The sequence below is a fragment of the Rodentibacter myodis genome (assembly GCF_001999305.1).
GTDB classification, from domain to species: domain Bacteria; phylum Pseudomonadota; class Gammaproteobacteria; order Enterobacterales; family Pasteurellaceae; genus Rodentibacter; species Rodentibacter myodis.
Window position 1 is genome coordinate 172,383 of record NZ_MLHQ01000011.1, and the last position, 57,671, is coordinate 230,053.

Annotated in this window: 51 protein-coding genes (2 of these 51 cut by a window edge); 32 read left to right on the forward strand and 19 right to left on the reverse strand. The window is 41.1% G+C overall.

Features of this window, described 5'->3' with window-relative positions; all coding sequences use genetic code 11:
- The 3 genes from potB to BKL49_RS05820 all read left to right on the forward strand — a co-directional run.
- Nucleotides 1–466, forward strand: the 3' portion of a protein-coding gene (potB, locus tag BKL49_RS05810; protein WP_077423659.1) for a spermidine/putrescine ABC transporter permease PotB. The gene continues 395 nt to the left of window position 1, outside the view; 466 of the gene's 861 nt are visible here — the last part of the coding sequence; the start codon falls outside the window, past its left edge; it ends in the stop codon at nt 464–466.
- Nucleotides 466–1,236 (forward strand): spermidine/putrescine ABC transporter permease PotC, encoded by a 771-nt coding sequence (gene potC, locus BKL49_RS05815; protein WP_077423660.1) that lies wholly within the window; start codon nt 466–468, stop codon nt 1,234–1,236. Before potB ends, potC begins: the two co-directional genes overlap by 1 nt.
- Nucleotides 1,237–1,368: 132 nt before the next feature.
- Nucleotides 1,369–2,451, forward strand: a complete 1,083-nt coding sequence (locus BKL49_RS05820; RefSeq protein ID WP_167367121.1) for an extracellular solute-binding protein — start codon at nt 1,369–1,371, stop codon at nt 2,449–2,451.
- A 110-nt stretch (nt 2,452–2,561) separates the two neighbouring features.
- Here the strand turns inward: BKL49_RS05820 and tldD are convergent, their stop codons facing one another.
- Both tldD and rsmI read right to left on the reverse strand, forming a co-directional pair.
- Nucleotides 2,562–4,010: a metalloprotease TldD gene (gene tldD, locus BKL49_RS05825; RefSeq protein WP_077423662.1), complete on the reverse strand. Its 1,449-nt coding sequence runs from the start codon at nt 4,008–4,010 to the stop codon at nt 2,562–2,564.
- 53 nt (nt 4,011–4,063) lie between these two features.
- The gene (gene rsmI / locus BKL49_RS05830) at nt 4,064–4,912 is read right to left on the reverse strand and encodes a 16S rRNA (cytidine(1402)-2'-O)-methyltransferase (protein WP_077423663.1); all 849 of its coding nucleotides are present in this window, start codon (nt 4,910–4,912) and stop codon (nt 4,064–4,066) included.
- Nucleotides 4,913–4,989: 77 nt separating this feature from the next.
- Between rsmI and BKL49_RS05835 the strand changes: the two genes are divergently transcribed.
- The 8 genes from BKL49_RS05835 to BKL49_RS05870 all read left to right on the forward strand — a co-directional run bounded on the left by BKL49_RS05835 (nt 4,990) and on the right by BKL49_RS05870 (nt 14,510).
- Nucleotides 4,990–6,711: a penicillin-binding protein activator gene (locus BKL49_RS05835; RefSeq protein WP_077423664.1), complete on the forward strand. Its 1,722-nt coding sequence runs from the start codon at nt 4,990–4,992 to the stop codon at nt 6,709–6,711.
- Between the two features lies 1 nt (nt 6,712).
- Nucleotides 6,713–7,072 (forward strand): YraN family protein, encoded by a 360-nt coding sequence (locus tag BKL49_RS05840; protein WP_077423665.1) that lies wholly within the window; start codon nt 6,713–6,715, stop codon nt 7,070–7,072.
- Nucleotides 7,073–7,084: 12 nt separating this feature from the next.
- Entirely contained in the window at nt 7,085–7,669 is a 585-nt protein-coding gene (locus BKL49_RS05845) for a D-sedoheptulose-7-phosphate isomerase (protein WP_077423666.1), read from the forward strand.
- 78 nt (nt 7,670–7,747) lie between these two features.
- Nucleotides 7,748–8,332, forward strand: coding sequence for a division/outer membrane stress-associated lipid-binding lipoprotein (gene dolP, locus BKL49_RS05850; protein WP_077423667.1), 585 nt, complete (start codon nt 7,748–7,750; stop codon nt 8,330–8,332).
- Nucleotides 8,333–8,604: 272 nt separating this feature from the next.
- Nucleotides 8,605–10,875 (forward strand): class 1a ribonucleoside-diphosphate reductase subunit alpha, encoded by a 2,271-nt coding sequence (gene nrdA, locus BKL49_RS05855; protein ID WP_077423668.1) that lies wholly within the window; start codon nt 8,605–8,607, stop codon nt 10,873–10,875.
- Between the two features lie 64 nt (nt 10,876–10,939).
- Nucleotides 10,940–11,791 (forward strand): Abi-alpha family protein, encoded by an 852-nt coding sequence (locus tag BKL49_RS05860; protein ID WP_077423669.1) that lies wholly within the window; start codon nt 10,940–10,942, stop codon nt 11,789–11,791.
- Nucleotides 11,792–11,801: 10 nt separating this feature from the next.
- A complete protein-coding gene (gene nrdB, locus BKL49_RS05865) occupies nt 11,802–12,932 on the forward strand; it encodes a class Ia ribonucleoside-diphosphate reductase subunit beta (RefSeq protein WP_077423670.1) in 1,131 nt (376 codons plus the stop codon).
- Between the two features lie 195 nt (nt 12,933–13,127).
- Nucleotides 13,128–14,510, forward strand: a complete 1,383-nt coding sequence (locus BKL49_RS05870) for an SLC13 family permease (protein WP_077423671.1) — start codon at nt 13,128–13,130, stop codon at nt 14,508–14,510.
- Nucleotides 14,511–14,576: 66 nt separating this feature from the next.
- Here BKL49_RS05870 and folE read toward each other — a convergent pair whose 3' ends face one another.
- Nucleotides 14,577–15,233: a GTP cyclohydrolase I FolE gene (gene folE / locus BKL49_RS05875; RefSeq protein ID WP_077423672.1), complete on the reverse strand. Its 657-nt coding sequence runs from the start codon at nt 15,231–15,233 to the stop codon at nt 14,577–14,579.
- A 149-nt stretch (nt 15,234–15,382) separates the two neighbouring features.
- On the opposite strand from folE, the gene moeA reads away from it, so the two are divergent.
- The 4 genes from moeA to yedF all read left to right on the forward strand — a co-directional run bounded on the left by moeA (nt 15,383) and on the right by yedF (nt 18,989).
- A complete protein-coding gene (moeA, locus tag BKL49_RS05880) occupies nt 15,383–16,597 on the forward strand; it encodes a molybdopterin molybdotransferase MoeA (protein WP_077423673.1) in 1,215 nt (404 codons plus the stop codon).
- A gap of 2 nt (nt 16,598–16,599) precedes the next feature.
- The gene (gene moeB, locus BKL49_RS05885) at nt 16,600–17,331 is read left to right on the forward strand and encodes a molybdopterin-synthase adenylyltransferase MoeB (protein ID WP_077423674.1); all 732 of its coding nucleotides are present in this window, start codon (nt 16,600–16,602) and stop codon (nt 17,329–17,331) included.
- Between the two features lie 133 nt (nt 17,332–17,464).
- Complete coding sequence (yedE, locus tag BKL49_RS05890) at nt 17,465–18,688, forward strand: selenium metabolism membrane protein YedE/FdhT (protein ID WP_077423675.1); 1,224 nt, start codon at nt 17,465–17,467, stop codon at nt 18,686–18,688.
- A 31-nt stretch (nt 18,689–18,719) separates the two neighbouring features.
- Nucleotides 18,720–18,989 carry a sulfurtransferase-like selenium metabolism protein YedF gene (gene yedF / locus BKL49_RS05895; protein ID WP_005696304.1) on the forward strand — a complete coding sequence of 90 codons (270 nt, stop codon included), beginning with the start codon at nt 18,720–18,722 and terminating at the stop codon, nt 18,987–18,989.
- Nucleotides 18,990–19,307: 318 nt separating this feature from the next.
- On the opposite strand, the gene BKL49_RS05900 is transcribed toward yedF, so the two are convergent.
- The 7 genes from BKL49_RS05900 to BKL49_RS05930 form a co-directional block, all read right to left on the reverse strand.
- Nucleotides 19,308–20,021, reverse strand: a complete 714-nt coding sequence (locus BKL49_RS05900) for a TerC family protein (RefSeq protein ID WP_077423676.1) — start codon at nt 20,019–20,021, stop codon at nt 19,308–19,310.
- A 73-nt stretch (nt 20,022–20,094) separates the two neighbouring features.
- A complete protein-coding gene (gene uvrC, locus BKL49_RS05905; RefSeq protein ID WP_077423677.1) occupies nt 20,095–21,921 on the reverse strand; it encodes an excinuclease ABC subunit UvrC in 1,827 nt (608 codons plus the stop codon).
- Nucleotide 21,922: 1 nt separating this feature from the next.
- On the reverse strand, nt 21,923–22,687 hold the full coding sequence (gene kdsB / locus BKL49_RS05910; RefSeq protein ID WP_077423678.1) for a 3-deoxy-manno-octulosonate cytidylyltransferase: 765 nt from the start codon (nt 22,685–22,687) through the stop codon (nt 21,923–21,925).
- 127 nt (nt 22,688–22,814) lie between these two features.
- Complete coding sequence (locus BKL49_RS05915; RefSeq protein ID WP_077423679.1) at nt 22,815–22,997, reverse strand: Trm112 family protein; 183 nt, start codon at nt 22,995–22,997, stop codon at nt 22,815–22,817.
- Entirely contained in the window at nt 22,990–23,988 is a 999-nt protein-coding gene (gene lpxK, locus BKL49_RS05920) for a tetraacyldisaccharide 4'-kinase (RefSeq protein WP_077423680.1), read from the reverse strand. The genes BKL49_RS05915 and lpxK overlap by 8 nt, the downstream gene beginning before the upstream one ends.
- A gap of 69 nt (nt 23,989–24,057) precedes the next feature.
- On the reverse strand, nt 24,058–25,821 hold the full coding sequence (msbA, locus tag BKL49_RS05925) for a lipid A ABC transporter ATP-binding protein/permease MsbA (protein ID WP_077423681.1): 1,764 nt from the start codon (nt 25,819–25,821) through the stop codon (nt 24,058–24,060).
- A gap of 40 nt (nt 25,822–25,861) precedes the next feature.
- The gene (locus tag BKL49_RS05930) at nt 25,862–28,249 is read right to left on the reverse strand and encodes a DNA internalization-related competence protein ComEC/Rec2 (RefSeq protein WP_077423733.1); all 2,388 of its coding nucleotides are present in this window, start codon (nt 28,247–28,249) and stop codon (nt 25,862–25,864) included.
- A 248-nt stretch (nt 28,250–28,497) separates the two neighbouring features.
- Between BKL49_RS05930 and dksA the strand changes: the two genes are divergently transcribed.
- From dksA to folK, 3 genes are all read left to right on the forward strand, one after another.
- On the forward strand, nt 28,498–28,935 hold the full coding sequence (dksA, locus tag BKL49_RS05935) for an RNA polymerase-binding protein DksA (protein ID WP_077423682.1): 438 nt from the start codon (nt 28,498–28,500) through the stop codon (nt 28,933–28,935).
- 254 nt (nt 28,936–29,189) lie between these two features.
- The gene (gene pcnB / locus BKL49_RS05940; protein ID WP_167367122.1) at nt 29,190–30,647 is read left to right on the forward strand and encodes a polynucleotide adenylyltransferase PcnB; all 1,458 of its coding nucleotides are present in this window, start codon (nt 29,190–29,192) and stop codon (nt 30,645–30,647) included.
- 6 nt (nt 30,648–30,653) lie between these two features.
- Nucleotides 30,654–31,130, forward strand: a complete 477-nt coding sequence (gene folK / locus BKL49_RS05945) for a 2-amino-4-hydroxy-6-hydroxymethyldihydropteridine diphosphokinase (protein ID WP_077423683.1) — start codon at nt 30,654–30,656, stop codon at nt 31,128–31,130.
- 52 nt (nt 31,131–31,182) lie between these two features.
- On the opposite strand, the gene BKL49_RS05950 is transcribed toward folK, so the two are convergent.
- A complete protein-coding gene (locus BKL49_RS05950) occupies nt 31,183–31,536 on the reverse strand; it encodes a DUF496 family protein (protein WP_077423684.1) in 354 nt (117 codons plus the stop codon).
- Between the two features lie 190 nt (nt 31,537–31,726).
- On the opposite strand from BKL49_RS05950, the gene serC reads away from it, so the two are divergent.
- From serC to BKL49_RS05970, 4 genes are all read left to right on the forward strand, one after another.
- Nucleotides 31,727–32,812, forward strand: a complete 1,086-nt coding sequence (gene serC / locus BKL49_RS05955; protein ID WP_077423685.1) for a 3-phosphoserine/phosphohydroxythreonine transaminase — start codon at nt 31,727–31,729, stop codon at nt 32,810–32,812.
- 101 nt (nt 32,813–32,913) lie between these two features.
- A complete protein-coding gene (gene hisC, locus BKL49_RS05960) occupies nt 32,914–34,023 on the forward strand; it encodes a histidinol-phosphate transaminase (RefSeq protein WP_077423686.1) in 1,110 nt (369 codons plus the stop codon).
- 8 nt (nt 34,024–34,031) lie between these two features.
- Entirely contained in the window at nt 34,032–34,529 is a 498-nt protein-coding gene (tpx, locus tag BKL49_RS05965; protein WP_077423687.1) for a thiol peroxidase, read from the forward strand.
- Between the two features lie 455 nt (nt 34,530–34,984).
- On the forward strand, nt 34,985–37,897 hold the full coding sequence (locus tag BKL49_RS05970; RefSeq protein ID WP_077423688.1) for a YadA-like family protein: 2,913 nt from the start codon (nt 34,985–34,987) through the stop codon (nt 37,895–37,897).
- Between the two features lie 301 nt (nt 37,898–38,198).
- Here BKL49_RS05970 and serS read toward each other — a convergent pair whose 3' ends face one another.
- Complete coding sequence (gene serS / locus BKL49_RS05975; protein ID WP_077423689.1) at nt 38,199–39,488, reverse strand: serine--tRNA ligase; 1,290 nt, start codon at nt 39,486–39,488, stop codon at nt 38,199–38,201.
- Between the two features lie 251 nt (nt 39,489–39,739).
- On the opposite strand from serS, the gene BKL49_RS05980 reads away from it, so the two are divergent.
- Nucleotides 39,740–39,958, forward strand: a complete 219-nt coding sequence (locus BKL49_RS05980) for an HP1242/YdcH family protein (protein WP_077423690.1) — start codon at nt 39,740–39,742, stop codon at nt 39,956–39,958.
- 43 nt (nt 39,959–40,001) lie between these two features.
- Here BKL49_RS05980 and glnD read toward each other — a convergent pair whose 3' ends face one another.
- Together glnD and map are read right to left on the reverse strand one after the other, a co-directional pair.
- Nucleotides 40,002–42,593: a bifunctional uridylyltransferase/uridylyl-removing protein GlnD gene (glnD, locus tag BKL49_RS05985; protein ID WP_077423691.1), complete on the reverse strand. Its 2,592-nt coding sequence runs from the start codon at nt 42,591–42,593 to the stop codon at nt 40,002–40,004.
- A gap of 73 nt (nt 42,594–42,666) precedes the next feature.
- Nucleotides 42,667–43,473 (reverse strand): type I methionyl aminopeptidase, encoded by an 807-nt coding sequence (map, locus tag BKL49_RS05990; protein ID WP_077423692.1) that lies wholly within the window; start codon nt 43,471–43,473, stop codon nt 42,667–42,669.
- 127 nt (nt 43,474–43,600) lie between these two features.
- On the opposite strand from map, the gene erpA reads away from it, so the two are divergent.
- From erpA to mrcB, 3 genes are read left to right on the forward strand one after another with little or no spacing between them, the layout of a single operon-like run.
- Nucleotides 43,601–43,945, forward strand: a complete 345-nt coding sequence (gene erpA / locus BKL49_RS05995) for an iron-sulfur cluster insertion protein ErpA (protein WP_077423693.1) — start codon at nt 43,601–43,603, stop codon at nt 43,943–43,945.
- 1 nt (nt 43,946) lies between these two features.
- The gene (locus BKL49_RS06000; RefSeq protein WP_077423694.1) at nt 43,947–44,300 is read left to right on the forward strand and encodes a YacL family protein; all 354 of its coding nucleotides are present in this window, start codon (nt 43,947–43,949) and stop codon (nt 44,298–44,300) included.
- Between the two features lie 15 nt (nt 44,301–44,315).
- Nucleotides 44,316–46,655: a penicillin-binding protein 1B gene (gene mrcB, locus BKL49_RS06005; protein WP_077423695.1), complete on the forward strand. Its 2,340-nt coding sequence runs from the start codon at nt 44,316–44,318 to the stop codon at nt 46,653–46,655.
- A 121-nt stretch (nt 46,656–46,776) separates the two neighbouring features.
- Here the strand turns inward: mrcB and rpsO are convergent, their stop codons facing one another.
- From rpsO to BKL49_RS06030, 5 genes are all read right to left on the reverse strand, one after another.
- A complete protein-coding gene (rpsO, locus tag BKL49_RS06010; RefSeq protein WP_005628925.1) occupies nt 46,777–47,046 on the reverse strand; it encodes a 30S ribosomal protein S15 in 270 nt (89 codons plus the stop codon).
- A gap of 106 nt (nt 47,047–47,152) precedes the next feature.
- Nucleotides 47,153–47,875 (reverse strand): substrate-binding domain-containing protein, encoded by a 723-nt coding sequence (locus BKL49_RS06015; protein WP_077423696.1) that lies wholly within the window; start codon nt 47,873–47,875, stop codon nt 47,153–47,155.
- Nucleotides 47,875–48,648: an ABC transporter ATP-binding protein gene (locus BKL49_RS06020; protein WP_077423697.1), complete on the reverse strand. Its 774-nt coding sequence runs from the start codon at nt 48,646–48,648 to the stop codon at nt 47,875–47,877. Before BKL49_RS06020 ends, BKL49_RS06015 begins: the two co-directional genes overlap by 1 nt.
- Entirely contained in the window at nt 48,641–49,654 is a 1,014-nt protein-coding gene (locus BKL49_RS06025; protein WP_077423735.1) for a FecCD family ABC transporter permease, read from the reverse strand. Before BKL49_RS06025 ends, BKL49_RS06020 begins: the two co-directional genes overlap by 8 nt.
- 8 nt (nt 49,655–49,662) lie before the next feature.
- Nucleotides 49,663–50,703, reverse strand: a complete 1,041-nt coding sequence (locus BKL49_RS06030; RefSeq protein ID WP_077423698.1) for an ABC transporter substrate-binding protein — start codon at nt 50,701–50,703, stop codon at nt 49,663–49,665.
- Between the two features lie 141 nt (nt 50,704–50,844).
- On the opposite strand from BKL49_RS06030, the gene BKL49_RS06035 reads away from it, so the two are divergent.
- From BKL49_RS06035 to BKL49_RS06060, 6 genes are all read left to right on the forward strand, one after another.
- Nucleotides 50,845–51,369, forward strand: a complete 525-nt coding sequence (locus tag BKL49_RS06035) for a GNAT family N-acetyltransferase (RefSeq protein ID WP_077423699.1) — start codon at nt 50,845–50,847, stop codon at nt 51,367–51,369.
- A gap of 301 nt (nt 51,370–51,670) precedes the next feature.
- Nucleotides 51,671–52,684 (forward strand): arabinose ABC transporter substrate-binding protein, encoded by a 1,014-nt coding sequence (locus BKL49_RS06040; protein ID WP_077423700.1) that lies wholly within the window; start codon nt 51,671–51,673, stop codon nt 52,682–52,684.
- Nucleotides 52,685–52,765: 81 nt separating this feature from the next.
- Nucleotides 52,766–54,268: an L-arabinose ABC transporter ATP-binding protein AraG gene (gene araG / locus BKL49_RS06045; protein WP_077423701.1), complete on the forward strand. Its 1,503-nt coding sequence runs from the start codon at nt 52,766–52,768 to the stop codon at nt 54,266–54,268.
- Between the two features lie 31 nt (nt 54,269–54,299).
- A complete protein-coding gene (gene araH, locus BKL49_RS06050; RefSeq protein ID WP_077423702.1) occupies nt 54,300–55,277 on the forward strand; it encodes an L-arabinose ABC transporter permease AraH in 978 nt (325 codons plus the stop codon).
- A 25-nt stretch (nt 55,278–55,302) separates the two neighbouring features.
- The gene (gene araC, locus BKL49_RS06055) at nt 55,303–56,142 is read left to right on the forward strand and encodes an arabinose operon transcriptional regulator AraC (protein WP_244151962.1); all 840 of its coding nucleotides are present in this window, start codon (nt 55,303–55,305) and stop codon (nt 56,140–56,142) included.
- 234 nt (nt 56,143–56,376) lie between these two features.
- Nucleotides 56,377–57,671 carry the 5' portion of a xylulokinase gene (locus BKL49_RS06060; RefSeq protein WP_077423703.1) on the forward strand. The gene runs 304 nt beyond the window's last position, so the window shows 1,295 of its 1,599 coding nt (coding positions 1–1,295); the start codon lies at nt 56,377–56,379; its stop codon lies beyond the right edge, outside the window.

Here is a 57,671-nt window from a genome sequence, read left to right on the forward strand (position 1 = left end):
CACAATGCTTATGGATATGGGCATTTTGAGCGAACCTATCCGTATTTTAAATACGGAAGTGGCGGTGATTATCGGTTTGGTTTACTTATTGTTGCCGTTTATGATTTTGCCACTTTATTCCGCTATCGAAAAATTAGACGGTCGCCTTTTAGAAGCCGCAAAAGACTTGGGGGCAAACGCCGTTCAACGTTTCTTCCGTGTCATTCTTCCACTCACTATGCCGGGGATTGTTGCCGGTTGCTTGTTGGTATTATTACCGGCAATGGGGATGTTCTATGTTGCGGACTTGCTCGGCGGGGCGAAAGTGTTATTGGTTGGTAACGTGATTAAGAGTGAATTCTTAATTTCCCGTAACTGGCCGTTTGGCTCGGCAATCAGTATTGGCTTAACCATTTTAATGGCATTATTGATTTTCGTTTACTACCGTGCCAATAAATTATTGAATAAGAAAGTGGAGTTAGAATAATGAGCCGTTTACTGCGTAATGTATTTATGTTTGTGGTATACGCTTATTTGTATATCCCAATTATTATCTTAGTCACCAACTCCTTCAACGCGGATCGTTATGGTTTAAGCTGGAAGGGATTTAGCTGGAACTGGTATGAGCGTCTGTTTAATAATGACACCCTCATTCAAGCGGCAATTCATTCTGTAACAATCGCCTTTTTTGCGGCAACATTCGCCACGATTGTGGGCGGTTTAACGGCTATTGCACTTTATCGTTACCGTTTCCGTGGTAAACAAGCCGTCAGCGGAATGTTGTTTATCGTGATGATGTCGCCGGATATTGTTATGGCGGTTTCAATGCTTGCACTCTTTATGGTGGTAGGTATTTCATTAGGTTTTTGGTCTTTATTATTGGCACACGTGACCTTCTGTTTACCTTATGTCACCGTGACAATCTTCTCACGTTTGAATGGTTTTGATTCAAGAATGTTGGAAGCGGCAAAAGACTTAGGGGCGAGCGAACTCACCATTTTACGCAAGATTATTCTTCCACTGGCTTTACCTGCGGTGGTTTCCGGTTGGTTACTCAGTTTCACAATTTCATTGGATGATGTGGTCGTTTCTTCTTTCGTCAGTGGCGTAAGCTATGAAATCTTACCATTACGTATTTTCTCCTTAGTGAAAACCGGTGTAACACCTGAAGTGAATGCCCTTGCAACAATAATGATCGTGCTTTCATTGGCATTAGTCATTTTAAGTCAGCTAATTGCCCGCAAAAATAATCACTAAGAAACAACAAAAGGTTTCACAAACCTTTGAATATCAAATAGAATACGCCTTGACGCACAATCAAGGCGTTTTTTTATGCCTGTCATTCGACAGGTGGTTTTTTACGATCCTCTTTACGGAGAACAAACAAAAATGAAAAAATTCGCAGGTTTAATTACTGCCGGTTTAGTGGCTGCAACGTTAACCGCTTGTAACGACAAAGAAAACAAGTCCGAAAATGCAAACGCACCGGCTACTGCTAACGATACTGTGTATCTCTATACTTGGACAGAATACGTACCGGACGGTCTTTTAGATGACTTCACAAAAGAAACCGGTATCAAAGTGATCGTTTCAAGTTTGGAATCAAATGAAACGATGTATGCAAAACTCAAAACCCAAGGTGAAGCCGGCGGTTATGATGTGATTGCACCGTCCAACTACTTCGTGTCTAAAATGGCTCGCGAAGGAATGTTAAAAGAACTTGATCACAGCAAATTACCTGTTATTAAAGAATTAGATCCTGATTGGCTCGACAAACCTTATGACAAAGGCAACAAATATTCACTACCGCAATTATTAGGCGCACCGGGTATTGCCTTCAACACCAATACTTACAACGGTTCTGAATTCACCTCTTGGGGCGATTTGTGGAAGCCTGAATTTGCCAACAAAGTTCAGCTATTGGATGATGCCCGTGAAGTCTTCAACATTGCATTATTGAAAATTGGTCAAGATCCAAACACACAAGATCCTGCAATTATCAAACAAGCCTATGAAGAATTATTGAAACTACGTCCAAATGTGCTTTCTTTCAATTCCGATAACCCGGCTAATTCTTTCATTTCCGGTGAAGTGGAAGTAGGTCAATTATGGAACGGTTCCGTGCGTATTGCGAAAAAAGAACAAGCCCCATTAAATATGGTGTTCCCGAAAGAAGGCCCGGTACTTTGGGTGGATACCTTGGCGATTCCATCAACTTCTAAAAATCCGGATGGCGCACACAAACTTATCAACTATCTATTAGGTGCAAAAGCGGCCGAAAAATTAACCTTAGCCATCGGCTACCCAACCGCCAACGTGGAAGCCAAAAAAGTATTACCGAAAGAAATCACGGAAGATCCGTCAATCTACCCAACTGCTGAAGTATTACAAAACAGCTACTGGCAAGATGACGTAGGTGATGCGATTCAATACTACGAACAATACTATCAAGAATTAAAAGCGGCTAAGTAATCTACTTTAGCTCTAAACAATAAAAGAGCGGTCAAAATTATTCGTATTTTTGACCGCTCTTATTATTTTTAGCCGATTATATTATTATCAGACAAATTCTTATCAGATAACTAATTTGTTCCACCCACGGTGATTTCATCAATTTTTAGGGCAGGTTGTCCCACACCAACCGGTACGCTTTGTCCGTCTTTACCACAAACGCCAATCCCCAAATCCAACTCGCTTTTATCGGCAACCATTGAAATTTTTTGCATCACTTCAATACCGCTACCAATCAAGGTTGCGCCTTTTACCGGTTTGGTAATTTTCCCTTTTTCAATGAGGTAAGCCTCTGAGGTTGAAAACACAAATTTTCCGGAAGTGATATCTACTTGCCCACCACCAAAGTGCGGTGCATAAATGCCTCGATCTACCGAAGCAATTAAGTCACCAAATTTACTTTGACCTGCCAACATATAAGTATTCGTCATTCGTGGCATTGGCAAATGGGCGTAAGATTCACGTCTGCCATTACCTGTTGGTTTAACACCCATTAATCGGGCATTCATTTTATCTTGCATATAGCCTTGCAAAATACCGTCTTTGATGAGTACATTGCACTGACTTGGTACGCCTTCATCATCGATGGTCAATGAACCACGGCGGTTGGCAATCGTACCGTCATCAACAATCGTACAAAGCGGAGAGGTCACCAATTCGCCAATTTTACCGGTGAACAGCGAACTTTCCTTACGATTAAAATCGCCTTCCAAGCCGTGTCCAACCGCTTCGTGTAATAACACGCCCGGCCAGCCTGCCCCAAGAACAACGGGCATTAATCCTGCCGGCGCGTCAACCGCACTGAGATTCACCAAGGCTTGTCGAACCGCTTCTTTGGCGAAATTTACCGCACGAATATCGCCATCCACGACTTCAAAGAACCAGTCCAACCCAAAACGACCGCCTGAACCACAACTGCCTCGCTCACGCTTGCCATTTTCTTCTACCAAAACAGAAATAGATAAACGCACAAGCGGACGAATATCGGCGGCTAAGGTTCCGTCTGTTGCCATAATCAACACTTCTTCATAAACGGAACTTAAACCGGCAGAAACACGGGTAACGCGTTTATCTTCCGCTCTCGCAGTGCGATCAACCAAACGTAACAATTCAATTTTTTTCTCTTTAGAAAGGCTTTCCAAAGGATTGATGGCGGCATAGCGGGAAATTGCATTTACGGTATTGAATGCTTTCGGCACAATAATATTGCCTTGTTGAGATTGGGCAATACCTTTTACCGCATTGGCACATTGTTCAAGCGAAGCAAGGTTAATTTGATCCGAATAAGCAAAACCCGTTTTTTCACCGGATACCGCCCGCACACCCACACCACGATCAATATGAAAGCCCCCTTCTTTAATAATACCGTCTTCCAATACCCAATTTTCATCTTGGCTAAGTTGAAAGTATAAATCGGCATAATCAATATTGCGGTGCGACATTACATCAAAAATATTGAGTAATGCCCGTGTGGATAAATTACTTGGGGAAAGTAGAGTGTTTGAAACTTGGTTTAACATTTGTTCTCCGACATTTATAAAATTCTGTTGTAATCGATTTATCAAAAGACAGTTTAATTGAAATGATCTAATCCAAACTGATAAAGGGCATTTTTCTTATAACCATATAGCTCAGCCACAATCGCCGCCGCTTTTTTAAGGGGTAATTCTTGAGCGATTAATGCTAATGCTTTAATCGCTTGTGGTGAAAATTCATTTTCCTGATGAAATTTGGGTTTACCTTCGACAATCAGTACCATTTCACCTTTTGTGCGATTCGGATCTTGTGTAAGCCACTCACGTAAATTTTTAATGCTATCACCGTAAATGGTTTCCCAAGTTTTGGTAATTTCTCGGGCAAGCACCACATATCGCTCTTCACCAAGCACATCCTGCATATCCGCAAGGGTATCCAAAATGCGGTGCGTGGATTCATAAAAAATCAAAGTGCGGTCTTCTTCTGCGATGTTTTCTAATTTGTCTTTGCGGGCTTTCGTTTTCGCCGGCAGGAAACCTTCAAAACAAAAACGATCGGAAGCAACACCTGAGGCACAAAGTGCGGTAATCGCCGCACAAGCCCCCGGTAAAGGCACAACCCGAATCCCTGCCTCTCGGCATTGTCGAACCAAATGAAAACCGGGATCGCTAATTAAAGGCGTGCCGGCATCCGAAATCAACGCAATATTGCTTCCCTGCTTGAGTTTTTCCACCAAAATGTGGGCTTTTTCCTGTTCATTATGATCGTGCAAAGCGAAAAAAGGCTTTTTAATACCATAATGACTTAGCAATAAACCACTGTGACGGGTATCTTCCGCAGCGATTAAATCCACTTCGGAAAAGATTGTTAATGCACGCTGAGTAATATCCTGCAAATTGCCGATGGGCGTTGCTACGATATATAAAATTCCGGTTGAATCATTCATTTTCGTTTGCTTTTAAGGTTCGAGATAAGTAAGATCGCCCGCATTATTGACTCATTCATAATGGAGCAAAAACGAATATGTCTATTCTATTACAAGGCAGCCGTTTTAAAAAACGTTTAATGCCGATTTTGTTATCGGTTGCGTTAGTCGGTTGTTCCAATTTATTCGGTAGCAGTTTTACCGAAACCCTTCAACGTGATGCCAATGCAAGCTCTGAATTTTATATGAACAAATTAGAGCAAACCCAAAATCCGGAAGATAAAGAAACCTACAAATTACTCGCAGCCCGAGCTTTCATTGCCGAAAATAAAGTGGCACAGTCTGAAGCGATTTTATCGGAACTTGGCGAACTAAATGAGGCACAAAAACTTGACCGCACTTTGCTTGAAGCCCGCATTTCTGCCGCCAAAGGCGCAAATGAAGCGGCAGAAAGCCAATTACGCCTTATTGAGTTGAACAAACTCAGCCCATCACAAAAAGCACGTTATTATGAAACACAGGCAACCGTGGCGGAAAATCGTCAGGATGTGATTGAAGCGGTAAAAGCACGCATTAAAATGGATGCCAATCTCACCGATGTGCAACGCCGCCAAGAGAATGTGGATAAAACTTGGGCATTATTGCGTTCGGCAAATACCGGTGTCATCAACAATGCCTCGGATGAAGGCAATGCGGCACTTGGTGGGTGGTTGGCTTTAATTAAAGCCTATAATGATAATATTCGTCAGCCGGTGCAACTAAGCCAAGCGTTACAAAATTGGAAATCATCTTATCCGAATCACGCTGCGGCGACCCTCTTTCCAAAAGAATTACAAAGCCTATTAAATTTCCAACAAACGAACTTGGCACAAATCGGTTTGATATTGCCGGTCAGTGGTGACGGACAAATTTTGGGGAATACCATTCTCGCCGGTTTTAACAATGCAAAAGGCGATTCCGCCATTCCGGTGCAAATTTTTGATTCATCCACCCATTCTATTGATGAAATTATTGCTCAAGCGAAACAATCAGGAATCAGAGCCTTAGTCGGGCCGTTGCTTAAACAAAATGTGGATGCCATTATTGCCAATCCGCTTTCTGTACAAGGAATGGATGTGTTAGCGTTAAATGCTACACCAAATGCCCGTGCGATTAACCAAATGTGTTACTACGGTTTATCGCCTGAAGATGAAGCGGAATCGGCGGCAAACAAAATGTGGAATGACGGCGTGCGTAATCCTGTGGTTGCGATGCCGCAAAATGACTTGGGGCAACGTGTGGGCAATGCCTTTAACGTGCGTTGGCAACAATTAGCCGCAACGGATGCCAATATTCGTTACTATAATCTGCCTGCCGATGTGCCTTATTTCTTCCAAGAAAACGGCTCAAATTCGACCGCACTTTATGTGGTGGCAAGTCCTGATGAATTAGCGGAAATGAAAGGCTATCTTGATAATAACGGATCAAATATCAAAATCTACGCCAGCTCACGTGCTAATTTTGCCGCTAATTCGGCGGAATATGCGGCACAAATGAACGGTGTGCAATTTAGTGATATTCCGTTCTTTAAAGAATCTACATCGGAGCAATATCAAAAAGTGGCAGGATCAACCAGCGGTGAATATCAATTAATGCGTTTATATGCAATGGGATCGGATGCTTGGTTGTTAATTAATCATTTTAACGAATTACGCCAAGTGCCGGGTTATCAACTCAGCGGCTTAACCGGTATTTTAAGTGCAGGCCCAAACTGTAATGTGGAACGTGATATGACTTGGTTCCAATATCAAGACGGCAATATTGTGCCGGTTAGCAATTAATATGTTTTCTTTAAAACGTCAACAAGGGGCGGGCTTTGAGCATCAAGCCCGTCTTTTTTTGGAATCAAAAGGCTTGCGTTTTATTGCGGCAAACCAATATTTTAAATGTGGTGAATTGGATTTAATTATGCAGGACGGACAAACCCTCGTCTTTGTGGAAGTTCGCCAACGATCCAATGCCCGTTTCGGTTCTGCGGTGGACAGCGTGGATTGGCAGAAACAACAAAAATGGCTTGATGCCGCCAATCTTTGGCTTGCCGAACGAAATTTGAGCTTAGAAGATGCCGACTGTCGTTTTGATCTCGTGGCTTTTGGTAAAAATTCTCAAGATATTCAATGGATTCCTAATTTTCTCGATTAATTTTTTTCAACTATGTTACAAAACGTAAAAGATATTTATAGCGAAAGTATTCAGATTCAAATTTCCGCTTCCAGCTTGCTGTCGGAAAATATTGCCAATGCCAGCCAAAAAGTCATTCAATGCTTACTCGGCGGCAATAAAGTCATTGCGTGCGGTATTGCCCGTTCTTATGCAAATGCCCAATTTTTGGTCTCCAATTTGCTAAATCGCTATGATATTGAACGCCCCAGTTTTCCTTCCGTGCTATTAAGCCTTGAAAGTGCGGTCGGTTCTTCTTTAGTTTTTGATCATTCGGCTGAAAATCTTTATCTACATCAATTTAACGCTATTGCCAAACCCGGTGATTTACTACTCGCTTTTGCTCCGCTTGGTTCAGAAAAAGCCGTACTGAATACCATTGCCAACGCGGTAAGCAAAGAAATTGGTGTAATTGCCTTAACCGGTTCAAATAACGATGCAATCCAAGGGGTATTGGCAGAAAATGATCTCGAAATTTCCATTCCGACCAACAAAGAAAGTCGTATTTTAGAAAATCATTTATTTGTCATTAATGCCATTTGTGAACTGATTGATCAGGCTTTATTTCCAAGAGCTTGACAGAATCTGTCTTGCCCGCCAAACTATCCGCAAAATTTTTTGACTAAATGAAGGATTCATTTGTAAAAGGAGAGAAATATGAAATTAGCCTCATTAAAAAAACTGGCATTTGTATTAGGTACAACAGTACTACTACAAGGTTGTGCTGCGGCGTTGATTGGTGGTGTTGCGGCAGGCACGACAAAAGTGGCAACGGATCCACGTACAATGGGTACACAAGTTGATGATGAAACCCTTGAAATCAAAGTAGAAAATGCCATTGATAAAGACGAACAAATTGAATCTGAAGCGCGGGTAAATGCGATATCTTACAGTGGTCGTGTATTGTTAATCGGTCAAGTGCCGAGTGAAAGTGCAAAAGAAACCGCAACCGATTTAGCAAAAGGCGTTGAAGGCGTTTCCGATGTGTATAACGAATTGCGCATTGGAGCGAAAATTGGTATCGGTCAAATCACCAAGGACAGTTGGATCACAACCCAAGTGAAATCAAAAATGCTGGTGGATGATCGCGTAAAAAGCACCGATGTGAAAGTGCTCACCGAAAATGGAGAAGTGTTCTTGTTAGGTAATCTCACCCAAGCCCAAGCGGATGCCGCAGCAGACATTGCAAGTAAAGTCAGCGGTGTGCAAAAAGTGGTGAAAGTGTTCAAATATTTGAATTAACTTTTTCTTAAATCGATGATGCCTATTATCAAAGTGCGGTTGAAAATCTCCCTGTTTTTCAACCGCACTTTTTGCATTTTTTCAAGCAAAAAATTTGTCTTTTTATAATTTCCTGAAAACCATTTATTTTTAAATAAGTTATCGCTTGTCAATCATTTTGGCAAAAAATTTATCACTTGATCTCCCCTATAAAACACATTATCTTGTGTGCCATTCTTTTCCTAACACAATATCTTGTGTTTAAACTTTGTCACTACAACAAGGCGATTACGATGAACAAAAGCTTAATGGTAACCAAGCGTGACGGCACGCAAGAACAAATTAACCTCGATAAAATTCACCGTGTGATCACGTGGGCGGCGGAAGGATTAGACAATGTTTCCGTTTCTCAAGTGGAATTGCGATCACACATTCAATTTTACGAAGGTATTCGCACTTCTGATATTCACGAAACAATTATTAAGGCTGCTGCAGATTTAATCAGCAAAGATTCGCCTGATTATCAATATCTTGCTGCCCGCTTGGCAATTTTCCATTTGCGTAAAAAAGCCTATGGACATTTTGATCCCCCTCGTTTGTATGAACACGTGAAAAAACTCGTACGTATGGGGAAATATGATCACGCTCTCTTAGATGATTACACCCGAGAAGAATGGGATGAAATGGATAGTTTTATCGATCACTGGCGTGATATGACTTTCTCTTATGCGGCGGTAAAACAGCTTGAAGGGAAATATTTGGTGCAAAACCGTGTTACCGGTGAAATCTACGAATCGGCACAGTTCCTTTACTTATTAGTGGCAGCGAGCCTATTTTCAAAATATCCGGCAGAAACCCGTTTGGATTATGTAAAACGTTTTTATGATGCAACGTCCACCTTTAAAATTTCACTACCAACACCGATTATGGCGGGAGTTCGCACCCCAACCCGTCAATTCAGCTCTTGCGTATTGATCGAATGTGGCGACAGCTTGGACTCTATCAATGCGACGGCTTCCGCTATTGTGAAATATGTCTCACAACGTGCCGGAATCGGCGTGAATGCCGGTGCAATTCGTGCATTAGGCAGTGAAATTCGTGGTGGCGAAGCCTTCCACACCGGCTGTATTCCGTTCTATAAATACTTCCAAACCGCGGTGAAGTCCTGTTCACAAGGCGGTGTGCGTGGCGGTGCGGCAACGGTTTACTATCCGTTATGGCACTTAGAATCCGAAAGCCTACTTGTGTTAAAAAACAACCGTGGTGTGGAAGATAACCGTGTTCGCCATATGGACTACGGGGTGCAACTAAACAAATTAATGTATCAACGCTTAATTAAAGGCGGTGATATTACCTTATTTAGTCCTTCAGACGTACCGGGACTTTATGAAGCATTCTTTGCCGATCAAGACAAATTTGAAGAACTTTATACAAAATACGAACAAGATCCGAATATTCGTAAACGCACTGTAAAAGCGGTAGAACTTTTCTCATTATTAATGCAAGAGCGCGCTTCAACCGGTCGTATTTATATTCAAAACGTGGATCACTGTAACACTCACTCACCATTTGATCCTACCGTTGCACCGGTTCGTCAATCTAATCTCTGTTTAGAAATTGCCTTACCAACCAAACCATTAAGCCATATTCACGATGAAAATGGCGAAATTGCGCTTTGTACCCTTTCAGCATTCAACTTAGGCAAACTGGAAAATCTTGATGAATTGGAAGAATTGGCGGATCTTGCCGTGCGCGCATTAGATGCCTTATTGGACTACCAAGACTACCCAATTCTTGCAGCAAAACGCAGTTCTCTTGCCCGCCGTTCACTTGGTATTGGCGTGATTAACTATGCTTATTATTTGGCGAAACACGGTTTGCGTTATTCTGACGGCAGTGCAAATGACTTAACCCACCGCACTTTTGAAGCCATTCAATATTACCTATTGAAAGCCTCAATGAATTTGGCGAAAGAGCAGGGAGCGTGTGAATACTTCAATCAAACCACCTATGCACAAGGCATTTTGCCAATTGATACCTATAAAAAAGATATTGATACGCTCACACAAGAACCGTTGCATTATGATTGGGAAAGCCTGCGTAAAGACATTCAAGAATTCGGCTTACGTAATTCAACCCTCACTGCATTAATGCCATCGGAAACATCATCGCAAATTTCTAATGCCACAAACGGTATTGAGCCACCGCGTGGCCACGTTAGTGTAAAAGCCTCAAAAGACGGTATCTTAAAACAAGTAGTGCCGGATTATGAAAACTTGAGCGAAAACTATGAATTACTTTGGGATATTCCAAATAACGATGGCTACTTACATCTCGTTGGGATTATGCAAAAATTTGTGGATCAAGCGATTTCAGCCAATACCAACTACGATCCAAAACGCTTTGAAGGCGATAAAGTACCAATGAAAGTGCTATTAAAAGATTTGCTTACCGCTTACAAATACGGCTTAAAAACCCTCTACTACCAAAACACTCGTGATGGTGCAGAAGATGCTCAAGAAGATCTGGATGACGGTTGTGCAGGTGGGGCGTGTAAAATTTAAATGTGGTAATACGTTAAAAAACGTCTTTAAAATCTAACCGCACTTTTTGTTAAGGAAAATTAATATGCCAGAACCAATATCATCAATAAAAACTGCAACTGAAATAGTAAAACCTGATAGTGCTAGTGAGATATTAGCGTTGCAAAATAGTTCTGATATTAGACTGCAAAATGCAGGTAACTATGAAGCAGATACAAAAGAAAAAATTGCAGAAACGAAAAACTTTCTCGCTACAATAGCTCACGGGGGATTAGTTGTTCCATTAAAAAAAATAGGTGGAGCGGTAGTTAAAATAGCAGAAAGTTTCTCACTTTATTCCGACAAAACTAAAAACTCTATCAATAAAAAAATTGAACATCTAAAAAGCCAAGGTATTCTTGCTGGAGAGATTTCATCAATCCCAGCTTTTGCAGATATTGCAGAAAGGTTAGTTTATTTAGATGAAGAGCCTGATTTAAAGCAAATGTTTGAAAATTTACTTACTAGTACAGTGGATTTAACTAAAAATGGCATAAATCATCCAGCGTATGTTGAAGTTCTAAAACAAATTAGTAATCAGGAAGCACACAATCTTAAGTTAATATTTACCCATTCACCGAATTCAATGGCTATATGTAACCTTGGATTTAAACATAATGGTGGAACAATTCCTCTATTAAAATATTGTTTACCAATTCCATTTTCAGAAATCCCAGCTCAAGCATTAGAGAACTGGGAAAGATTGAAACTAATAGAAATTATAATAGATTTAGAGTGGGTCACTGATGATGACGCGTATAAGTACATACAAGATATACTAACTGTACTAGGAAAAGAAAATGCCTCTTATACAGAACATGTAGAAATAAGAAAAGGTGTTTTAAGATTTACTGAATTTGGCAAAAATTTTGCTAAAGCTACTGGCATAATAGAATAGGAAAACAAAAATGGCATACACCACTTTCTCACAAACAAAAAACGACCAACTTAAAGAGCCAATGTTCTTTGGTCAAAATGTAAACGTTGCACGTTACGATCAACAAAAATATGAAACTTTCGAGAAATTAATCGAAAAACAACTTTCTTTCTTCTGGCGTCCGGAAGAAGTGGATGTGTCGCAAGATCGCATTGACTACGCCGCCTTGCCGGAACACGAAAAACATATTTTTATCAGTAACTTAAAATATCAAACGTTATTGGATTCCATTCAAGGTAGAAGCCCGAATGTGGCGTTATTACCTTTGGTTTCCATTCCTGAATTAGAAACTTGGATCGAAACTTGGACATTCTCGGAAACCATTCACAGTCGTTCTTACACGCATATTATTCGTAATATTGTGAACGATCCGTCTATCGTTTTTGATGATATTGTGACAAACGAAGAAATTATTAAACGTGCAAAAGATATTTCTTCTTACTACGATGATTTGATTCGTGACAGTCAACTTTACGGCTTATACGGCGAAGGCACTTACACTGTGGATGGTAAAGAATGTGTTGTTACCCTACGCAATTTGAAAAAACAATTATACCTTTGCTTAATGAGCGTCAACGCTTTGGAAGCGATTCGTTTCTATGTGTCTTTCGCTTGCTCCTTTGCTTTCGCAGAACGGAAATTAATGGAAGGGAATGCGAAAATCATCAAATTTATTGCTCGTGATGAAGCTCTGCATTTAACCGGTACACAGCACATTCTAAACATTATGGCAGCCGGTCAGGATGATCCTGAAATGGCGGAAATTGCAGAAGAATGTAAACAAGAAGCCTATGATTTATTTGTCGCCGCGGCAGAACAGGAAAAAGAATGGGCGGATTATTTGTTCAAAGACGGTTCGATGATCGGCTTAAACAGAGATATTTTGGTGCAATATGTGGAATATATCACCAATATCCGTATGCAGGCGGTGGGCTTACCGTTACCATTCCAAGCCCGTTCCAACCCGATTCCTTGGATCAATGCGTGGCTTGTTTCCGACAATGTTCAGGTTGCACCGCAAGAAGTGGAAGTGAGTTCTTACCTTGTTGGTCAAATTGATTCTAAAGTGGATACCAAGGATTTTGGTGATTTTGATCTTTAATTAAACAATACTTTCTTCCCTACGGAAGTATCAAAACCAGAAAGTGCGGTCATTTTTTCTGCTGTTTTAATGCAACAAAAAATTTCACCGCACTTTTTATTGTTCAAATAATTTGAACTTTGTCACAAATTTATTAAAAAACCATTTCCAAAAAGTTTGATAAATGATAAGAAGGAACCCTTTAGGGAGTATTCTATGCAACATCAAACAACCTTTCTCAAATATAAAAGTTTTATTATTCTCGCATTAGACTTTCTTTTAATGCTCGTACTCATCAAAATTCTACCTTTTTCTTCACAAGAAAATCGTGGTTTGGCGTTACTAATTTTTATCGGTATTTTATGGCTCACAGAAGCCTTTAATATTACGGTAACCTCATTAATGGTACCGGTGCTAGCAATCGGTTTGGGATTAATTAACACACAAAAAGCCCTTGCCCCTTTTTCCACGCCTATCATTTATATGTTCTTTGGTGGATTTGTGGTAGCAGCGGTGTTACAAATTCAAAATCTCGATAAAATCATTGCAAACTACATCGTTCGCCTTGCCAAAGGTAATTTAAAACTGTCCATTGCCTATTTATTTGGCGTCACCACTTTTCTTTCAATGTGGATCAACAACACCGCAATCGCCGCAATGATGTTACCGCTCACGATTGGAATGTTAAAAGGCATTAATAGTGAAAAAAACTACCGCCTTTACGCTTTTGTCTTATTGGGTATGGCATTTAGCTCAAGTATCGGCGGTATTGGCACACTGGTAGGCAGTGCGCCAAATGCCATTCTCGCCTCACAAATTCAAGTTACCTTCACGGAATGGCTTGGTTATGGCTTTCCTGTGATGGTGCTATTACTGCCATCAATGATCTTCGCGTTATGGGTGGTACTCCGTCCAAACTTCAATATCGACTTCACACCAACCATTGAAAAAGTGAGTTTTAACCGAAAAAATATCATCACTTTAGCCATTTTTATCACAATGGCATTGCTCTTGCTTTGCAGTTCTTTAATTAACCCTTGGCTAACGGCATTCCTTGAATTACCGAAAAAAATTGAAAATTTTGATACCGTCATTGCGCTTTGTGTGGTGATCGTCATTTGTATTTCCGGCGTAGCAAGTTGGAAAGAAATTCAAGATCGTGTGGAATGGGGCGTGTTAGTGCTGTTTGGTGGCGGTTTAACGCTAAGTATTGTGATGAAAGATTCCGGTGCAAGTAAAATTATGGCAGATAGCATTGTGTCTTTTGTTCAAACCAAACCACTTTGGATACTTTGCTTTGTACTTACTGCGTTTATTATTTTTCTCACCGAGTTTACCTCCAACACCGCTAGTGCCGCATTAATTATGCCGATTGTAATTTCGGTTGCACAATCAATGAATTTACCGCCTATCGCCCTTGCCGGCATTATTGCCTGCGGTGCAAGCTGCGCCTTTATGCTACCCATTGCCACGCCACCTAATGCGATTGCGTTTGCTACGGGTCACGTAAAACAAATTGATATGGCAAAAGTAGGATTTATTCTAAATTTATTTTGTATTGCCATTATCGGTGGCTCTGCCTATTTCCTTTGGATGTAAGCGCAACAAAATGCCATAAAAAACGACCGCACTTCAAAAAAGTGCGGTCGTTTTTCTTTGTATTTTTTACTTTTGAACCGTTGCTAAAAATTCTTTACGGGTATCACGATCTTCTAAGAAAACCCCGCCATAAGCGGAAGTCACGGTATAACTGTGCGTGTCTTTAATGCCCCGAGCCTTCACGCAAAAATGTGTGGCTTTCACATACACCGCCACATCATCGGTTTCTAAAATAGTTTGAAATGCCGTAAGGAGTTGTTCTGTTAAGCGTTCTTGCACCTGAGGACGTTGTGCGAAAAAAGAAACAATACGGTTAATTTTAGAAAGCCCAATCACCCAATCTTTTGGGTAGTATGCCACACAGACTTTGCCATCAATGGTGACAAAATGATGTTCACAGGTGCTGGTAAGCGTAATATCATTAACTTGCACCATTTCGCTGACTTTCATTTGATTTTTGATCTTGGTCATTTTGGGGAAATTGGCATAATCCATTCCACTAAAAATTTCATCAATAAACATTTTCGCCAAGCGATTCGGTGTTTCTTCCAGACTATCATCACGCAAATCCAACCCGATCAATTTCATCACCTCGTGCATATGTTTTGCAATATCGGCACGGCGGGCATTTTTATCTTGTGCGGGATCAATCATCGGTGTTTCAATGCCCTTTGCAATTAAGGCATTACGCACACTCAGTGCATCAGGTGAAATTTCGTTCATAACAGTCTTTCCTCAAAAATGAGGCGGTATTTTAGCAAAGGATAATCAGATCGTAAAATGAGAAAAATGACCAAGCAGAATGAAATCTTTCGTTTTTTAACCTTTCGGACTACAATACCCCACAAATTTTCTCAGAATAAGGATTTTCAATGCTCACCCTCGATCAAGCCCGCACACAAATGCTTGAACAGCTCCCCTTTCCAACCCAAGTCGAAATACTCAATTTGCAAAATGCCGCCAATCGTATTTGTGCCGAAGAGGTAATTTCGCCAATTAATGTTCCCTCTTTTGATAATTCGGCAATGGATGGTTACGCCGTGCGACTTGCTGATTTGCAACAATCCCTCACCCTTTCCGTGGCGGGAAAATCCTTTGCAGGCAATCCGTTTCAAGGCGAATGGAAAGCGCAAAGTGCGGTCAGAATTATGACGGGCGCGATGATCCCTGAAGGGGCGGATGCCGTGGTAATGCAAGAACAGGTGACGGTTAATGCTGACGGTTCGCTCACGTTTGCCGAATTGCCAACACCGAATCAAAACATTCGCCGCATTGGTGAAGATGTGAAAAAAGGCGAGGTGGTGCTGGAAAAAGGGGCGGAATTAAATGCAGTTTCCTTGCCATTATTGGCGTCTCTCGGTATTGCTGAAGTAAAATGTTACCCACGTTTAAAAGTTGCCGTGCTTTCTACCGGCGATGAATTGGTTGAAGTAGGTAAACCGCTCAAAAACGGTCAAATCTATGACACCAACCGCTTTACGGTAAAATTATTATTAGAAAAATTGCATTGTGAAGTGATTGATTTCGGACTATTGCCGGATAACGAAGCAGAATTTGAAAAAGCCTTTCTTGCCGCACAAAAACAGGCGGATCTTGTGATCACCAGCGGCGGGGTTTCCGTGGGAGAAGCAGATTTCACTAAAGCCGTGTTAGAGAAAGTGGGGCAGGTAAATTTTTGGAAGCTGGCAATCAAACCGGGTAAACCTTTTGCTTTTGGTAAACTTGAAAATGCGTGGTTTTGCGGTTTACCGGGTAATCCTGTTTCCACATTAGTGACCTTCTATCAACTGGTACAACCGCTTATTGCCAAACTACAAGGACAAAAACAATGGAAAAAACCACCGCACTTTTCAGCAATGGCTAGCGAAAATTTGAAAAAAGCCCCGGGACGTTTGGATTTTCAACGGGGTTTTTATTGGCTTAATGCCCAAGGACAACTTGAAGTAAAACCCGTGGGATTTCAAGGCTCACATTTATTTAGTGCCTTTGTGAAAAGTAACTGCTTCATTGTGTTGGAACAAGAACGTGGCAATGTGGCGGCAGGGGAAATTGTTACCATTGAACCTTTTGATCATTTATTGGGATAAAAATGGCTGAACTCAGTTACGAAGAAGAATTACGTTACAATCGCCAAATTATGCTCAACGCCGTTGATTTTGACGGACAGGAAAAACTCAAAGAAAGCAAAATGCTCATTGTAGGCTTGGGCGGTTTGGGCTGCTCTGCGGCACAATATCTTGCCGCAGCCGGTGTGGGGCATTTAACGCTGTTGGATTTTGATACGGTTTCCCTTTCCAATTTACAACGTCAAATTTTACATTGTGATGCAAGATTGAATATGCCAAAGGTCGATTCGGCTAAAATCGCGTTGGCACAAATCAATCCGCATATTGAAATCAATACCGTCAACGAAAAATTAGACGAAGAAAAACTTGCCGAAATGCTACCGCACTTTGATGTGATTTTAGATTGCACCGATAATGTGGAAATTCGCAATCAACTGGATCGCCAATGTGAGAAAGCCCAAATCCCCCTTATTTCCGGTGCGGCAATTCGGCTGGAAGGACAGGTTTCCGTTTTTACTTACCAACCCAACACGCCAACTTACCGCGATCTCAGTCAACTTTTCGGACAAAATATTTTGAGCTGTGTTGAAGCGGGCGTGCTTGCACCGATTGTCGGCATTGTTGGTTCAATTCAGGCCTTAGAAGCAATCAAAGTGCGGTTAAATATCGGTAAGAATTTATGTGGACGGTTACTAATGATTGACGGAATGACAATGAAAGTGCGAGAAATTCGCTTGCCCGTTAATTTTAAATAGTGCTATCATCCCGCCCCGACAAACCATTTGTCTTATGTCGCAAGTTTTGTGTATAGGAAAATGATGAACCTTTCTTTTTTCACATTATTTATACCTTTCTTGCAAATTTTCTATTCAACTTTTAAGGTTTTCTATGAAAGAGATTTTGCAACAATTCAAACAAGACTATCTCATTAAATATTGGAATCCCATTGTTGCGGTCATCGCCGCCGGTTTAATTTCGGCTTATTATTTCGGCGTAACCGGCACTTATTGGGCGGTAACCGGTGAATTTACCCGCTGGGGCGGACACGCTTTACAAGCTCTTGGCGTTGATGTTTCCGAGTGGAATTATTATAAAATCATCGGAATGGACGGGACAATCTTCACCCGCATTGACGGTGTGATGATTCTCGGTATGTTTGCCGGTTGCATTTCTGCCGCATTATGGGCAAATAACGTGAAGTGGCGCAATCAACCACACAAACGCCGTATCGCTCAAGCCTTAATTGGCGGTGCATTGGCCGGTTTTGGCGCACGTTTGGCGATGGGCTGTAATCTCGCCTCACTGTTTACCGGTATTCCACAATTTTCCGTTCACGCTTGGTTTTTCACCATTGCAACGGCGGTAGGGACTTATGTTGGCGTAAAAGTTACCCTGCTACCAATGTTTCGGGTGAAATTAGAACTGAAAAAAGGGGCGGCAAAATTAAAAGAAACCGACCCCAAACAGGCACAACGCCGTTTTTGGATTGGTATGCTGATCTTTTTTGCCTATCTCACCGCCTCTCTCTATGTAATGACAGAATCCATTAAACTTGGTTTTGCAATGCTTTGTGGCTTGGCTTTCGGATTACTCATTGAACGGGCGCAAATTTGCTTTACTTCCGCATTCCGTGATCTCTGGGTAACCGGCCGTGCCTATATGGCAAAAGCCATTATCTTCGGCATTCTAGTGGGAACAATCGGCGTATTCAGTTATATCCAACTTGGTGTTTCACCTAAAATTATGTGGGCAGGCCCAAATGCGATTATCGGCGGATTACTTTTCGGTTTTGGGATTGTCCTTGCCGGCGGTTGCGAAACCGGCTGGATGTATCGCTCAATGGAAGGACAGGTTCACTTTATGTGGGTTGGTTTAGGCAACGTGGTGGGGTCAACCTATCTGGCTTATGTATGGGATGATATTGCCCCCGTACTGGCACTTGACTATGAAAAACTCAATCTATTGAAAGAATTTGGTGCGGTGGGGGGATTATTCGTTAATTACGCCTTACTCATTGCCTGTTTAATTGCGGTTGTCTGGTGGGAACGCCGCTTCCTCGCAAAAGCAAAAGCCAAAATTGCCACAGCTCAAAATTGTGGCTGCGGCGCATAATTTATTCTTCATTAACTCAAAAGGACTTAATATGGCATTTACTGTTGTACAAAAATTAGATAAAGATCCGAAAGATATTACACCGGATTACACATTAGACACCCTTGGTGAGCCTTGCCCTTATCCGGCAATTGTGATGTTAGAAACAATGCCACAACTGCAAAAAGGGGAAATTTTGGAATTATTAAGTGATTGTGCGCAATCCATTAACAATATTCCGGTGGACACCAAAAACCACGGCTACACCCTACTAAGCGTTGAGCAAGACGGTACAAAATTGCGTTATCTTATTCAACGATAACTCAAAACGAAAAATCTGCACAATCAAGGAAGAAAGTGCAGATTTTTTTCGGTTGTAATAAAAATGTGATTATTGATGACCGCACTTTCCTCCCACTCTCCGACTATACCTCCTCCGTAAATGGAGGTATAGAAGAAAAATTTTCAGTGTTATGTAATAAACACTCTAAACTGAAATACCGTGGTTCAAGGGACGAAACGCTTAGTCTCCCTATTAAAATTCGAGTAATTTCAAAGAATTAAAAATTAAGGACGCCGGCGTGACGTCCTTAATTTTCCTTTAAAATAATTAATTATTTCGATGAAACATCACTGCAACTTATTTCATCACACGTCTCATTCTGATGTTCAACATTTCCACCACAACGGAGAAGCCCATCGCAAAATAGATGTAGCCTTTCGGAATGTGAATATCAAGGCTTTCTGCGATTAAGCTGATTCCCACTAAAATTAAGAATGCAAGCGCAAGAATTTTTAATGTCGGGTGGGTATCCACAAAATCACCAATTGGTTTAGCGGCGAACATCATCACACCCACGGCAATCACGATTGCTAAAATCATCACCGATAAGTGGCTTGCCATTCCCACTGCGGTAATCACAGAATCAAGGGAGAACACAATATCCAAAACCGCAATTTGGATCAATACACCGAAGTAACTGACTTTCTTTTTATTTTCACTTTCGTGATGTGCTTCCGGATGCATCGCTTCTTTAATTTCACCGCTACTTTTCACAATTAAGAACAAGCCGCCAAGGAATAAAATTAAATCCCGACCGGAAATTTCTTGGTTAAAAACGGTGAAAAGCGGTTCGGTGAGTTTCATCATCCACGCAAGGGACATTAAAAGCAAAATTCGGGTTATCATTGCCAAACCGAGTCCGATAATACGACCGGATTGGCGTTGGTGAGCCGGTAAACGCCCAACTAAGATACTGATAAAAATAATGTTATCGATCCCTAAAACGATTTCAAGTGCCGTCAAGGTGGCAAGTGAAACCCAGGCCTCAGGATCGGAAAGCCATTCAAACATAATTCATTCCTTAAATAAAAAATCGGAAGCGCGGATCATAACCACTTTATGAAGAAAAGCAATGGCTAATTTGTCAGCTTTTTAGGGTTTCAAAAATCGTTTCCGCCAATTTACGGGAAATGCCCGGAACAGAGGCAATATCATCTAAAGTGGCATTTTTTACGCCTTGCAAGCCGCCAAGATATTTCAATAACGCTTGGCGGCGTTTTGCCCCGACCCCTTCAATGGTTTCTAATCCACTTTGGGTGAAGGCTTTTTGGCGTTTTTTGCGATGTCCGCTAATGGCGTGGTTGTGGCTTTCATCTCGAATATGTTGAATCAAATGCAATGCCAAGCTGTCATCAGGCAAATGAATTTCACGGTTTTGTTTACTGATAATCAACACTTCTTGCCCCGCACGGCGATCCACCCCTTTTGCCACACCAATTAAGTGCGGTCGATTTTTGTCCCATTTTACATTGAGGTTGGCGAACACTTCCAAAGCCCGATTTAACTGCCCTTTACCACCATCAATAAAAATAATATCGGGAATTTTGTCTTGTTCCAGATCTCGGTCATAACGTTTTTTCAATGCCTGTTCCATTGCCGCATAATCATCACCGCCGGTAATCCCTTCAATATTAAAACGGCGATAGTCGGCTTTTAACGGCCCTTCTTGATTAAACACCACGCAAGAGGCAACCGTTTGATTGCCCATCGTGTGGCTAATATCAAAACATTCCATTCGTTTAATTTCCGATACCTCAAGCAATTCACACAAGGCTTGATAACGTTCCGACATTCGTGAAGATTGTTTTAGCTGGGTTGCCAATGCCGCTTTGGCATTCACTTGTGCCAGTTGCAGATATTTGCTCTTATCGCCTTTCACACTTTCTTGAATCGTCACCTTTCTACCGGCTTGTTCGGTCAATAATTGCTCTAATTCGGATTTTTCCGCCAGTTTACGATCCACAATAATGCTATTTGGGATACTTCTACCTTGATGTCCCTGCAAATAAAACTGCCCGACAAAGGTTTCTGTGAGTTCCGAAAGATCGGTATTTGCCGGTACTTTGGGAAAATAACTACGATTTCCCAACACTTTACCTTGGCGAATAAACATCACCTGCACACACGCTAAACCGTGTTGGTAAGCAATGGACATAATATCCATATCATCCAAGCGTTCATTAGAAACAAATTGTTTTTCGATGACGGAACGCACGGCTTGAATTTGATCGCGATAACGTGCCGCCTGTTCAAAATCAAGTGCTTGACTCGCCTGTTCCATTTTACCGATCAAATAATCCAGCACCTGCTGATCTTTGCCCTGAAGAAACAAACGAGCCAATTCCACTTGTTGATGATATTCTTCATCCGTCACATAGCCCTTCACGCAAGGTGCGGAACAACGCCCGATTTGATATTGCAAGCAAGGGCGGGAACGATTGCGATAAACAGAATTTTCACACTGTCTGACGGGAAATAATTTTTGCAATAAAGAAAGGGTTTCGCGCACTGCCCCGGCGTGCGGATAAGGCCCGAAATATTCGCCTGCAATTTTTTTTGAACCTCGGTAAGCGGCAATACGCGGATGACGTTCTTTGGTCAATAAAATAAAGGGATAAGACTTATCATCCCGCAATAACACGTTATAGCGGGGCTGATAAAGTTTAATAAAATTATGCTCTAATAGCAGTGCTTCCGTTTCGGAAGAAGTAATGGTGGTATCAATATGGTGAATGGATGCGACCAAAGCTTCCGTTTTTTTACTGCTCAGATTGGCACGAAAATAGCTGGATAGCCGTTTTTTTAGATCTTTTGCTTTCCCTACGTAAATCACCTGATCTTTATCGTCATACATACGATAAACACCGGGTTCGTGCGACACATCCGCCAGAAATTTTTTGGAGTCAAACATCTTAATTTACTGCCAAAATTGACCGCACTTTTTCCAGATCTTCTGCCGTGTCCACGCCCACTTCCGGCACTTCTTTGGCGAGTTCAACATGAATACGCTCCCCGTTCCATAACACGCGTAATTGCTCAAGTTTTTCCAAATTTTCCAGTTGGGTCGGCTTCCATTGCACATATTGTTTAATAAAGCCGGCACGGTAAGCATAAATGCCGATATGGCGTAAATAGATGTCGGCTAATTCTGCTTTTGTCGGTGTTTGCAAATGCATAAATTGATCGCGATCGTAAGGAATAACGGAACGGGAAAAATACAGCACATAGCCGTCTTTATCCGTCAATACTTTCACCACATTCGGATTAAATAATTCGGCCGCTTGGTGAATTTTCACCGCAAGGGTTGCCATATTGACGTTAAATTTTGCTAAGTTTTCCGCCACTTGGCTCACAATCACCGGAGGAATAAGCGGTTCATCCCCTTGAATATTTACGATAATTTCCTCATCGGCAATCGCTAATTTTTCCACCACTTCCGCCAAACGCTCCGTACCGGAATGATGATGTTCTGAAGTCATACAAACTTCTGCACCAAAATCTTTCGCAACCTGCGCCACATTTTCGTTATCCGTGGCGATAATCACTCGGCTTGCACCGGATTGTCGGGCTTTTTCAAACACGTGTTGAATCATCGGTTTACCGGCTATGTCGGCAAGGGGTTTGCCCAGTAAACGTGAGGAGGCAAATCGGGCGGGAATGATAACGGTAAATGACATAAAATCTTCCTTCTAAAATATTAAGACGTGTTGCTACGCCATAAGTGCAATGAAATAGATTAATTTTTAAATTATATTTTGTGCAATGGCGGCATAGTAGCGAATATTTTGGTGGTAGCTTCAATGCTTAATTATCTCGAATGAACTCGGCTTTTTCGACCAAAAGCAGTGGCACGCCATTTTCAATAGGGTATGCAATATGCTCATAACGACAAATTAATCGTTGATTTTCCACATCATATTGCAAACGTCCAAAACAACGTGGGCAAGCAATCACTTCGAGCAATTTAGGATTTAGACGTTCAGGCATTTCGGTATTTTTCCACCAATTCATCAATTTTTGTCCAAAAGTGCGGTAATTTTTCGCCCTGTTCTTCTGCTTCTGTTATTTCTGCTACTACCGGCACATACCACCAATTTTCTTTTGCAAAGGCTTGGCATTTTACAGCATCTTTTTCTGTCATAAAGAGCGGTTGATTTTCGGTGATTTTTTCTAACTGTGCCGCTTCAAAATGTTGATGGTCTTGAAATGCTTGCTTGTGGTTTAAGGTGATCCCCAGTTTTTCCAGCATAGTGAAAAAACGTTGAGGATTGCCAATACCGGCTATCGCCGAGCCTGATTGAAACGCACTTAACGGGCGTTTTTCACTGTTTTTTAAATTTATCGCATAATGGGGAACTAACCTCATCACGGCATCGGCATATTGGTTTTTTCCCCCATTAGCAATCACAAAATCAACGGTTTTTAAGCGGGCAGGCAATTCACGCAGCGGCCCCGCCGGTAACACAAAACCGTTACCAAGAGCGCGTTCGGCATCCATCACCACAATTTCAATATCCCGTTGCAATTTATAATGCTGCAAACCATCGTCAGAAACAATGATGTCGCACTCCCCTTGTTTCAAGAGTAATTCAATGGCTTGACGGCGATTGGGTGAGATCACCACCGGTACGCCGGTTCGTTTTGCAATAAGAACAGGTTCATCCCCTCCCGCAATGGGGTTCGTCTTTTCCGTCACAAGCAAGGGATAGCTTTTCGATTGACTGCCATAACCACGGGAAATTACACCTGCACGAAGTCCCCGTTTTTTAAGTTCTTCAACAAGCCACACAACCACAGGCGTTTTGCCGTTTCCACCGACGGATAAATTCCCCACAATCACAACCGGTTTTGGCGCTCGATAGATGGATTTTACGCCAAGTAAAAAAAGAACACGGCGAAATTGACTAATAATCCAAAAAAGGCAAGAAAAGGGCAAAAGGAGCCAAGCGAGTTTAGAATGGGTGTACCAAAATGGCATAATTGATCCTTGCTAAAAGTGCGGATAACACAACGCGAGTTTTTCAACCCGCGTCCTGCATTTTAAAATTTAGCCGTTAAACTGCATTCGATGTAACTGTTTATAGGCACCGTTTTGTTCAAGCAATGTTTTATGATTACCACGCTCGCAAATTTCACCGTGGTCGATGACTAAAATTTCATCGGCATTTTCAATAGTAGAAAGGCGATGGGCAATCACCAACACGGTGCGATCTTTTTTCAGTTCTTCAAGTGCGGCTTGAATGGCACGCTCGGATTCGGTATCAAGTGCGGAGGTGGCTTCGTCTAAAATCAGCACAGGTGAATTACGCAATAATGCACGGGCAATGGCTAAACGCTGACGTTGCCCTCCCGATAAACTTGCACCATTCTCGCCCACAACGGTGTCAAATCCCTGCGGTAGCTTTTCAATAAACTCTAACGCATAAGCGGCTTTTGCAGCGGCAACAATTTCTTCCCTTGTGTATTTATCACCGGCGGCATAAGCAATGTTATTGGCAATAGTGTCGTTAAATAAATGCACTTGTTGCGATACTAAGGCACAATTTTCACGTAAATTAGAGAGGCGATAATCTTGAATGTTCACGCCATCCAACAAAATTTCGCCTTCTGAGATATCGTAGAAACGCGTTACTAAATTTGCAATAGTGGATTTTCCTGAGCCGGAACGTCCCACCAATGCCACGGTTTTACCGGCGGGAACGTAAAATGAAATATGATTTAATGCCGGTTCATTCTTTCCTTGGTATGTAAAGGTTACATTTTTAAACTCAAGTTCCCCTTTTGCCGGTTCGGCTTTGTGTGTGCCGGTATCTTTTTCCACATCAAGATCCAAAATTGAAAACAAAGTTTGGCAGGCTGCCATTCCGCGTTGGAATTGAGAATTGACGTTGGTTAAAGATTTAAGCGGACGCATCATTGCAAGCATTGAAGAAAAGACGACAGTAAATGATCCCGCACTTAAATGATCATCGGCAATGAGTGGGGTGGTTGCCAAATAAAGCACGGCGGCTAAGGCAAGTGAAGCAATAATTTGTACCACCGGATCAGAAATCGCATCTGCCGTCACCATTTTCATTCCTTTACGGCGCATATCGTTGCTCACGTGGTTGAAACGCTCTTCTTCCACATATTGTCCGCCAAAAGAAAGCACCACTTTATGCCCCTTGAGCATTTGTTCGGTGGTGGAGGTAAGCTCTCCCATTGAATCTTGCATATTTTTGCTTAATCGGCGGAAAATTTTTGAAACCAAACGAATCAATACGGCAATAATCGGGCCAATCACAAAAAGCACTAAAGTCAATTCCCAACTTGTGTAAAACATCACCACAAGTAAAGAAATGATATACGCCCCTTCACGCACAATGGTTACCAAGGAATTTGATGATGAATTGGCAATCATCTCGGAATCATAGGTGATACGGGAAAGAAGTTTTCCACTGGGATTGCTATCGAAAAAACTCACCGGCATAAACATCAAATGTTTAAATAAACGGCGGCGCATTGTCATCACCACTTTACCCGACACCCACGCCAAGCAATAGTTAGAAATGAAACTACTCACGCCACGCAAGAAAATCATTCCAACCACCACAAATGCCATCATCTTTAAAAAACTGTGATCGGTTTTGCCAAACCCATCATCAAGTAAGGGTTTTAATAAATAAATCAAACCCGAATCTGCCAAGGCGTTGAGAACTAAAGCGATAGCGGCGACAACCAATCCCGACTTAAAAGGTTTAATCATCGGCCACAAGCGTTTAAAGGTTTGCATTGTGGAAAGGTCTTTGTCTTGCATTTTTTGATCTTGCATAGGGATTATCTTCCGTAAAAAATTGTCGGCATTGTACCTTTTATTCATTTGATAATCCAATCACTCGCGCATACCAAGGCGAAAAAGCCTCTCTGGCACGCCTAACAACAACATCATTTGGATAAAATTCAACCCGAATCTGCCCAGAAATTGCCGTATTTTCCACCGCACTTTTGTGTTGAACCAAGCGTGCCGTCACTGAAGAATGTGGAAATTTCCACGGATTCCAACGCCCACTGGAAATAATGGAAATATCCGGCTTGGTTTGTGCCAATAAAAATTCCCCTGTGGATGTTTTACTGCCGTGATGTCCCACCTGTAATACATTAAGTTTAGCTAAAGTGCGGGCAAAAAGCGCTTCGTTTTTTACCTCGGCATCACCGGTGAGCAAAACGCGGTATTGACCGTCATCAATCAAAATCACGCAAGAATCCGCATTATTCGCCCGAACAACCGTTTTTTCAGGTGAAAGCACCCGAAATGAAATACCCTGCCACACCCAATTTTCTCCCACCACGCAAGAAGAGCGGTCAATTTCGCCATAGTTTTTTTCTGACGAACTGATCAACACCGATTGCGGATAAGCCTTTAAAATTGCTTTTGCACCACCGGAATGATCCTTATCATCGTGGCTCAAAATCAGCTTATCCAACACAATACCTTCACGCTGTAAATAAGGTAGGATTTCCAGTTCCGCCATTGAGCCGCTTTGCCACGCCATACCGGAATCATACAAAATGCCTCTGCCATCTTTTACGATCAATGTTGCCAATCCCTGCCCCACATCTAATGTGTCAAGCTGCCAAAGCGGTTTGGTATATTGCCGCCCCACTACCGTCAATAAACATAAAATTGCCAGTGCCGCGGCACTTCCGATGATTTGTGTTCGCTGTATTAGCGACAATGGATGAGCAATATTGAGGGTAAAAAAACGTGTCGGTTTGATTTGCCAATTTTGTTGCGGCAAAGGTTTTTCACGATAAATTGCATAAATTAACAAGAGAAAAATCACACAACAAAGTGCGGTCAAAATAAAGGATAAATTCACCGATACCGACACCTCCCTCCCTTGAAAAAAAGCAATCCCTTGCGTAATCCACTCTGCCAATTTATTGGCGAGTTGCCACGAAGAAACCGCACCATTTGTCAGCACGGCAAAAAGAATCAAAGGAACAAGGAAAAAACTATATAAAGGCACAGCAACCAAATTGGCAAAGAAAGCGGATAAGGCGAAGCGATTAAAAAGAAAAAGCTGTATCGGTGTAAACAATAGTAACAAGCCAAACTGCAAATGAATTAGCCCTAACATCCACCGAATTTTGAGGGGAAAAGGTTGATACCGCCATTGAAAAAGGGAAAACGGCACAGAGCGATACCAGACAATTAAACTACACACCGCCCCAACGGAAAGCCAAAAACTTACGGAAAGCGGCATAAGGGGATCACAAAATAAAAGAAATGCCACCACCAAAATAAAAAGTTGAAAAGCCGAATAATATCGGCGCAAAATTTGTAGCAGAAAAATTACGATCAGGGCTGAAATGGCACGAAAAGTCGGCACCGCAAAGCCTGCAAGATAGGCATAAAAGAGGGCAAGTGTCACACCGCACAACAAAGGGAAAAGCGGATGAATAAAACGGGTCGGCAGAAAAAATTGCAATGCACGTGCCAGTAAAAAACCGATTCCCATAGCCAACCCGATATGCAATCCTGAAATGGCAATTAAATGTGCGGTATTGGTTTGTTGATAAACCGCCCATATCCCATTATCAAGCCAAGCCCGTTCGCCAAAAGCCAATGCCATTAATAAACCTTGTAAAGGTAAATTTTCCGTTTGTTTTAATGCCCGTTGCAATACGCTTTCCCTCAACGAAAAATCTTCGTTTATTTTGACCACACTTTTCACCGTGCCTACCGCAATCACACCTTTAGAAAAATACCATTTTTGACGATCAAAGCCCCCGAAATTTAATCGGGCAGAAAGTGGTCTGAGAGAAACCTCCCCCTGCCAAGTTTCCCCTAAAAAAGGACGTTTTTCTGCTTTCCAATGAAGAAATATGCGTTGCGATCTCCCTTCTTTTTCTAAATTCGTACGGGCGATCACCGTTTGATATTCCCGCTGATGTAATATTTCTTCAATAGTGAAAGTAAGCTGTTGTTTTTGAGGGATAATTTCTTGCGCTTGGTGCAATAAATCAAGGGCGAAAGAATGGCTATAGCCCAATATCAACACATTGAAATTCAGGAAAAGCGAAAAACGAAAAGCCCGGATTTTTTTGAACCAATAGAAAAAAAGTGCGGTCAAAGCGAGGGCAAAATTGCAGAGCAACATTGGTTTCCAACCGATTAACATAAAATCGGGCAAAAACATCAATGAGAGCGAGGCAAAAATAATAACGATTGCCAAAGTAAACACATTAAACCGCATAGCAGGAAAATCTGAAGATAAAATGGACACACGCTATGCTGTTTTTACCGCCAAAGCAATCTTCCCTTATTCATTTTGCGAGCCTGATCGGAAAATAAAAATTTAGCGGGGAAATTTTATTTGCTAAAACATTCAAGTTCTGCTATTTATATCGCCCTCAAAAAATCGGGGTTCGTTAGAACGCATAATGACAATGACAGGAAGTCGTGAAGTTCACGCTTAAATTCTGTTGGTATTAGGAGTGAGATATGTCAAAAGCATCGTTGAGTTTGTTGAATCTGGCAGGAGTGAAACCATATCAGCCTAAAAAAGGTGAAGAATATATGAATGAATCTCAACTTCTTCACTTCAAAAAAATCTTAACGGCTTGGCACGAACAAATCGTGGAAGAAGCCTCCCGCACGGTGGCACATATGCGCGATGAAGCGGCGAATTTTCCTGATCCGGCGGATCGTGCAACGCAGGAAGAAGAATTCAGCCTCGAATTACGCAATCGGGATCGCGAACGTAGATTAATGAAAAAAATTGAATCTACCTTGAAAAAACTGGATACCGATGATTTCGGCTATTGTGATTCTTGTGGTGAGGAAATCGGTATTCGCCGTCTAGAAGCCCGCCCAACCGCCGATCTTTGTATTGATTGTAAAACCTTGGCAGAAATTCGCGAAAAACAGGTCGCGGGTTAATTTATACCGTTGAATCGAAAGAAAAAGTGCGGTGGAAATAACCGCACTTTTTGTATTTTTCGGTATTGTGCCGCAAAGAAATATAAGCTTGTAGGGACACGACGCTCGTGTCCATATCAAAATACCAATAATTTCAACTGGTTAATATTAAGGACGCCAAGCGTGGCGTCCCTACTTTTCCTGTTGGGATATATCATTAAATAAACGTTAAACCAAAACAAACGGAGTTTATTATTTTTACTTATATTAAAAATTTGTTTGGCAAAAAGAAAAAGGTGCAATCGCAAAATGAGAACGCACCAAAGCAGGCAGCCCAAACAAAAGCTCATTCTAGACGAGTTGAGCCTTCAACCTCTCCATCTCGGGCAAATAAAAAAATCGAACGCTCCCATCGTAATGATAAAAGTGTCATTAAAGCCTCAAATTTTGGCATTCATCCGCGTATGTTTAGTCGTAATGCCCTCAGCGTGGTGGAAAAATTACAACGCCAAGGCTTCGAGGCTTACATTGTAGGCGGCAGTATCCGAGATATGTTGTTAGGCAAAAATCCGAAAGATTTTGATGTGGCGACAAATGCCCGTCCCGAACAGGTTCAAGCTATTTTCCAACGTCAATGCCGTTTGGTTGGTCGCCGTTTTCGCTTGGCACATATTATGTTTGGTCGCGATATTATTGAAGTGGCGACTTTCCGTGCGAATCACAGCGATGCCCGTAGTGAACAACAAGCCAAACAAAATAATGAAGGAATGTTACTGCGTGATAACGTTTACGGCACCATTGAGCAAGATGCCAAACGCCGTGACTTCACCGTAAATGCCCTTTATTACAATCCGCAAAATAATACACTGCGTGATTATTTCAACGGTATTGAGGATCTCAAAGCCGGTAAATTGCGTTTAATTGGTGATCCCGTTACGCGTTATCAAGAAGATCCCGTACGGATGTTACGTTCAATTCGTTTTATAGCGAAATTGGATATGTTTCTTGAAAAACCAAGCGAAGCACCCATTCGTGAATTGGCACATTTGTTAAAAAATATTCCGCCGGCACGTTTATTTGATGAAAGTTTAAAATTATTGCAAGCGGGATATGGGGTCAAAACCTATCGTCTATTACGTCAATACGGTTTATTTGAACAACTCTTTCCTTCGCTTTCTACTTATTTCACACCGAAAGAGGATAGCTTTGCGGAGCGAATGATCATCACCGCACTCACCTCAACGGATGAACGCATCGCAGATAAATTACGCATTAACCCTGCATTTTTATTTGCGGCATTCTTTTGGTATCCACTCCGTGAAAAAGTGGAAAACCTGAAGAACGAGGGGGGATTAAATAATCACGATGCCTATGCACTTGCAGGTAATGAGGTGTTGGATTTATTCTGTCGGGCTATCGCCGCCCCACGCCGTCATACTGCGGTGATGCGTGATATTTGGTTCTTACAATTACAGCTTCTTAAACGCACGGGATCGGCGCCAATGCGTGTGATGGAACACCCTAAATTCCGTGCGGCTTTTGATTTATTGGTAATGCGTGCGGAAATTGAAGGCGGGGAAACCGTAGAGCTTGCCAAGTGGTGGCACGAATATCAATTTAGCAATGGCGATCAACGTCAACAACTTGTGCAGGAACAGCAACGTTTACATCCTAAACCGAAGAAAAAATATTTTCGTCCACGTAAACGCCGTAAACCCAGAACTGCGGAATAATGAAAAATGAACCAAGCCTATATTGCCCTTGGCAGTAATCTAAACACGCCTGTTGAACAACTGAACAATGCCTTAAAAGCCATTGACCGTTTAGCACAAACCAAGCTGGTTTCGGTCAGCTCTTTTTATCAAAGCAAACCGCTCGGCCCGCAAGATCAACCGGATTATGTGAATGCCGTTGCAAAAATTGAAACAATGCTTACACCTTTAGCATTATTAGATGAATTGCAACGCATTGAACAGGAACAAGGGCGGGTACGCTTACGCCGTTGGGGCGAACGCACGTTAGATCTGGATATTTTACTTTATGGGGACGAAGTGATTGAAAATGAACGATTAACCGTCCCACATTACGATATGCAAAATCGGGAATTTGTGATTGTGCCATTAATGGAAATCGCACCGAATTTAACGCTCCCAAACGGACAATCCCTGTCCAAGTTAGCCGATAAATTTGTGCAACATTCAATGAAAAAAATCTAAAAAAACAACCGCACTTTTGGGATTAAAAGTGCGGTTGTTTTTATCAAGGTTTTTATGCCGTAATCTTATTTGTTTTTTTCAACAAATCGGCGTGGGCTTTTTTCTGTTCTTTCATTTTTGCGCTGGTTTCGCGGCGTTGGGTAGAAAGTTCTGCACTGCGGATGGTGTAATCATCAACACGGGCTTCATAGTCATCACGCATACTTTCAATAATTGCACGCACATCAGCAATATCCATATCATCGTGAATATATTGGTTTAAATTATCAAGTAATAACACCCGTTTTTGGTTATCACGAATCTTACGATTGATGTCTTCAATATCGCGTTTTAATTTGTTTTTTAAACGATACATACGGACGTACTCCAACACTTCTTGAAAAGATTTTTTATTTACAATTTCCATAAGGGGTCTCTCAATTAAATAAAATAAGCGGCTGTAATTTAGCCTTTTTTATTCCATTCGTCAAAACCTTAAATTTAAAATTTGTGGTCTATATCAAAAAAAGTCCGCATTTTGCTAAAAAGCGTTGATTCTACGCTTTTCTAGTGATAAAACGTAGCCCATTATTTTTCTAAAAAACAAGGAAAACACAATGTCTCAAGTCTTTAATTTCAGTGCCGGGCCGGCAATGATTTTTCCCGAAGTGTTACACAAAGCACAGGCAGAACTCACTAACTGGCTAGGACAAGGCGTCTCCGTGATGGAAGCCAGCCACCGCGGTAAATATTTTATGGAACTCATCACCGAGGCGGAAAAAGATCTGCGTGAAATTTACCATATTCCCGATAACTATCGGGTGCTTTTCTTACAAGGCGGTGCGCGTGGTCAGTTTGCCGCGTTACCAATGAATTTAATCGGCAAAAAAGGGAAAGCACTTTATTTAAATAGCGGTCACTGGTCGGCAAGCGCCGCAAAAGAAGCCCGTAATTTTGCCGCAATTGATGAAATCACCATTGTAGAAAATTGCGATCACACAAAAATTACCCGCTTAGATTTTAGTGATATTGCCGATCAATATGATTATGTTCACTACTGCCCGAATGAAACCATCAGCGGCGTGGAAATTTTTGATGTGCCAAATGTCGGCGATGCCGTCTTGGTAGCGGATATGTCTTCCAACATTCTTTCACGCCAAATTGATGTGAGTAAATTTGGCGTAATTTATGCCGGCGCACAGAAAAACCTTGGCCCTGCCGGTATCACTCTTGTGATCATTCGTGATGATTTAATCGGTAATGCCCGTAAAGAAACCCCATCCATTTGGAACTATGCGGTGCAACGTGATGCGGATTCAATGATCAACACGCCACCAACTTTTGCTTGGTATTTATGTTCTCTCGTGTTCAAACATATCAAAGCCATCGGCGGATTGGACACTATTGCCAAACGTAACCGCTTAAAAGCCCAAACCCTTTATGATTACATTGACGCCAGCAAACTCTATCGCAACGTGGTAGCAAAAGAAAACCGTTCCACAATGAATGTCACCTTTGTTACCGGTAATGCGGAATTAGATGCAAAATTTGTCGCCGAATCCACCGCCGCCGGCTTGCAGGCATTAAAAGGTCATAAAGTATTAGGTGGAATGCGGGCTTCAATTTACAATGCAATGCCTTTAGAAGGCGTGGAAGCCTTAATCGACTTTATGAAAAAATTTGAAGCGGAAAATTTAGCTTAATCGTCATAAGAAATCGAAATCATCAGGGGTGATCGCCAATGATGGTTTCGATATTGTTTTAGGGGCGTTGCCTCCCACATTTCAATGTAAAATAAAGAACTATGCAATATATCGACATTGCCAATCAAGGCGTAAAATCTCTTTCTCCCTATCAAGCCGGAAAACCAATTGAAGAACTGGAACGTGAGCTGGGTATCGCTAATATTGTTAAACTTGCCTCAAATGAAAACCCTTTCGGCTTTCCCGAAAGTGCAAAACAGGCAATTTGCGAACAATTAGATAGTCTAACCCGCTATCCGGATGCCAATGGTTTTGAACTCAAGCAAACCATTGCCAAAAAATTCGGTGTTCAGCCTAATCAAATCACTTTAGGAAACGGCTCAAATGATTTGCTTGAACTCTTTGCACACACTTTTGCCGCCGAGGGGGATGACATCATTTATTCACAATATGCGTTTATCGTTTATCCCCTTGTTACCAAGGCCATTAATGCGAATGCAAAAGAAATTCCGGCAAAAAATTGGGGACACGATTTAACGGGATTTTTGACCGCACTTTCCGATAAAACAAAATTAATTTTTATTGCCAATCCAAATAATCCCACCGGTAATTTCTTAACGGAACAAGAAATTGATGCCTTCTTAGCCAAGGTGCCTGAAAACATGATAGTGGTGTTGGATGAAGCCTACACGGAATTTACCCAACCTTCGGAACGGGTTGATTCTTTTGGCTTGCTAAAAAAATACCCGAATTTAATTGTTTCCCGTTCACTCTCCAAAGCCTACGGCTTGGCGGGCTTGCGTATTGGTTATGCGGTATCTCATCCTGAAATTGCCGATTTATTGAACCGTGTTCGCCAACCTTTTAACTGCAATAGTTTGGCACTTGCTTCTGCCATTGCGGTGATGAACGATGATACCTTTGTTGAGAAAGTGGCGGAAAACAATCGGACAGAAATGGCGCGTTATGAAGCCTTCTGCCAAGCACATCATTTGGAATATATCCCGTCTAAAGGCAATTTCATCACGATAGATTTTAAACAACCTGCTACGCCGATTTATGAGGCATTATTACGTGAAGGCGTGATTGTTCGCCCAATCGCAGGCTATGGAATGCCGAATCATTTGCGTATCAGTATTGGCTTGCCACAAGAAAATGACCAATTTTTTACCGCACTTTCTAAAGTGCTAAATTTAACCCAAGCAAAATAGGAGCTTTTATGACAACCGTAACAATGATGGGGAATCCCATTGAAGTGAAAGGCAATTTTCCGCAAAAAGGCGACAAAATTGATAACCTGATTTTAACCAATAAAGACTTATCGGATATTGGTTTGGACACTTTTGCCGGTAAACGCAAAGTATTAAATATTTTTCCAAGTATTGATACCGGCGTTTGTGCAACCTCTGTGCGGGTATTTAACCAACGTGCCGCAGATTTAGAAAACACGGTTGTGTTATGTGTATCTGCCGACTTACCTTTCGCCCAAGCACGTTTTTGTGGGGCTGAAGGCATTGAAAACGTACAAACGCTTTCCACTTTCCGTCATAAAGACGTTCACGACAATTTAGGCGTAAATATTACAACAGGGCCGATTGCCGGTTTAACCGCCCGTTCGGTGATCGTGCTGGATGAAAATAACAAGGTGTTACACAGTGAATTGGTTTCTGAAATCAAAAATGAACCCAATTATGATGCGGCATTAGCGGTGTTATAACAAACAAAAAAGTGCGGTTAAAATTAACCGCACTTTTCTTACCCAAATAATGCCTTTTCTATAAAGTAACATCCTTATTTACTTTATAGAAAAGACTTTCCCCCTAATAAGACATCTGACCTGTTATTAATTTAATCATTGAATTGAAAAAATCATCTAAGCAAATCGCCAAAACATTTAGGTATTGGTAACCCGAGTATTCGATAAAAATACAAATTTACATTAAGAAATGTTTATTCCAAATAACTATTTTTAAGTATCCAGAAAAACGTATAAAAATTTTAATTTCAATAAGTTTCGTCTATTGTTTATATATCCAATTTTTACTATTATATGCCGCGAATTTGTTCTTATGGAATACGTTTTAGCGTTTTTTATATGAGATTTAGATAAAAAACCTATAATTTGGAACAAGTGTAGTCATCTATGTTTTTAACTATCTTCTGTGAGTTTGTATGAATAAAATTTTTAAAATTAAACATAATCAATTTGGTATGCCGGTAGTCGCTTCGGAGTTGGCGACCTCCAAAAACAATCTATCTTCAACAAATAAAATCGCGACAAAATTAACCGCACTTTCGGCGATTACGGTAGCGTTATTTACTTCCTCAAATTCTTTGGCAACAACGATAGTAAATACTAAAATTAACCAGGGAACAGTATCATCGGAAGATGATTTAAAAAGAAATATTCTTATTGGTAGTACCACAACACCAAATAAAGCCGATTATGTAGAAGATGCGGTTGTCATTGGCAATAATGCTACAGTAACGGGATCTTATTCAGTAGCTATCGGTAAAAATGTTAAAGCAGCAGATTTTGATGGGGTGGCAATCGGATCAGATGCGACAACCAATACTCAATGGTCTATTGCAATTGGTAAAGGTGCAAGTAATGCTTATGATCCTGCGTCTTTATCGGAAGCACAGGCAAATAATAAAACAACAGGTCGTGGCAATGCCGCCATTGCCATTGGTTACGATGCAAAAACCAGTGATTACGGCACAATTGCTATTGGCTTAGGCACTAAAGCAACAGGCAATATAGCAACTGCGCTGGGTTCCGGTGCAAATGCAAGTGGGACAGCAAGCCTTGCATTAGGAGACAAAGCACAAGCTTTAGGAGAAGCCTCAATTGCCAGCGGCTATGGCGCAAATGCTTCCGGATATCACGCTATATCAACAGGTAATGATGCGAAAGCTTCCGCCACTTACACAATTGCGCTGGGAGACAATGCAAACGCGTCTAACATCTATGCTATTGCCATTGGTCAAGATTCAAAAGCAAGCGATCATCATGCGCTTGCCTTAGGTTATTTATCCAATGCAACAAATTTTGCAACCATTTCACAAGGCATTTACTCCAAAGCAAGTGGCAGACAGTCTGTTAGTATCGGTTATGCCGCCAATTCATCAGGATCAAGTTCAATCTCTTTGGGGAGTAATGCGACTTCGACAAGTACGGGGGCTATTTCATTGGGTTCATCCGCTAATGCAACGGGCGTGGATACTGTCGCTTTAGGAAGTGGAGCTAATGCCGCAGAATATGGTTCAACAGCAATTGGGTCGGCAACCAAAGCAGAAGGATGGAAATCCTCTGCGCTTGGTTTTTCTGCTAGTGCAATTGGGGGGAGTTCACTAGCAATTGGTACGAATACTAAAGCACAAAAAACATACTCTGCAGCATTTGGTGCTTTTGCTAATGCATCGGCTGATTATAGTATGGCACTTGGTGATAATTCTAAGGCTTATGGGGAAAACTCTGTAACGGTAGGAAGTAAAGCTCAAGCAAATTCTAACTACGGGATTGCAGTGGGAAGTAATAGTCTTTCAAATGAATATGCGGCCATTGCAATAGGTCGATATTCAAACGCATCGGGTAATCAGGCGATAGCACTTGGAGATGTGGCTAAAGCAGAAAAAGACAGTGCCATCGCATTAGGATATCAATCTAGTGCCTTAGATGATAATTCAATTGCTTTAGGCCATTCAGCAAATGCTTCAATATATAGCGCAATTGCAGTTGGTCTTTTTTCTGAATCCAGTGGGAGGGGGAGTGTTTCTATAGGGCTACATTCAAAATCAACAGAGGACTCCTCAATCGCAATTGGCTGGGGCGCGAAAACATTACAACATAATGCTATAAGCCTTGGTACAACATCTACTTCTAGTGGCATAACTTCTACTGCTTTAGGAGCATGGTCGGAGGCTAATGAAAATATGTCTGTTGCTTTAGGCAGCTATTCAGTCACAGAAGCCAGCCGCACCAATTCTACCGCAGGAATGACTACGGTTGATTCAGCAGAAATAAATGGTGTTAATTATAGCGGTTTTGCTGGAAAAACCCCTCTTTCTGTAGTATCAGTGGGAAACGACGAGGATCAACGCCGCATCCAATATGTCGCCGCCGGTTTAATTTCCCAAACTTCAACAGATGCCATTAATGGTTCTCAACTTTATGCCGCAATAGATTCTCTCTCTAAGCAAATTAAAAATGCCTCAGAAACAATAACGGCAGCGAAAGATAGTTTTAAAGTAAAAAATAACACAACTGCCCAAAACACGAATGGAACAGTCAGTGAATGGTCATTGGAAAAAGCCGATACTCTCACCCTTGGTGCAACTTCCGATTTGAACGTGACGACAGATAGTAACGGTTTAGTGGTTTACGGTTTATCCGATAACATTAAAAAAACGATTAACGATACGAATACAACAGTAAATAAAGGTTGGAACATCACAACGAGCGCAAGTGAAGGCAATGTAACGGGTTCAAGTGAAAGTAACGTTAAAATGGGTAATACTGTGACGGTAGATGCGGGTAAAAATATTAATATTACTCAAAGCAACCATAAAATTAGTATTGCGACTTCGTCTAAACCGACCTTTGAGACGGTTACTGCAACAGACAGCGTAAAAATAGGCTCAGGAAATAATGCAACAACAATCACCTCAAATGCAACGGGAATTGTGGTTAAAAATAGTACTGGGGGACCAACCAGAATTCAAAATGTTGCTGCCGGTACACAAAATACGGATGCAGTGAATGTTGGACAGTTAAAACAAGTTTCCAACCAAGTGAACAATAACAGTAAACGTATTAATAACTTGGAGACAAAACTAAATCGTCAAGACAAAAAACTACGGGCAGGTGTTGCCGGCGCAGCAGCTATCGGTAACTTACCTCAAGTACGTCGCGACGGGCATTCGCAGCTGGCTGCGGGAATTGCAACCTATCGTGGTGAAAGTGCAATAGCAATGGGCTATTCAAAAGCTTCCGATAACGGCAAGGTAATTATAAAACTTTCCGGTAGTTCCGATACCCGGGGTGATCTTGTCGGTGCAGCTGCCGTAGGATATGAATGGTAATTATTTATTGCTACCATACTAGCCTATTCCAACGAAATACTGCATTCGGCTAGAGCCATACGCAATTTATAATATGGAACAACCAAAAAATCTTCCGAAAAATCGGAAGATTTTTTTGTGTGGGAAGAGATTAACAATAATAGGATGGATTCACTCTAAATTAGTTTGTGAAGAAACTAGCTTTTTAGATATGGAATTGACACCTTGAATAATAGAATAAATATCTGACTCTTGGTAAAGAACAAGTCAAAGTGCGGTCAAAAACCCTTTTGTTTTAACCGCACTTTTGTCTCTCTTGAAATTATTTTCCAATCACCTCAAGTCCACCCATATATGGACGTAACACTTCCGGTACGGTAATTGAGCCATCGGCATTTTGATAATTTTCCAGCACGGCAACCAAAGTACGCCCCACCGCTAAACCTGATCCATTTAAAGTATGTACCAAGCGGGTTTTCTTATCGCCTTTGGCTTTGCAGCGGGCTTGCATACGGCGGGCTTGGAAATCCCACATATTTGAACAAGAAGAAATTTCACGATAGGTATTTTGTGCCGGTACCCATACTTCCAAATCATAGGTTTTGCAAGAACCAAAACCCATATCGCCGGTACAAAGCAATACTTTGCGGTATGGCAGATTTAATAATTGCAACACTTTTTCTGCGTGGCCGGTTAATTCCTCAAGGGCTTCCATTGATTTATCCGGATCAACAATTTGCACCATTTCCACTTTGTCAAATTGGTGCATACGAATTAAACCGCGTGTATCGCGTCCGTAAGATCCGGCTTCAGAACGGAAGCAAGGTGTGTGGGCAGTCATTTTAATCGGTAATTCCGCTTCATCAAGAATCACATCACGCACCAAGTTTGTTACCGGCACTTCCGCCGTTGGAATCAAGGCATAAGGCTGCTCGCCTTCCAAAGCATTGGTATGGAACAAATCCTCACCAAATTTTGGTAATTGCCCAGTGCCATAAAGGGTAGCGTGGTTGACTAAATAAGGCACATAGGTTTCTAAATAACCGTGTTGTTCGGTATGAAGATCCAACATAAATTGTGCTAATGCACGGTGCATTTTGGCAATTTGTCCTTTCATCACGGCAAAACGTGCGCCGGCTAACTTCGCACCGGCGGCAAAATCCAAACCGTCAGCCTGCTCGCCCAAGGTAACGTGATCTTTAATTTCAAAATCAAAAGTACGTGGCGTTCCCCAGCGTAAAATTTCAAAATTTTCGCTATCGTCTTTACCTTGTGGCACTTCATCGGCAGGAAGATTTGGAATGGTCAATGAAATTTGATTAATTTCGGCAAGCACGGCATCAAGTTGTGCTTTTGCGGCATTTAATTGTTCGCCCATATTATCCACTTCTGCCAATAATGGCGCGATGTCCTCGCCACGAGCTTTTGCCGCACCAATGGCTTTTGAACGGGTATTACGCTCGGCTTGCAACGTTTCGGTTTTGACTTGGAGATCCTTGCGTTGCTCTTCTAAGGCAGTCAATTTTTCAGTGTCGAGAATAAAATTACGTTTAATTTTTAATTTTTCTGCGGTTTCCGCTAAATTATTGCGGAGTAAATTTGGATCGATCATTAGATTTCCTTACTATTCAGTGAAATAAAAAATGCCTTTATTCTAGCGTGGATTAATGAAATAAACCAGTTAAAAGCCAAGTGATAACGCGGTATTTTATAAAAATTGAGAAATCTTGACCGCACTTTTATCCTCTGTCGGAAGGCTGATTTTATTTTGTGATCTACTTCAAATTTTCATCATTCAAAACTAGGAATTTTTTATAAAAAGCGTAAAGTAAAAGCAGTTTTTAACCATAGAGGAGTTTGCTTATGTTTCCTGAATTTAGAGAATTAATCACCAAACTGAAAAGCACGGATGCTTACTTTGATCGCTTATTTGAAAAACACAATGAATTGGATCACGACATTAAAAATAAAGAGGACAACATTCAGCTTGCCACTCATACGGAGATTGAGATCTTGAAAAAAGAAAAATTGCGGGTTAAAGACGAGCTATATGCTTACTTAAAGAAAAAAGCGGTTGAGTAAAAATAAAAAAAGTGCGGTTAAAATTGACCGCACTTTTTTTTCCCTAAATCCGTTGATAAATCACTTCACGCAAGTTTTCTTTTTCCTGAACCGTTAAGGCTTTACCCGCGTGATTTTTTAGAATAAAGAAATCCTCTATTTTTTCCCCTAAAGTCATAATTTTGGCATTTAACAAGTTCAAATTGAGATCACTAAAAATTTGACTAATTTCTGCCAATAACGCCGGTTTATCCAAGGCAATCAATTCCATTTCCGTCTGATCTTCCTTCGTTTCATTTAAAAAACGGACTTCTGTTTTCACCGTAAATGGTTGTAACTGTCGATGTTTAGGAAAGGATAAAATCGGACGCTTATCACTTTCTAATACCAATGTTAATGCTTTTTCCAATTCTCGCCGGCGGTCAAATTTGACTAAATCACCATTGAGTTCCGTAATGATAAAACTATCAAGCACATAACCGTCTTGCGTGGTGATAATTTGTGCATCGTGAATACTGAATTTTTTTGCACCGATGGTCGTCACCACCTTGTTAAACAAATGTGCCTGATCCCCACAGTAAATAAACACTTCCGTCCCACCAAGGGAAAACTGATTCGTTACTTTCACCAGCAGTTTGCCGGAAAAATCGATTAATAATGCGGTGTGTCCTGCAATTTGTTTTGGTGTGTTACGCAAAAAATATTCATCGGGACAACGCTGCCATAAGGCTTGAATGGCTTGCGACGAATAAGAAGCCGTATCCGAGAGTAAAATTTGCCGTGCCAAACGGCGATTTTCTGCTGATTTTTCCGAATGACCCAACAATTCCGATCCCTCCTGATTAAACCTACTTGTGGTGAAATCGTAGAGTGAAGAAAAAAGTGAGCGCTTCCAACTGTTCCAAAGGGTGGCATTGGTCGCACAAATATCCGCAACGGTAAGGCAGGTTAGATAATCAAGCCGAACCTGATTTTGTACGCTTTCGGCAAATTTCATCACCACTTCAGGATCGTGAATATCGCGGCGTTGTGCCGTTATCGACATCAATAAATGGGATTGCACCAGCCAACTCAATGTTTCCACTTCACGCCGATCAAAACCGTGCAATTTTGCAAACTCTATCACATCCACCGCACCAAGTTCTGCGTGATCACCTCCCCGCCCTTTTGCAATATCGTGAAATAATGCCGCCACATAAAGCAAAGTGCGGTCGGAAAGTCGACTAAATATGCGATGGCAAATTGGATGTTCTTTCTCACTTTCTTTATGTAAAAAATGCTCCAATTTCAACATTACACGCAAGGTGTGTTCATCAACGGTGTAAATATGGAATAAATCAAATTGCATTAAACCTTCAATCGCCTGCCATTGCGGTAGATAAGCCGTCAGCACGCCATATTGATGCATTGGAATAAAAGCCCGTTGAATAGCATTCGGTTGATTAAATAAGCGTAAAAATTTCTCGCGGGCGGCGGCAATTTGGCATAATTTTTGCGGTAATTGTTCTAATGCCGGTTGCAATTTTCGCAAGGTTTCAGGGTGAATCACTGCCGTTTCAAATTGGGTGAGATAAAAAAACAAATCTAAAATGCGTTCCGGTTTTTGTAAAAATAAATCTTCATTCCGCAACCGTAAACGCCCATTCACCAATTCAAAATCCTCATCTAATTGATGAATAAACACATCATAAGTCGGTGAAAGAAAATGCTCGCGATAATGCTGAATTAATAAATGGCTGATTAATGAAATTCGGCGTAATGCTTGGAAAAATTGTTTCATCATTTTCTCTACGCCTTGATTTCCCTCTCCCGTAAAACCCAGTAAGGCACTTACTTTAATTTGACGATCAAACAACAAACGATTGTCATAGCGTTTCAAAATTAAATGCAAGGCAAACCGCACTTTAAACAAAAAGGCTTGGCTTTCCTGCAACTGTTGATATTCCTGCGGATAAATAAAACCACTTTGTAAAATCGTCTCCAGCGTGAGTGCGCCGGTATGTCGTAGTGCCACCCAATACAATAAATGCAAATCACGCAAGCCACCGGGGCTGTATTTGATATCCGGCTCAAGGTTGTAAGCGGTGTTGTGATAACGCTGATAGCGTTCCATTTGTTCTTGAACTTTGGCGTTAAAAAAATCTTCTTTCGACCAAAAATCCGCCCGTTGCACCCATTCACAAAGTGACTCAAAGTGCGGTCGATTTCCGGCAAGAAATCGTGCTTCCAACAAATTCGTGGCAATCGTAATATCCTGCTTGCCTTCCCTTTCGCACTGTGCTAAGGTTCGCACGCTATGCCCCACTTCAAAACCGCTATCCCACAAAAATCGAACAAATTGTGCAATTTTTTCTTCTACTTCAACGGTTGGTGTTTGCACCGTCAAAATAAGAAAATCCAAATCGGATAAGGGGAACATTTCTTTACGTCCATACCCGCCCACGGCAATTAATGAAAGTTCTGTTTCATCACTCAATGCCATTTGCTGCCATAACCGCTCTAGCAATAAATCATAAAATCGGCTGCGGTTTTCAATCAGTTCAAAAATGGAATAATCGGCGAAATGTGCCAGTTCAAATTGTTTAAGATTTTCACGCCAATTTTTGACCGCACTTGGCGTTAACGGTGAAAGGAGTTCGAAAGGGAAAAACATCATATTTGGGCAAAGTAAAAAATAGTGGGAATATTATAAAGAAAAAGCCCACCAATGTGGGCTTTCCAAAATGAAACTAAGCATTCACCATAATGCGTGAAATTCTGCCTTCTGCAATTTCTTCATCGCGAATAGTCATTACTTCACAACCGTTTTCGGTGACAACAATTTGATGTTCATATTGTGCGGAATGGCTGCGGTCTTTGGTTTTTACCGTCCAACCGTCTCCCATAACACGCACTTCTTTTTTACCGGCATTAATCATTGGCTCAATGGTGAACACCATTCCCGGTTTCAAAATCACGCCGCCGTCATCGGCATAATAATGCAATACTTGTGGCTCGCAATGGAATTCAGTGCCAACACCGTGACCACAATACTCGCGCACAACACTAAAACCTTGAGCTTCGGTGTATTTTTGTACGGCTTTGCCAATTTCGTTTAAGCGAATTCCCGGTTTTACTGTGCATAACCCCACATATAACGCTTCTTGTGCCGCTTCGACTAATTTTTGGCTACGAATATTGGTTTCCCCCCCCACAATATACATTTTGGAATTATCGCCAAAATAACCGTCTTTAATCACCGTTACATCAATGTTTACGATATCACCGCTTTTCAACACTTTGTCTTCACTTGGAATACCGTGGCAAACCACTTCGTTAATGGAAATACAGGTTGCTTTTGGAAAACCGTGATAATCCAAACAAGCAGGTATCACTTTTTGTTCATTCACCATATATTCATGGCAAATACGATCCAATTCCCCCGTTGTGACGCCCGGTTTGACGTAGGGTTCAATCATCACCAACACATCGGAAGCCAATTTACAGGCTTCACGCAATTTAATAATTTCCTCTTCGGTTCTTAATGGAATAGCCATAATTATTCTCTCTGTTTTAGAAAAAATGTGGCGTGGATTATAACAGGATTTCTATGAAAAATCTTGAATGAATAAGTCGGTTATTGGATAATACCCCACTCATTTTTAGGAAAGTGGAAAATAAAATATGACAGATAATATTGCCGTGCCGCTCACATTTACCGATGCGGCAGCCAACAAAGTAAAAAGTTTGATTAGTGAAGAAGAAAATAACGATTTAAAATTACGTGTTTATATCACCGGCGGCGGTTGCAGCGGTTTCCAATATGGTTTTACCTTTGATGAAAAAGTGAACGAAGGCGATTTAACCATTGAAAAGTCCGGCGTACAACTGGTGATCGACCCAATGAGTTTACAATATTTGATCGGCGGTACGGTGGACTATACGGAAGGGCTTGAAGGCTCGCGTTTTGTGGTAAATAACCCAAATGCAACCAGTACCTGCGGTTGCGGTTCATCATTTAGCATCTAATATGGATTTTCAATTCACCGCTTATTTAGGCAATGTCTCCGTAAAATGTTCAATGGAACACATTGCCCTCGCCAACTGGTTCAACACTGAAGTGCGGTCAAATCCAACAGCGATTTTGACCGCACTTTCTCTCGCTAAGAAACTGACCGAAAACCAAGAAGAAACCCTCATCGGTGCGGAATATACCCTGTTTTTAAATGCGGATGAAGTGATGGTGCGTGCCAATAATCTCGCCATTGAATCCGATGAAATTTTGGAAGACGATTTCCATTTCTATGATGAAGAAAGCATCGCTTTTTGCGGTACGCAAGATTTCATCCATTTTCTCGAAGCCTACGTTGATTTTATCGCCTAACCAACATAACCAACTATGACCGAAAACCACGAACAAGAAAAAGATCAAGAAACCAAACCAAGCAAACGACACGCCTGCAAAATGTTTTTGCTCAAAGCCGGTTTTACGGCAGCGGTGTTAGCTATTTTTTATGGCGGCTATTTGGATTGGCAAATTCGTTCAAAAATGGATGGTCAAATTTGGCGTTTACCGGCAGAAGTGTATAGCCGTATTGAAAGTGTGAAAATTTCCGACAATCTGGCTTTTGATGAAGTGATTCAAATTCTGCTTGATAACGAATATCGTCAAACCACAATGGTTGCCGCACCGGGCGATTTCAAATTGGAAGACGACACCATTGTGGTATTGCGCCGTGCGTTCCCTTTCCCCGATAAGCCCGAACCTCAACGAGTATTGCGTTTGCGTTTTACGGATAATAAATTAAGCCGAATCGAAGATTTGGTGAATGTGAAAACGGTGGATGAATTTCGTTTAGCCCCTAAGCTCATCGCAATGTTGCAATCGGACAACGAAGATCGCCTCGCTATCCCTTTACAGAATTATCCCCGTTTGCTGATCGATGCCCTCATTTTAACGGAAGATCGCCGATTTTATGAACATCACGGCATTAATCCTATCGGTATTGCCCGAGCCTTAATCGCCAATATTCGAGCCGGTCAAACCGTGCAGGGCGGCAGCACCTTAACACAGCAGTTAGTCAAAAACCTGTTTTTATCCAGTGAACGCACCATTACCCGCAAAGCCAACGAAGCCCTAATGTCTCTCGTGCTTGATTGGCGTTATGACAAATATCGTATTCTTGAAACCTATCTCAATGAAATTTATCTCGGTCAAAACGGCGATACACAAATTCACGGCTTTGAGCTTGCCAGTCAGTTTTATTTTGGACGTTCCATTCGAGAAATTAGCCTCGATCAAATCGCACTATTAGTGGGAATGGTGAAAGGACCTTCCCTTTATAATCCGTGGCGCAATCCACAAAATGCCTTAGAACGCCGTAATGTCGTGTTAAAACTAATGCTGGATCATAAAATGATCGGAGATGAACTCTACGAATTACTCAGCAAACGTCCGCTAGGCGTGCAGGCGAAAGGACAAATTTCACGCAAATACCCTGCTTTTATTCAAACTTTACAAACGGATTTACGCCGCCAACTTGGTGAACACAAAATGTCTAGCCTACTTGGTGCGCGCATTTTCACCACAATGGATTTAAAACAGCAAACACAATCCGAAAATGCCGTAGTCAATACGGTTTCTAAGCTACAAGTTCAAACCAAAAATCCACATTTAGAAGGGGCAATGATTGTTGCCGATTATCGCACGGGGGAAATTCGTTCTGTGGTGGGCGGTTTACAAACCCAATACGCCGGCTTTAACCGTGCTTTAATGGCGAAACGTCAAATTGGATCGTTAGTAAAACCTTCCATTTATTTGACCGCACTTTCTCACCCCGATCAATTCCGCCTAAATACACCAATCAATAACCAACCGATCACAATCAACGTAAAAGGCAGCGCACCGTGGCAACCACGTAACTACGATCGCAAATATAGTGGCTCGGTAATGTTGATGGACGCGCTCGCCCGCTCTTTAAATATTCCAACGGTGAATATCGGGATGAAAGTGGGTTTAACGAATGTCATCAACACCCAAAAAGCGATGGGGTGGGATAATGTCGAAATTCCGAAAGTACCGGCAATGCTGCTCGGTTCTTACAGTATTTCACCCTATGATGTCACCAAGCTCTATCAAACTATCGCCAACCAAGGCGGCAGAATTGAGTTGACCACGGTTGACAGCATTACCGATCGCCAAGGCAACCTCATTTATCAACACGATAAAGAAGCCAACCAAGTTGTGCCACGAGAAGCTGCGTTCCAAACCCTCTTTGCAATGCAACAAACCGTTGAACGGGGGACGGCTCGCAGCCTGCAAAATGACTATGCGGATCTCCATCTTGCGGGAAAAACCGGCACCACGAATGACGCTCGCGATACTTGGTTTGTCGGGATTGACGGCAAAAATGTCAGCACCATTTGGCTGGGACGGGATGACAACGGCGAAACCAAACTCACCGGAGCCTCCGGCGCATTACAAATCTACAAAGATTATCTCAACCGTGTTTATATTGAAAAATTAAAACTACAAAAACCGGCAGATATAAAATGGATTGGCATCACGCCCCACGGCAGTTGGGATTGTGGCAGCAACCGCACGATTCCCGTATGGGCAAACAAAGGGCAAAGTTTCTGCTCATCATCAACCGGTAATGTATCATCCACACCATCCACCGTCCAACCTACCTCCCCCGGCACGCCACAAGGCAGCCTATGGGATGTATTAGACCGATAACAGAAGCAAAATCGGAATAACCAAAGTGCGGTCAATTTTGAGCGTATTTTTGCATGACAACATATCGGCGACAAAAAAGCCCTCGAAATTCGAGGGCTTAGAACTTTTACGATTGTAAAAATTAGCGGCGTAAACCTAAACGGGCGATAGTGCTTTGGTATAAAGCAAGATCTGTACGTTTTAAATAATCTAAAAGTTTACGGCGGCGGGAAACCATACGTAATAAACCACGGCGACCGTGATGGTCTTTTTTATGCTCTGCAAAGTGAGCTTGTAAGTGGTTGATTTGTGCAGTTAATAATGCGATTTGAACTTCAGAAGAACCGGTATCTTTCGCATCACGACCAAATTCAGCAACGATTGCTGCTTTTTTTTCAGTACTTAGAGACATTTTTTACTCCTAAAAGGTAGTGTTGTTGATACATCATTCGCCGATCTCTAACTCAGCGATGACAAGAGGGTTGAATTCTAGCGGTGAACGCATTTAAAAGCAAGGTTTATTCAAGATAAAACCCATGATTTTGAATAATTCTTTGCGCTTCTTCTCCACATAAAAAATCAAAGAATAATACCGTTTGTCTAGAATCAGACAATAACGCACTCATGTAGTCGGCACGGATGCTAAATTCTTTCGGTAATTCATAAAATAAAAATCCCTTTCCTGTTAATTGCGCTTGATAATGGGCATAGCCTAACATCATTTCTGCATAGCCTTGAGAAAGTAAATATCTTGAGGCAATTTCACCTTTTGGAACAATTGTTGAATTTTCATTGCCAACTAATTGTAACGCACGCTGTTTTAAAGCCTCTCCCTCCGTAGGAAACCTCTGCTCAATCTTATCGAAAAATTCCCACGTATAATCACCGCAAGGATCAGTGTTTGGAGTAGAAGTTGCAAGGCGTAAAGTGCGGTCAAATAATAACTCAAAAAATGTTTTTTGACGAAATTTCACATCATCAAGCGTTGTTAAAAGCAAGCGATTATATGCAATCACGGTCTGTCTGAAAATCCTGTTTGTTTGCCTTAATCGATCTATATTTTCTCGATTTGCACTAATAAAAAGATCACAACGAGCCCCTTTTTCAATTCTTTCTCGTAATAAACCAGCCGGCGCACAAACACATTGAATATCCCAAGAATGGAATAACTGGAAATATTCGACTAAATCTTGTAGCACAAAGCGAAAGCTGCCTGCACTAAAAATAATAAGCTTTTTCATTAGATTTCCTTTTTGTTAAACAATGTTTTATACAAAGGGATAAAATGTGTAACAACAACTGATTGATAATCCGTTTGCTGTTCCAGCATGGATAAATGAAAAAGTGCGGTTAAATTTTCTGTGGTTAAAATTTGAGATGTTTCGCCAAATTGGATATTTTCCTTATTCATTAATAAGGTTTTATTAGCAATGGCAACCGCGTGATTAGGTTGATGTGTTGTGAATGCAATTGTTATTTTCCGGGTAGTCACCAAATCTTGTAATAAAGAAAGAACAATATCTTGATTCGCCAGATCTAAGGCTGATGTGGGTTCATCCAATAACATGAGTTGACACTCGGAAGCCATAGCGCGTGCAATTAAAATAAGCTGTTGCTGTCCACCTGAAAGTTGATTAAATTCTCGATGAATTAAATGGGTTAAATTCATATAGTCCAATGTTTCCATTGCAATTTCATAATCTCGCGCTTTCGGCTTAGAAAAAGTGTTAATGTGATGAGCTCGTCCCATTAACACGATATCTAACACGGTATAAGCAAAATACGATGAAAAAAATTGTGGAACAAAACCGATAGATTGATGTGCCTTAATTGTGCCAGAAATGGGTTGATGAATGCCTAACAATAAATCCAGTAACGTACTTTTACCACAGCCATTTTGCCCCAAAATAGCTAAAATATCCCCTTGATTTAATTCAATATTGAGCTGCTGGAACAAAGGTTTTTCGGAATGATAATAAAAGCCTAAGTTTTCAACGGTGAGCATTTTATTCATTTATACGCCCTCGTTTTAACTGATAAACCAGCAAACTAAATAACGGCGCACCAAGAAGTGCGGTCAAAATACTGATAGGAATTTCGGCATCAGAAAGTGAGCGAGCAACATTATCCACCATTAACAAATAAACCGCACCGATTAGCATTGTGCAGGGAAGTAAACGCTGATGATTGGCCCCCACCAACATACGGCTAATGTGAGGAATAATTAATCCAACCCAGCCTATACTGCCGCTAATTGCCACTTGGCAAGCCACTAATGTGCCACTTAAGAAAATCACTAGCCAACGTAACGGCACGACGTTCATACCTAAGGCTTTGACTTCTTTATCATCTAAGGACAATAAATTCAATCGCCAACTTAATTTAAATAAAATAAGGCTACAAATGGAAAAAGGGATAACAAAGAATCCGAATTTCTCCCAATTTGCCGTAGCAAAACTGCCCATCAGCCAAAATACTATGCTCGGTAATTTTTCTTCCGTATCTGAAATGTACTGCAACAAACTGACTAAAGCGGAAAATAAGCCACTTAAGATCATGCCAATTAAAATCAACATTAATAAGCTGCGTTGGTTAAATTTGAAACTGAATAAAAAAACTAAAGCGAGCGTTAACACACCTAATAAAATTGTACTGGTAAATAAGCCGTATAAGCTAAACCCTAAAAAGATTGCCAAGGTTCCACCAAAGGCAGAGCTAGAAGTGACACCGATAATATGTGGATCCACTAACGGATTGCGAAAAATACCTTGTAATACCACACCGCTCAAAGCGAGACCGGCACCCACACATAGTACGGTTAAAATTCGGGGTAATCGTACTTGAAAGATAATTTGTTGATGAACAGGCTCAATCTCAAGTGCGGTTAATTTTGACCATAGAACTTGCCCAATTTGCGGAATAGACAAGGAATACCGCCCTATTCCTAAAGAAATCACAGCGGTAATCAACAATAGAAAGGTTAAACCCACAATAATTTTGGCATAATAATTTTGCTGCATTGCCAACACTATTTTGCTGATTGATAAGAAGTTCGGTAGAATTTTTGGTAATAATCATTCACCATTTTATCCAAATCAACATCTTGGAAACGTTGTGGATAAAGGGCTTTAGCTAACCATACTTCCCCCAAAGAGAATGCTTCTGGCATCGGATAACCCCAAGCTTTCGCGTATTCCGGCATCAATAATACTTTTTTATCTTTTACAGCCTGAATATTTGCCCAATTTTGATCATTTAAGATTTGTGGTACCACATCAGGATAACGATCTTGTACCAAAATCACAGAAGGATTCCACTCAAGCACATTTTCGAGAGAAACCTGTTTGAAACCTTTAATGGTTGCCGAAGCAACATTATATGCTCCCGCGTGTTCCATCATTAATCCCGTATATTTGCCTGAACCATAGGTATTCAGATCAGGGTTCGCCATATAGGTTTTTACACGCTTATCCGTAGGAATATTCCCTAGACGATCTGCCAATAATTGACGATGAGCAAAGGCGGCTTTCAGTAAATCATCACCTTGTTGCGTTTTCTCAAACACTTCGGCAATTAATTCAATCCCTTGTTTTAAACCGTCACTATAGGCTCTATCTTCATCACCTAATGTTGGATTGAGCTTCGTTTTTTCATCGCCAGTACGCAAAGAAATTGCAATCACCGGAATATTAACATCGGAAATTTGCTTAATCATTTCCGGTGGTGCGTAATTAGTCACAAAAACAACATCAGGCTTTAATGCCAATAAACTTTCAATATTGACTGAATTTAAATCGCCCGGCATAGCCATTTTTTCGAGTTCCGGTGCAAGACGAACATAATTTTTTCCTAATTGTTTTTTCCAATTAGAAAGTACGCCCACAATTTGTTTTGTTGCATCAAGCTGCACGGCAATATTGAGCGTTTGATGTTGTAGCACAACGGCGCGTTGAATATGATCAGGAATAGTAACTTGACGATCAAGTTGATCAGTAATCACGCGATCTGCTAAAGCTGAAAGTGAAACAGTCCCCAATAAGGCAGTAAGAAGAAGTTGATTGAATTTCATTGAATATCCTTATTTATATAATGCAAAGGCAAGCATTATACATTAATTTATATAAAGATATCGCTGTGATTCAACGCTTGATTTCATATTATTTATTCTTACAAGAAAAATCTTTTAATAAATCAATAGATTAAATCATAAATGGATGACCAATTAAATATCAGAAAACTCACTTTAAATGATCTCAATGCATTACAACATTTAAGCAAACAAACTTTCTTTGAAACCTTTGTCGATACTTGTAGTGATGAAGATATGCAGAACTATTTGGCAGAAAGTTTTAGCCTCACACAACTTGAAACGGAATTAAAAAACGAAGAAATGCTATTTTATACAGCAGAATCCGAGGATGAAATGGTTGACTATTTAAAACTTAATTTAGGCACGGCACAGACGGAAATACAATCACCAAGTGCGGTCGAAATTCAGCGTATTTATGTATTAAATCAGTATCATAGCAAAGGCGTAGGACAAGCCCTATTTCAACAGGCTTTAGCACTTGCCAAGCAGTACCACGCCGATTACATCTGGCTTGGCGTATGGGAACACAATCATAAAGCCCAAAATTTTTATCGAAAAAATGGCTTTATAGAATTTGATAAACACACCTTTATGCTAGGAAGCGATGCCCAAACGGATATTATGATGAAAAAAATCTTAAAATAGTGCTTTTCTTGATTTATTTTCTTTGGTTGATGGCCGATGTTTTAATTGAGGCTGTCAATTCAAGTCATCATTTTGCTTTTATACCTCTCTTCAATCATCCCGCCCACTTATTATTCGGATAAGGAATAGGAGTTATCCGCTGAATATATGGACAAAATCGCTATAAATTAATTCTGTGATCAAGATCTAATTTTTTTAATATTAAATCCTATATGATTGCCTCGCCTTGTGAGCAAACAAGCTAATCAATAAGCATATTATATTGATTTTATTAGCAAATTAATCTTATGGGAGAATCAATATGAAATTTACGAAAAGAACATTTCTTAAATCAACAATGGCAATAGCCCTTTTATCCCTTGCCGGTTTTCATTCCAACTTAGCATATTCCAGCTCTTCAGAAACCATCAAATTAGGCTATTTGGTCAAACAGCCTGAAGAGCCGTGGTTTCAAACAGAATGGGCGTTTGCAGATAAAGCCGCAAAAGATTTAGGTGATGTACAAATCATCAAAATTGCCGTGCCTGATGGTGAAAAAACCTTAAATGCTATTGATAATCTTGCTGCCAGTGGTGCAAAAGGCTTCGTGATTTGTACGCCTGATCCACGTTTAGGCCCGGCGATTATGGCAAAAGCACGTTCCTATGATTTGAAAGTGATTACTGTTGATGATCAATTCTTAAATGCCGCCGGTGAACCGATGAACAAAGTGCCGATCATTATGATGGCTGCCACTGAAATTGGTGAACGCCAAGGGCAAGAATTGTATAAAGAAATGCAAAATCGAGGCTGGGACGTAAAAGATACGGCGGTATTAGCCATTACCGCCGATGAATTGGATACCGCACGCAGACGTACCGAAGGATCAATTTCCGCATTAATCAAAGCCGGTTTCCCTGAAAAACAAATCTATAAATCACCAACTAAGAGTAACGATATTCCGGGTGCTTTAGATGCCGCAAATTCAATGTTGGTGCAACATCCGGAAGTAAAACATTGGCTGATTGTCGGTATGAATGACAATACGGTTTTAGGCGGTGTACGGGCAACCGAAGGACAAGGGTTTAAAGCGGAAAATGTGGTGGGTATCGGCATTAATGGCGTTGATGCCGTTAACGAACTTTCCAAACCAAATACGACAGGTTTCCTCGGCTCTTTGTTACCAAGTCCTGATGTTCACGGTTATCGCAGTACCGAAATGCTCTATAAATGGGTTAAAGAGGGTGTTGAACCGGAAAAATACATTGCCGTGAAAGATGTTGTTTTCCTAAAACGCGACAACTTCAAAGAGGAACTTGCTAAAAAAGGTTTATAACACCTTATCCATCATCCTGTTGGTATTCGTAAAATCGGATACCAACACCTATCTCAAAATAATCTGAAAAAGGAGTTCGATATGCAGATTCCCTACTTAGAATTTGACAATATCAGCAAAGCCTTTCCCGGTGTAAAAGCATTACAAAATGTCTCCTTTAAATGTTATGAAGGCAAAGTTCACGCATTAATGGGGGAAAACGGCGCAGGTAAATCGACATTACTCAAAATTTTAAGCGGTAATTATTTACCGACCGAGGGTAAATTGTCTATTGGCGGCAGAATGATGACCTTCAAAAATACCAAAGAAGCCCTACTTGCCGGTATCGCAATTATTTATCAAGAACTCAATATCGTGCCGGAAATGACCGTTGCCGAAAATCTTTGCTTGGGGCAACTGCCGAATGCGTTTGGTATCGTTGATAAAAAAGCATTAGTCGCAAGAACACAGCGTTATCTGGATAAATTGGAACTTAATATTTCACCGAATACCCCCTTAAAAGAACTTTCTATCGGACAATGGCAAATGATTGAAATCGCCAAAGCATTAAGCCGAGGTGCAAAAATCATAGCTTTTGACGAACCCACCAGCAGCCTTTCTGCACCGGAAATTGAGAAATTATTTAGTGTCATAAACGAATTAAAACAAGAAGGCAAAGTCATTCTCTACGTTTCTCATCGAATGGAAGAAATTTTCCGTATCAGCGATGAAATTACCGTATTGAAAGACGGACAATTTGTCGAAACCTTTTCTGATTTAAGCAAAATTGATAATGATGTACTGGTTCGTAGTATGGTTGGACGAAATCTTGGTGATATTTACCACTATCGCCCACGTGAAGTAGGAAAAACCCGCTTAAAACTGACCGCACTTTGTGGCACAAAACTTAAAGGCAACTTTGATCTGGAAGTGCGTGCCGGTGAAATTTTGGGCTTATTCGGTTTGGTGGGTGCCGGTCGTTCCGAATTGTTGAAAATTATCTTTGGTGCCGATGCAATGACATCGGGAACGATTGAGTTAGACGGTCAATCCATCCATATCCAAAAACCAAAAGATGCGATTGAACAAGGCATTGTGCTTTGTCCGGAAGATCGTAAAAAAGAAGGTATTATTCCAACGGCAACGGTTGGAGAAAATATCAACATCAGCGCACGCCGTACCCATAATTTTTTGAAATTTATCATTAATGAGAAATGGGAACGTGAAAATGCCGAAAAACAATGCCAACAAATGAATGTAAAAACACCGTCAATCGATCAAATTATTGTGAATTTATCCGGCGGTAATCAACAAAAAGCGATTTTGGGGCGTTGGTTATCGGAAGATATTAAAGTTCTGCTATTGGATGAACCAACCCGTGGTATTGATATTGGAGCGAAATCCGAAATCTATGACCTGATTTTTAAACTTGCCGATGAAAAACTGGCAATTATTGTTGTCTCCAGTGATTTGCCGGAGGTCATCGGATTATCGGATCGCATTATGGTAATGCGATCTCAACAAATAATGGGGGCCATCGAACGACAAAATGCAACGGAAGAAAATATCTTGAAGCTGGCAATGGTTGAAAGTAAAACCGCTTAACGTATAACGAATTAATCTGGGAGGTATCTCTATGAACGCAGCAAATTCAGCAGAAAAACATCAAATTGGGATGTTAAACAAAATTTGGCATTCCTATGGAATGTTGCTTATTTTCTTTGTGATCTTCATCGCATCTTGTCTTTTTATTCCAAACTTCGCCACCGTTATCAATATGAAAGGGCTGGGCTTAGCCATTTCAATGAGCGGAATGGTCGCTTGCGGTATGTTATTTTGCCTTGCCGCAGGAGAAATCGATCTTTCTGTGGCATCCGTTATTGCTTGTGCAGGCGTTGTAACCGCCGTGGTATTAAATTTAACGCAAAATATTTTCCTCGGCATTTCTGCAGGTCTTGGTCTGGGAGCGTTAATTGGATTGATTAATGGTTTCGTCATTGCAAAATTAAAAATTAATTCTCTCATCACAACACTTGCCACAATGCAAATCGCACGTGGCTTAGGCTATATTATTTCAGATGGGAAAGCTGTCGGTATCACTACCGAAGAATTTTTCGATATTGGTTATGAATCTATCCTCGGCGTTCCACTACCAATTATCTTCACTATTATTTGCATTACTATTTTCGGCTTTCTATTAAGCAAAACCACTTACGGACGTAACACTCTTGCGATAGGCGGTAACGAAGAAGCCTCTCGTTTAGCCGGTATTAATGTTGATCGTACCAAACTCACTATCTTTGTCGTTTCAGGTTTGATCTCTGCGCTCGCCGGAGTGATTTTAGCCGCCCGAATGACCAGCGGACAACCAATGACTTCTATCGGATTTGAATTAGTTGCTATTTCGGCTTGCGTACTTGGTGGGGTTTCCTTAAATGGTGGTGTGGCAAAAATTTCCTTCATCATTGCCGGTGTCTTGATTTTAGGCACAATTGAAAATGCAATGAATTTACTGAATATTTCACCTTTTGCACAATATGTGGTGCGCGGATTAATTTTGCTTATTGCGGTCATTTTTGATAAATATAAACAAAAATTTATTAAAGCATCGTGATTCCAACAAAATGAAACAAAATGAGATGAATAAACAATCCAATCCGCTTCTTCCCGGCTACAATTTTGGCGCTTATTTAGTAGCGGGTTGCACACCCATTGAAAAGGGCGAAGAACTGGACTTCACCATTAATCGCCCCAATGGAATGAAAGGTTACATTATTAATCTCACCATTAAAGGCAAAGGCACAATTTTCAGTGGAAAAAGTGCCTTTGATTGCTCCGTTGGTGATTTGCTGTTATTCCCACCTAATGCCATTCATTACTACCACCGTGCAGAACAAGTGGAGCAATGGCATCACCAGTGGATTTATTTCCGTCCAAGATCCCTATGGTTAAACTGGCTAAATTGGAGTAACACCGTTCAGCATATCGGACGCTTAACCATTCCTGATATGCAAAACTATCAAGATATTCTTCAGTTATTTCAATCAATAGAGAAAGAATACAATTCGGATGATTTATTGAGTGAAGAAATGTCAATGTGTTTATTAGAACAACTTCTTATTAAATGTTTTAAATTAGATCCTTCCAATAAACAGCGTTTACTTGATCCCCGCATTTTATCTACCTGCCATTTTATTACGGATAATTTAGATAAAAATTATAATATTGCCGAAATTGCCGCCCATATCCATATTTCCCCTTCTCGCTTATCACATCTTTTTGTTCAACAAATCGGCACAGGGATTATCAAATGGCGGGAAGAACAAAGAATGATAAAAGCAGAATATTTACTACACGCCTCTAATGCCCCGATTTACCATATAGCCCGCCAATTAGGCTATGATGATCAACTCTATTTTTCACGTCTTTTTAAACGTCACTCGGGATTAAACCCTTCTGAATATCGCAATTCAAGATAACCTATCTTGATGATTTATCATTAAAAACATCTCTTCCTAAGAATAAGGCAAGGGATTTTTTATTAATGATATTGAATAAAAATATGACCCACATCACAAAATATCATAGCCGACTATTTTATCCATATAAATAGCATATTTCCCCTCACTGCCCTTAAAAATTAAGACTAAGATTTCCCCAAGTTTTTATACAAACATACTTTATTCATCTAAATTTTAGTTAGGGAGGAAATAATGCCTTCAAATAAAGATCTTATCCGCAATGGAAATATTGCTATTGGTATTGAATTTGGTTCGACCCGAATCAAAGCAGTACTGATTGATCCCCTTGGAAATATTCTGGCAAGCGGTGGTTTTAACTGGGAAAATCAGCTACTTGATGGGATATGGACTTATTCTCAAGAAAGCATTTGGCTGGGATTACAAAAGGCTTATCAAGCCCTAAAACAAGCCGTTAAAGAAAAATATAATTTGCCGATCACCTCGGCGCAAGCTCTCGGCATTAGCGGAATGATGCACGGTTATATTCCTTTTGATCGTCAAAAAAATCAGCTCGTCCCGTTTCGCACTTGGCGGAATAATTTCACCCTAAAATCTTCGCAAAAACTGACCGCACTTTTTCAGCACAATATCCCGCAACGTTGGAGCATTGCACATCTTTATCACGCCATTCTCAACCAAGAACCACACGTTGCGCAAATTGATTACCTCACGCCCCTAAGCGGTTATGTTCACTGGATGCTAAGCGGTGAAAAAGTGCTTGGTATCGGCGAGGCATCCGGAATGTTCCCGATTAACCCACAAACAAAATCCTATGATCAATTAATGTTGGATAAATTCGATCAACTCATTGAAGAGAAAAATTATCCTTGGAAAATCACTGAAATTCTACCGAAAGTATTACCCGCAGGACAAATCGCCGGTTATTTAACGGAATCCGGCGCACGTTTGTTAGATCCAAGCGGACAATTGCAAGCCGGAATCAAAATGTGTCCGCCTGAAGGAGATGCAGGTACAGGAATGGTTGCGACCAACAGCATTAAAGAAACGACCGGTAATATTTCCGCCGGCACTTCCGCATTCGCTATGGTTGTATTAAAAAAAGCCCTTTCTAATGTTTATGAGCAATTAGATATGGTGACAACACCCGCCGGTAAACCTGTTGCTATGGCACACGCCAATAATTGCACAACGGATATTAATGCTTGGATCACTATTTTCGGTGAATGTTTAGATTTATTTGGTGCAACACAAGATACCAATCCTCTTTATGAAAAACTGTTCCAACACGCTCTGCAAGGGGATAACGACTGCGGCGGCTTACTGTCTTATGGATTTTATTCCGGCGAACACGGTGTCGGCTTGGAAGAAGGTTGCCCGTTATTTCTTCACCCGACCAATAGTCTCTTTAATCTTGCCAATTTGATCCGCACACATCTATACAGTGCTTTCGGGGCAATGAAATTAGGGATGGATATTTTAATGAAGCAGGAAAAAGCCGAGATTACACAAATTCTTGCCCACGGCGG

Bases quoted from the DNA above. Each gene is read 5' to 3' on its own strand.
- mrcB (WP_077423695.1), top strand. From the start codon at position 44,316: ATGACCGAAAACCACGAACAAGAAAAAGATCAAGAAACCAAACCAAGC.
- BKL49_RS06030 (WP_077423698.1), bottom strand. From the start codon at position 50,703: ATGAAATTCAATCAACTTCTTCTTACTGCCTTATTGGGGACTGTTTCA.
- erpA (WP_077423693.1), top strand. From the start codon at position 43,601: ATGACAGATAATATTGCCGTGCCGCTCACATTTACCGATGCGGCAGCC.
- BKL49_RS06000 (WP_077423694.1), top strand. From the start codon at position 43,947: ATGGATTTTCAATTCACCGCTTATTTAGGCAATGTCTCCGTAAAATGT.
- nrdB (WP_077423670.1), top strand. From the start codon at position 11,802: ATGGCATACACCACTTTCTCACAAACAAAAAACGACCAACTTAAAGAG.
- BKL49_RS05820 (WP_167367121.1), top strand. From the start codon at position 1,369: ATGAAAAAATTCGCAGGTTTAATTACTGCCGGTTTAGTGGCTGCAACG.
- BKL49_RS05950 (WP_077423684.1), bottom strand. From the start codon at position 31,536: ATGGAAATTGTAAATAAAAAATCTTTTCAAGAAGTGTTGGAGTACGTC.
- BKL49_RS06040 (WP_077423700.1), top strand. From the start codon at position 51,671: ATGAAATTTACGAAAAGAACATTTCTTAAATCAACAATGGCAATAGCC.
- uvrC (WP_077423677.1), bottom strand. From the start codon at position 21,921: ATGTTTGACTCCAAAAAATTTCTGGCGGATGTGTCGCACGAACCCGGT.
- araG (WP_077423701.1), top strand. From the start codon at position 52,766: ATGCAGATTCCCTACTTAGAATTTGACAATATCAGCAAAGCCTTTCCC.
- msbA (WP_077423681.1), bottom strand. From the start codon at position 25,821: ATGCAAGATCAAAAAATGCAAGACAAAGACCTTTCCACAATGCAAACC.
- glnD (WP_077423691.1), bottom strand. From the start codon at position 42,593: ATGATGTTTTTCCCTTTCGAACTCCTTTCACCGTTAACGCCAAGTGCG.
- map (WP_077423692.1), bottom strand. From the start codon at position 43,473: ATGGCTATTCCATTAAGAACCGAAGAGGAAATTATTAAATTGCGTGAA.
- dolP (WP_077423667.1), top strand. From the start codon at position 7,748: ATGAAATTAGCCTCATTAAAAAAACTGGCATTTGTATTAGGTACAACA.
- yedE (WP_077423675.1), top strand. From the start codon at position 17,465: ATGAAAGAGATTTTGCAACAATTCAAACAAGACTATCTCATTAAATAT.
- BKL49_RS05840 (WP_077423665.1), top strand. From the start codon at position 6,713: ATGTTTTCTTTAAAACGTCAACAAGGGGCGGGCTTTGAGCATCAAGCC.
- BKL49_RS05970 (WP_077423688.1), top strand. From the start codon at position 34,985: ATGAATAAAATTTTTAAAATTAAACATAATCAATTTGGTATGCCGGTA.
- BKL49_RS05845 (WP_077423666.1), top strand. From the start codon at position 7,085: ATGTTACAAAACGTAAAAGATATTTATAGCGAAAGTATTCAGATTCAA.
- BKL49_RS05860 (WP_077423669.1), top strand. From the start codon at position 10,940: ATGCCAGAACCAATATCATCAATAAAAACTGCAACTGAAATAGTAAAA.
- BKL49_RS05900 (WP_077423676.1), bottom strand. From the start codon at position 20,021: ATGTTTGAATGGCTTTCCGATCCTGAGGCCTGGGTTTCACTTGCCACC.
- kdsB (WP_077423678.1), bottom strand. From the start codon at position 22,687: ATGTCATTTACCGTTATCATTCCCGCCCGATTTGCCTCCTCACGTTTA.
- dksA (WP_077423682.1), top strand. From the start codon at position 28,498: ATGTCAAAAGCATCGTTGAGTTTGTTGAATCTGGCAGGAGTGAAACCA.
- lpxK (WP_077423680.1), bottom strand. From the start codon at position 23,988: ATGCCATTTTGGTACACCCATTCTAAACTCGCTTGGCTCCTTTTGCCC.
- folE (WP_077423672.1), bottom strand. From the start codon at position 15,233: ATGAACGAAATTTCACCTGATGCACTGAGTGTGCGTAATGCCTTAATT.
- BKL49_RS05930 (WP_077423733.1), bottom strand. From the start codon at position 28,249: ATGCGGTTTAATGTGTTTACTTTGGCAATCGTTATTATTTTTGCCTCG.
- BKL49_RS06035 (WP_077423699.1), top strand. From the start codon at position 50,845: ATGGATGACCAATTAAATATCAGAAAACTCACTTTAAATGATCTCAAT.
- BKL49_RS06025 (WP_077423735.1), bottom strand. From the start codon at position 49,654: ATGCAGCAAAATTATTATGCCAAAATTATTGTGGGTTTAACCTTTCTA.
- rsmI (WP_077423663.1), bottom strand. From the start codon at position 4,912: ATGAATGATTCAACCGGAATTTTATATATCGTAGCAACGCCCATCGGC.
- hisC (WP_077423686.1), top strand. From the start codon at position 32,914: ATGCAATATATCGACATTGCCAATCAAGGCGTAAAATCTCTTTCTCCC.
- moeA (WP_077423673.1), top strand. From the start codon at position 15,383: ATGCTCACCCTCGATCAAGCCCGCACACAAATGCTTGAACAGCTCCCC.
- serS (WP_077423689.1), bottom strand. From the start codon at position 39,488: ATGATCGATCCAAATTTACTCCGCAATAATTTAGCGGAAACCGCAGAA.
- nrdA (WP_077423668.1), top strand. From the start codon at position 8,605: ATGAACAAAAGCTTAATGGTAACCAAGCGTGACGGCACGCAAGAACAA.
- potC (WP_077423660.1), top strand. From the start codon at position 466: ATGAGCCGTTTACTGCGTAATGTATTTATGTTTGTGGTATACGCTTAT.
- yedF (WP_005696304.1), top strand. From the start codon at position 18,720: ATGGCATTTACTGTTGTACAAAAATTAGATAAAGATCCGAAAGATATT.
- moeB (WP_077423674.1), top strand. From the start codon at position 16,600: ATGGCTGAACTCAGTTACGAAGAAGAATTACGTTACAATCGCCAAATT.
- serC (WP_077423685.1), top strand. From the start codon at position 31,727: ATGTCTCAAGTCTTTAATTTCAGTGCCGGGCCGGCAATGATTTTTCCC.
- araH (WP_077423702.1), top strand. From the start codon at position 54,300: ATGAACGCAGCAAATTCAGCAGAAAAACATCAAATTGGGATGTTAAAC.
- BKL49_RS05980 (WP_077423690.1), top strand. From the start codon at position 39,740: ATGTTTCCTGAATTTAGAGAATTAATCACCAAACTGAAAAGCACGGAT.
- BKL49_RS06020 (WP_077423697.1), bottom strand. From the start codon at position 48,648: ATGAATAAAATGCTCACCGTTGAAAACTTAGGCTTTTATTATCATTCC.
- tpx (WP_077423687.1), top strand. From the start codon at position 34,032: ATGACAACCGTAACAATGATGGGGAATCCCATTGAAGTGAAAGGCAAT.
- folK (WP_077423683.1), top strand. From the start codon at position 30,654: ATGAACCAAGCCTATATTGCCCTTGGCAGTAATCTAAACACGCCTGTT.
- BKL49_RS06015 (WP_077423696.1), bottom strand. From the start codon at position 47,875: ATGAAAAAGCTTATTATTTTTAGTGCAGGCAGCTTTCGCTTTGTGCTA.
- BKL49_RS05915 (WP_077423679.1), bottom strand. From the start codon at position 22,997: ATGCCTGAACGTCTAAATCCTAAATTGCTCGAAGTGATTGCTTGCCCA.
- tldD (WP_077423662.1), bottom strand. From the start codon at position 4,010: ATGTTAAACCAAGTTTCAAACACTCTACTTTCCCCAAGTAATTTATCC.
- rpsO (WP_005628925.1), bottom strand. From the start codon at position 47,046: ATGTCTCTAAGTACTGAAAAAAAAGCAGCAATCGTTGCTGAATTTGGT.
- BKL49_RS05835 (WP_077423664.1), top strand. From the start codon at position 4,990: ATGTCTATTCTATTACAAGGCAGCCGTTTTAAAAAACGTTTAATGCCG.
- araC (WP_244151962.1), top strand. From the start codon at position 55,303: ATGAATAAACAATCCAATCCGCTTCTTCCCGGCTACAATTTTGGCGCT.
- BKL49_RS05870 (WP_077423671.1), top strand. From the start codon at position 13,128: ATGCAACATCAAACAACCTTTCTCAAATATAAAAGTTTTATTATTCTC.